The organism is Xenorhabdus sp. PR6a (assembly GCF_028599065.1).
In the GTDB taxonomy this organism is placed as follows: Bacteria; Pseudomonadota; Gammaproteobacteria; order Enterobacterales; family Enterobacteriaceae; genus Xenorhabdus; species Xenorhabdus doucetiae.
In genome coordinates this window covers 1-56,212 of sequence record NZ_JAQRFJ010000019.1, presented here as the reverse complement: position 1 = coordinate 56,212, position 56,212 = coordinate 1, and the positions used below count along the sequence as shown (strand labels likewise).

Below are 56,212 nucleotides of genomic sequence, written 5' to 3'. Positions count from 1 at the left end.
ATAAAAATTTAACAGCTTGTTCGGGATTGAAAACAGGATTTGTCTGGCGGCAATAGCGCGGTGGTCCCACCTGACCCCATGCCGAACTCAGCAGTGAAACACCGTTGCGCCGATGGTAGTGTGGGGCCTCCCCATGCGAGAGTAGGGCACTGCCAGACATTCAATTAAATGCTTGTTGCCGGCACAAAAGGCAGCAAGGATAAAGAAATTCGGTGGTGCGGTAGTTCAGTTGGTTAGAATACCGGCCTGTCACGCCGGGGGTCGCGGGTTCGAGTCCCGTCCGCACCGCCACCGTATTTAGGGGCGTAGTTCAATTGGTAGAGCACCGGTCTCCAAAACCGGGTGTTGGGAGTTCGAGTCTCTCCGCCCCTGCCAGTTAACAACTAAGTAATAATTGATATAGCTTTCAGATTAATAGCCCAGCTAATTTTAGCTGGGTTTTTTCTTGCTTGTTATTTTCTTATGTAATTCTAATTTCTTTGTAGGCGCGGCTCCTTTGCGCACTATACCGTATATCAATCCTTATTTTTTGCTATCAAAGTTGCTATTGGGTAGTGACAGGAGTAGCCACAGGCGCTTTTTCGACAGGAATTTTTAATAAGTGTTGGATAAGGGCTTGTTGGTCACTGTTTTGCAGCCATACCGCATATAATGGGCGTTTTATTGACTCATTATTAGGTGAGGCAACGAGTTTTGGATACTCTTCTTGCCAATGTATCGGAAGGAAAGTGGCAGCATTAACACTATCCAATAATTCTCTGGCAATATGTGCTGATGTGGTTGTCATGATAGGTGGAAGATCGCTCTTTAAGATTTTTTGTTCTTGCTGATGAAAATCCGCTCCCCACTCTAATTTAATATAATTTTCTACTCCTCTATCAAGATTATGTCGGGTTGTTAATAAAACAAGCTGGATATTACCTATTAACTGACTTTGAAACTCATCCATTTTAGGTGGCTCAGTGGTAATCAAGAGATCCAATTCGCGAGAATGCAATTGCTTGACGAGTGACTGGCGTGTCGAAACCAGAGACTCAATTCTTGTTTCCCGATGGTGTTGATAAAATGTATTTAGCCAAGATGTTAGATAACTTTCCCATAGGGATGCGGTAGCGCCGATAGAAAGTTTAGTGTGCTGGGCGACATAATTGATTTCTTTCTTCGCCAATTGCCAGGTACTCATTAGGGATTCTGCATAGGGTACCAGGCGTTCTCCGGCGGCTGTTAGGCGAATATTATTGCGATGTCGTGTGAATAAATTGGCACCCAACTGATTTTCTAGTTGGCGGATCCGAAAACTAACAGCGGATTGTGTTAAATAAAGCGATTCAGCTGCCCGACCAAAGTGACGAGTCTTACTGACTTCCAAAAAGGTTTTCAGTAATTCAGTGTCCACATGCATCTCCAATAGTTTTTGTCGTTAAGATTTAAATATTTTGTTTTACAGAATGTCAAGCCTCCCTAATACTCCGCGCCATAATTAGTATGACATTGGAGTTAGGAGTGTGTCAGATGGCTGAAAGCTTCATCACGACTAATCGTTTTTTTGATAATAAACATTATCCACGTGGATTTTCCCGTCATGGTGATTTCACCATCAAAGAGGCTCAATTGCTAGAACGTTATGGTCATGCGTTCAATGAATTGGACCTTGGTAAACGCGAACCTCAAACAGAAGAAGAAAAACTGTTTGTTGCAGTTTGCCGTGGTGAACGTGCCCCGGCAACAACAGAGGAAAAGGTATGGACTAAGTATTTGGCTAAAATTAGCCGTCCAAAACGTTTTCACACTCTTTCCGGCGGAAAACCACAGGTTGATTCTTCAGAGGACTATACCGATACTGATGATTAATACCATCATTGATATTAATGATCTACGCAAGAGGGGCAATTTGCCCCTTTTCTAATTGATAGCTTATCTAGCCTGTTTTTGTAGTTGAATCAGTAACCTATCTATACTTCGGTAGCTCAATGCTTCCATAATCTCCGGTTTTTCTATCGTTTTTTGTTCTTTTAGGTCTGCAATTGTGCGGGAAACCCTGAGTATTCGGTGCCAGGCACGTATAGACAGCCCTAATTTCAATAAAGTATTTTCCAGAAAAACGGCATCTTCCATGCTAATTTTGCAAATATCTTCGGTTTGTTTGCTACTGAGATGAGCATTGATATGGCCACATCGCTCTATTTGTATTTTTCTTGCTATTGCTACGCGTTTTTTGACTTCCTGACTATTTTCGCCATATTTTGTTGATGATTGGCTTAAAATTCCTGGCGGAAGTAGCGGAACTTCAATGGAAAGATCAAAACGATCTAAAAAAGGGCCTGAAAGTTTGGAAAGGTAGCGCAATACTTGGTGTGGACTACTTCGGTTATGCATTCCCTGATGATAGCCGGTCGGACTAGGGTTCATGGCTGCAATCAGTTGAACTTGAGCAGGAAAACGGACTTTTGCTCTGGCGCGGGATATTACTATTTCGCCAGATTCCAACGGCTCACGCAGGGCGTCAAGGACACTACGATTAAATTCGGGTAATTCGTCTAAAAATAACACGCCATGATGGGCAAGAGAAATTTCTCCCGGTTTAGGTATTGAACCTCCTCCAACAAGAGCCGCCATTGAAGCACTATGATGCGGTGCCCTAAATGGGCGTATATGCCATTTTTGAGGATTAATTGAATGTCCGGATAAGCTATTGATTGCCGCGACGTCCAGAGCTTCCTGCTGCGTTAATGGGGGGAGCAAACTACATAACCGACTGGCAAGCATGGTTTTACCGGTGCCTGGGGGGCCGAGTAACAGGAGATTATGTCCACCAGCGGCGGTAATTTCCAGTGCTCGTTTGGCTTGCTCCTGACCAATAATATCTTGTATATCCAAAGCAAAGGATTCTGTTTGTAGTTCAACAGGAGGAGGGGAGGATAGAGTGACTTTTTCTCCTCGTTCTTCCTGTTCTCCCTGTAAAAAATGGCAAACTTGGAGCAAATGGTTTGCCATTAGTGTTTCGTTCTGAGACAAAATTGCCAGTTCAGCTTGATTTTCTGAGGAAAGGATAAGTTGCCTTTCTGCTCTTTTTGCGCTCAATGCCGCGGGAATTGCTCCCGTGACTCGCCGTATTTCGCCTGAGAGCGCTAATTCACCCAAAAACTCATAATTATGTAGCTTATCTGCTGAGATCTGCTCCGATGCGGCCAAAATTGCGATAGCGATGGGTAAATCATATCTTCCCCCTTCTTTGGGCAGATCCGCAGGCGCTAAATTAACGGTAATCCTTTTAGGAGGATAAGTAAAACCACTATTGATCAAAGCACTTCTGACCCGATCTCTGGCTTCCTTTACGGTAGTTTCAGGTAAACCGACAAGGGTAAGACCGGGTAAGCCATTACTGATATGTGCTTCTATCGTGACGATAGGGGAATCAATACCAATCGTTGCCCGTGTATGGATGACGGCAAGTGTCATGATGCTCTCCTTAGCAAGAAAGCTGTTATCATGAATCGATAAAAAATAATGAAAAGTCGCCTGTCGTTATTTTGTGAAAAGGTTCGTAAATATATTTGGGTTTGGATCGTCTTTTTGCCATGTTATAGATATTTAGAAGATTAACTTGTTTTTTATTACTTTATTTATCAATTATGTTATTAAACAAACAGTTGGTGATTTTTTCTGGGAGAAAAGTGAGTAAGTTCCAGTGAATTTATCTGCTTGTTTGTTTATCTAAATGAAAAATATAAATAAAATAATTTTGTTATGAAATTTGTTATGAAAAAATAAAAATAATTGTTGTCAATAATCATAGAAAGTGTTAACTCTTAAATATACGTCAAGCATATGAGTCAAAAACGAATAAAATGATGAACGCATTTGTCCTAGTGATTAGCCTAATTATTGTGAGCGTGGTGGTGATTATTCCACCGTGCGGGGCTGCACTTGGACGAAGAATGGTTTAGATAGCAAAATAACCAGATTCCGAAAAACCCCCGCACCGAAAGGCGCGGGGGTTTTTTTTAGGCTTAACACAGCACATAGCAACGAATAGAACAAAACATCACAACAGCCAACGACAAGGTAAACATAACAGCGGAGACAGCAATGAACGGGGCAAAATGGGTTGTAGAGGCATTACGAACGCGGGGAATTGAAAAAGTTTTTGGTTATCCAGGTGGTGCCATCATGCCAGTTTATGATGCGTTGTATGACGGGGGTGTTGAACACATCTTATGTCGTCATGAACAAGGCGCGGCGATGGCGGCAATTGGCTATGCGAGAGCCAGTGGTAAACCGGGCGTTTGCATCGCGACATCAGGGCCAGGCGCGACAAACTTAATCACGGGGTTGGCTGACGCATTAATGGATTCTGTTCCTGTTATCGCCATTACCGCCCAAGTGAGTTCTGCATTTATCGGGACGGATGCCTTTCAGGAAATCGATATACTGGGAATGTCTCTTTCTTGTACAAAACACAGCTTTCTTGTTGATTCACTGGAAAAATTACCTCAAGTCATGGCCGATGCCTTTACCATCGCTATGAGTGGTCGTCCCGGCCCTGTTCTGATTGATTTACCCAAGGATATTCAGTTGGCTCAAGGGGATTTTACTCCCTATTTGCTACCGACTCCCCCTCAATTTTCCTTCCCAAAACAAGAGATGGAGCTGGCCCGTCAATTGTTGGCTTCATCCCAGAAACCGATTTTGTACGTAGGAGGAGGGGTTGGCATGTCTGGCGCTGTTCCTGAATTGCGCCATTTTGTCGCTGAAACGGGCATTCCCGTTGTTTCTACATTGAAAGGTTTGGGCGCGGCAGATTTTGAACATGAATGCTATTTGGGAATGTTAGGAATGCATGGCACTAAAGCCGCTAATCTTGCCGTTCAGTCCTGTGATTTGTTAATTGCGGCGGGAGCGCGTTTTGATGACCGTGTTACCGGGAAGCTGAATACGTTTGCACCTCACGCCAACGTTATTCATTTGGATATTGATCCCGCTGAATTTAACAAATTACGTCAAGCTCATGTTTCATTATTAGGGGATGTAAAAGATCTGCTGCCTCATTTACAACAGCCTTTATCAATCCAAGACTGGCAGCAAGAAATCAAACAATTAAAAAACGAACATGCATGGCGTTATGACTATCAAGGCGAAAGTATTTATGCTCCTTTGTTGTTGAAGCAAGTTTCTGAACGAGCATCGCCCAGTACCGTTATTACCACTGATGTTGGGCAGCACCAGATGTGGGCTGCCCAACATATGACTTTCAGTCAACCAGAAAATTTCATCACATCAAGTGGATTAGGCACGATGGGATTTGGCATCCCGGCAGCGATTGGTGCTCAGATAGCGCGTCCGCAAGATAGGGTTATCTGCATATCGGGTGACGGCTCTTTCATGATGAACGTTCAGGAATTGGGCACCATTAAACGCAAGCAATTGCCGGTCAAACTGATCTTATTGGATAACCAAAGATTGGGCATGGTTCGTCAGTGGCAAGAGTTGTTTTTTGACAAACGTTATAGCGAAACAACCTTAACGGATAATCCTGATTTTCTTATGTTGGCGCAGGCCTTTGATATTCCAGGACAGCGAGTGACTGACAAAGCACAAGTGGATGAAGCATTAGATGTGTTGTTCAACAGTGAGGGCCCGTATCTATTACACGTGTCTATTGAGGAATTAGAGAATGTCTGGCCGTTGGTTCCACCAGGCGCAAGCAACGAAACCATGTTGGAGAAATCATTATGATACAGCATCAACTTGCTATTGAGGCGCGGTCTTGTCCTGAGATTTTGGAACGTATTCTGCGGGTGACCCGCCATCGCGGATTTCAGGTCTGTGCATTGAATATGGATCAGGCAACAGATAGTGATAATGTAAGTATTGAACTCACCGTCACTAGCCAGCGTCCTGTTAATTTACTTTTTTCTCAACTGATGAAATTGGTGGATGTTGCTGGTGTTGAGATCAAACATAAAGAATCACGATTAATAAGCGCATGATGCGCCATTGAAGGAAAACTGAGAATGACAAAGCAAGCTGATTATATTTGGTTCAATGGGGAAATGGTGCCTTGGGCAGATGCTAAAATTCACGTTATGTCCCATGCTTTACATTATGGGACCTCGGTATTTGAAGGGATTCGTTGTTATGACTCCCACAAAGGATCCGTTGTTTTTCGTCATCGTGAACATATGCAGCGCTTGCATGACTCAGCCAAGATTTACCGCTTTCCAGTAAGCCAACGTGTTGATGAATTGATGGCGGCTTGCCGTGAAACGCTCCGTAAAAATAAATTGGTCAGTGCTTACATTCGCCCATTGGTCTTTGTGGGTGATGTTGGAATGGGGGTAAACCCACCTGCTGGTTATAAAACAGACGTCATTATCGCTGCTTTTCCGTGGGGAGCTTATCTCGGTGAAGAAGCCTTGGATCAAGGCATTGATGCGATGGTTTCTTCATGGAATCGCGTGGCAGCAAATACTATCCCGACAGGCGCAAAAGCGGGAGGCAATTATCTCTCCTCTTTGCTGGTGGGAAGTGAAGCGCGACGTCATGGTTATCAGGAAGGTATTGCTCTGGATGTTCATGGTTATATTTCAGAAGGCGCGGGCGAAAACCTGTTTGAAGTGAAGGACGGTATTTTATTCACGCCTCCATTTACGTCATCTGCCCTGCCGGGGATCACCCGTGATGCCATCATCAAGTTGGCACAAGATCTTGGTCTGGACGTTCGTGAACAGGCACTTTCTCGTGAATCGCTTTATTTAGCGGATGAAGTGTTTATGACCGGAACGGCAGCGGAAATCACCCCCGTTCGTAGCGTAGATGGTATCCAGGTTGGTATTGGCAAATGTGGCCCAGTCACGAAAAAAATCCAAAGCGCGTTCTTTGGCTTATTTGATGGTACGACAGAAGATAAATGGGGCTGGTTGGATCCGGTTAACCCTTAATAAAAAAATAAAACCCAACAGGCGGTCGTTCCTCGCCTGTTTTGATTACTGAAATTAGAAGTTAATTGATAAAACTGACATGGGAGTGAAGACAATGCCTAAATACCGTTCTGCCACAACGACTCATGGCCGTAATATGGCAGGAGCCCGTGCCTTATGGCGCGCTACGGGGATGACTGATGCAGATTTTGGTAAGCCTATCATTGCGGTGGTTAACTCATTCACGCAGTTCGTGCCGGGGCATGTACATCTGCGTGATCTCGGCAAACTGGTGGCAGAGCAGATTGAGGCATCAGGCGGTGTGGCGAAAGAGTTTAATACCATCGCGGTTGATGACGGTATCGCGATGGGGCATGGTGGAATGCTCTATTCATTACCTTCGCGTGAGTTGATTGCTGACTCGGTGGAATACATGGTCAATGCCCACTGTGCCGATGCGATGGTGTGCATTTCCAACTGTGACAAAATCACCCCCGGTATGTTAATGGCTTCTCTGCGCTTAAATATTCCGGTTATTTTTGTTTCCGGCGGCCCAATGGAAGCAGGTAAGACGCGATTATCCGAACAACTGATCAAGCTGGATTTGGTTGATGCCATGATTCAGGGTGCCAACCCAAATGTCAGTGATGAACAAAGCGATCAAATCGAACGTTCGGCGTGCCCGACGTGTGGTTCTTGCTCTGGTATGTTTACAGCGAATTCGATGAATTGCCTGACCGAAGCGCTTGGGCTTTCACAACCGGGTAATGGTTCACTGCTTGCGACACACGCAGATCGTAAGGCTTTGTTTATCAATGCGGGTAAACGGATTGTCGCATTAACTAAACGCTATTATGAGCAAAATGACGACAGTGTTCTCCCGCGCAATATTGCGACCAAAGCGGCGTTTGAAAATGCCATGACATTGGATATTGCGATGGGCGGTTCGACTAATACCGTTCTACATTTGTTGGCCGCCGCGCAGGAAGCGGAAGTTGACTTCACGATGACGGATATTGACCGTCTGTCCCGTCAGGTGCCTCATTTATGTAAAGTTGCCCCAAGCACGCAGAAATACCATATGGAAGACGTACATCGTGCCGGCGGTGTGATGGGGATCTTGGGGGAGCTTGATCGCGCAGGGCTTTTGCATCGCGAAGTGAAAAATATTTTGGGCTTGGATTTGCCACAAACATTGGCTCAGTACGACATCATGCTGACAGAAGAGGAAAGCATCAAGAGCATGTATTCAGCGGGGCCGGCAGGCATTCGTACCACGCGCGCCTTCTCACAAGATTGTCGTTGGCCGTCGCTGGATACGGATCGTGAAGCCGGGTGTATCCGTGAACGCGCCCATGCTTACAGTCAGGATGGGGGGCTGGCTGTTTTATTTGGCAATATTGCTACTGATGGTTGCATTGTGAAAACAGCTGGCGTTGATGAAGAAATCCTGTCTTTCCGTGGCCCAGCTAAAGTTTACGAAAGTCAGGAAGATGCAGTAGACGCTATTCTCGGTGGAAAAGTGGTGGCTGGTGACGTGGTTGTTATTCGCTATGAGGGGCCGAAAGGTGGCCCAGGCATGCAAGAAATGCTTTATCCCACGACTTATTTAAAATCCATGGGGCTGGGAAAAAGTTGTGCGTTGATTACGGACGGGCGTTTTTCAGGAGGAACATCAGGATTATCTATCGGTCACGTCTCTCCGGAAGCGGCAAATGGGGGCGTGATTGGTCTGATTTATGACGGCGATATCATCAATATTGATATTCCAAACCGCAAAATTCAGTTGGATGTGCCGAAAACAGAACTTGCAGAACGTACACAAGCTGAATTATCACGTGGAGATAAAGCGTGGACACCTCAGTCCCGTGAGCGTCAGGTGTCCTTGGCATTACGTGCCTATGCATCATTGGCAACGAGCGCAGACAAAGGTGCTGTGCGTGATAAAACCAAACTGGGGAGCTGATTGTGGCGGTTTATCCTCTTAATAATACTGAACCCAAGGGCGCAGAATACCTTAAGGCGGCATTGAGCGCACCCGTTTATGATGTTGCGCAAATCACGCCCTTGCAGGAAATGAAAAAAATCTCTGCGCGTTTAGGCAATACGATTTTGGTGAAACGAGAAGATCGCCAGTTGGTGCATAGTTTCAAATTGCGCGGTGCGTACGCGATGATCGCGGGTTTGACGGAAGAGCAAAAAAACAAAGGGGTGATCACCGCTTCTGCGGGCAACCATGCGCAAGGTGTTGCCTTATCGGCCAGTAAGGTTGGCGTAAAAGCTACCATTGTCATGCCGATAGCGACAGCGGATATTAAAGTCGATGCCGTTCGCAGTTTTGGCGGAGAGGTTCTGTTGCATGGGGCGAATTTTGATGAAGCGAAAGAAAAAGCCATTGAGATAGCAAAAGAGTACGGTTACACCTTCGTCCCACCTTTTGACCATCCTGTCGTGATTGCCGGTCAGGCCACACTGGCGATGGAGTTGCTACAGCAGGATGCTCATCTTGATCGCATCTTCGTTCCGGTGGGCGGTGGCGGATTGATTGCCGGCGTGGCGGTTCTCATCAAACAGCTTGTACCTGAAATGAAAGTGATTGGTGTGGAAGCTGAAGATTCTGCCTGTTTGAAAGCGGCGCTGGAAGCGGGGCATCCGGTGGATTTGCCACGTGTTGGATTATTTGCGGAAGGCGTAGCCGTTAAACGCATTGGCAATGAAACATTTCGTTTATGCCAGCAATATGTCGATGATGTCATTACCGTAGACAGTGATGCTATCTGTGCTGCCATGAAAGATATCTTTGAAGATGTCAGGGCAGTTGCAGAACCTTCCGGTGCGCTGGCACTGGCAGGCTTGAAGAAATATGTCCAGCAACATCAGATTCAGGGAGAACGATTGGCGCATATTCTCTCTGGTGCCAATATGAATTTTCATGGGTTGCGTTACGTTTCAGAACGCTGTGAGCTTGGGGAACAACGCGAAGCCTTGCTGGCGGTGACTATTCCTGAACAAAAGGGCAGTTTCTTGCAGTTTTGCCAGAGACTGGGCACGCGTGTTGTGACGGAATTCAGCTATCGTTATTCGGATGCAACGGATTCAAACCAAGCCTGTCTTTTTGTCGGCATCAGATTGAGTCGGGGGAATGCCGAACGTCATGAAATCATTGAAGAGTTAAAAGCATCGGGATATCAAGTCACCGATTTTACCGATGATGAAATGGCAAAACTGCATGTTCGTTACATGATCGGTGGCAGGCCATCCAAGCCATTGCAGGAACGGTTGTTTAGCTTTGCCTTTCCTGAATCTCCGGGGGCTTTGCTGAAATTTTTGCAGACTCTGGGGACGCATTGGAATATCACGCTGTTTCATTACCGTAGCCACGGCACCGATTATGGGCGGGTATTAGCCGCGTTTGAGCTTTCAGGGCCAGAAATGCGTGTTGATCGCTATTTGGATGAACTGGGCTATGAATATCATGATGAAACTGATAACCCCTCATTTAAACTATTTTTGACTTAAGTAATAAGGCCATAAAATAAAGAGCAAAACAGCCTCCTTTTGGGAGGTATTTTGCGTCGCATATAAAACAACCTATATTCAGATTATAACGATTTTCAGATTACAACAGCGCCCAAAATGCCTTAATCAACGGTTCATTCAGGCGCTTACTCAACGCACAAACCCCCAATTCAAACGGTTCGACCAGCGAGATATTGTCCCGCAATGAGATACGGTTGCGTACCGGTTCGGGGCTGTTTTCGACCACAACCGCAGGGATTAGCGCAATGCCACAGCCTAATGCCACCATGGACACAATCGCTTCATGACCTGAAACCGTCGCGTAAATGACGGGATGCAGGATTTTATGCCGCCGGAACCAAAGCTCAATGCGCTTACGGGAAGGGCCGTGTTCGGGCAGGATAAAAGGGATGCGACTCCAATCAGGCTGCGCCTGTGTGGCGAGATTTCTCACGGTGCAAGGCAGGGAAGGGGCAATCAGCACCAGCGGTATTTCCCCTATTTGGGTGAAGCTGACATTCTCCGGCAGTTTCTCCGGCTTGCCTGCAATCCCCAAATCCGCAGCATCGGATTGAACCCGGTCAACCGCATCAGCCGCATCGCCTGTGGTCAGCTTGATTTCCACCAAGGGATGTTCTGCCCGAAATTTATCCAATACTTGGGGCAGATGGCTATATGCTGCCGTGACGGAACAAAATAGACGCAATTCTCCCGTCAGTGATGGACTTTGATGGTTTAATGAATGCTGTAGTTGTTTATATTGCAGAAGAGTTTGTTGAGCAAATTGTTTGAGTTGTTCACCGGCTGGGGTCAATTTTACCGTTCGGTTATCCCGCAGAAAAAGCGGATGCCCCAATAATTCCTCAAGGCGCTGGATCTGGCGTGACAGTGTGGATGGACTGACGTACATGGCCTTGGCTGAACGCCCAAAGTGACAACTTTCCGCAAGGTGTAGAAACAGTTTTAAATCACGTAGATCCATGGTCTTGGAGTCCTTTATCCAGAGGATTTTTGCCGTAAGAAAGCATGTTGCATAAACTGCAATGCAGTCTTGTTAATATATCAATTTCAGCAATGGCTTTCATGTCATATATTGTCTTCATATCTCTATGCAAACGACCTCATATCTCTAATTATATCGGAGTCACCATGGCTAATTATTTTGATACGTTGAACCTGCGCCAACAATTGGCGCAGTTAGGCAAATGTCGGTTTATGGCGCGGGAAGAATTTGCTGACGAAGCCGGGTACTTAAAAGGCAAGAAAGTGGTGATCATCGGTTGTGGTGCTCAAGGACTAAATCAAGGTCTCAATATGCGTGATTCTGGTTTAGATATTGCCTATGCGCTGCGTCAAGAAGCTATTGCTGAAAAACGACCATCATGGCGTAAGGCAACCGAAAATGGTTTCAAGGTTGGCACTTATGAAGCGTTAATCCCACAGGCCGATTTGGTTATCAACCTGACACCAGACAAACAGCATTCAGCCGTGGTTCAGGCGGTTCAACCTTTAATGAAAGAAGGCGCAGCGTTAGGTTATTCCCATGGATTCAATATCGTCGAAGTGGGTGAGCAGATACGCAAAGATATCACCGTTGTGATGGTTGCGCCTAAATGCCCGGGTACGGAAGTGCGTGAAGAGTATAAGCGTGGATTTGGTGTGCCTACCCTGATTGCTGTACATCCGGAAAATGATGCAAAAGGTGAAGGAACCGCGATCGCAAAAGCATGGGCCGCCGCGACAGGGGGACACCGGGCAGGGGTACTGGAATCGTCTTTTGTCGCAGAAGTGAAATCTGACCTGATGGGAGAGCAGACCATTTTGTGTGGCATGTTACAGGCGGGTTCTCTGTTGTGCTATGACCAACTGGTTGCCGAGGGTATCGACCCTGGTTATGCCGGAAAATTAATCCAATTTGGCTGGGAGACGATCACTGAAGCGCTGAAACAGGGCGGTATTACACTGATGATGGATCGTCTTTCCAATCCGGCGAAATTGCGGGCTTATGCCCTGTCTGAACAACTGAAAACCATTTTGTCCCCGTTGTTCCAGAAACATATGGATGACATCATTTCAGGTGAATTTTCTGCCACAATGATGGCAGATTGGGCGAATGATGATAAGAACTTGCTGGCCTGGCGGGAAGAAACCGGTAAAACCTCCTTCGAGAATTACCCAGACTATACAGGGCATATCGGTGAGCAAGAATATTTTGACCATGGCGTTCTGATGATTGCCATGGTCAAAGCTGGGGTAGAACTGGCATTTGAAACGATGGTAGATACTGGCATTATCGAAGAGTCTGCTTATTATGAATCGTTGCATGAACTGCCGTTAATTGCGAATACCATTGCCCGCAAGCGCCTGTATGAGATGAACGTGGTAATTTCTGATACCGCGGAATATGGTAACTACCTATTCTCATACGTTGCGGTTCCGTTGTTGAAAGAGAAATTCATGGCAACCCTGCAAGCTGGGGATTTAGGTAAAGCCGTTGACGATCGTAGCTTCGATAATGCGCAGTTGCGTGATGTGAATGAAGCAATCCGTAACCATCCCATTGAAGTTATCGGCCGTACCTTGCGTGGTTATATGACAGACATGAAACGCATTGCCGTCGGGGGTTAACATCATATTTAACCTGCCCGACGTTATTTTATCGGGCAGGGATATTTTGCATCTTTAAAGATTGAATTTCCGTTTCAGTTCATCAATGGCTTGTCGCTGAAATGCGTCAAATCGTTCCTTCGGTTGCTGCGATTGGAGCATGTTCAGCGCAGGATCGTTGACCTTAGTACGTACGCCACTTAATTCCTCCATGACCGCCAAGCCGCAGAAAGGCACATAGGCTTCGGAATAGCCTCCTTCGTGAACGATGACTAATTTGCCATGACATAGCTCATCGGCTGCTTGCTGTACCTTGCGGGTCATTTCACGAAAGCTGTCACTATGCAACTGCATCCGTGCCAGAGGATCAAACGCATTGGCATCATAGCCGCAAGCAACGATGATCAGCTCAGGTTGGTAACGTTGCAATGCAGGGATCACAATGCCATCCATCGCATAAAGATAGCTATTGTGTCCGGCGCCTGCCATTAACGGGATATTGATATTGAAACCTTCTCCTTTGCCAGCGCCGATATCTTCCTCGCCACTGTAACTTTCGGGATAACAACCATCCTGATGCAGTGAAATAGTCAGAACATCGTCACGCTCCCAGAAGATATGTTGTGTCCCATTACCGTGGTGAACATCCCAGTCAATGACAGCGATTCGACCAACCCCAAGCTGCTCTTTGGCGTGTTCAATCGCAAGGGCAATATTGGCAAGGAAGCAAAAGCCCATCGCTTGATCTGGCAGGCAGTGATGTCCGGGCGGACGGGAAAGGCTATAGGCGTTATCCAATTCGCCTTGTAACACAGCTTTCACCGCAGCATAGGCCAGTCCGGCGGACAGTCTGGCGATGTCATAGCTGCCTTGTCCTATTGGTGCTTCAGCTCCCAGCATTCCCCCGCCATGATCACTTAGGGATTTAAAACGCTGTAAATAATCTTCGGTGTGAACCAGTTTCAGCGTGGTGTCATCGAGCGGATTAGCACCACGCAGTTGCAATGAATGGCTTAATCCTGAAACATCGATTAAGTTTTTCATTCTGCGTTTGGTTTCTGGTGACTCGGCATGTCCTGCACTTGTGGGAGGTTGTACCCATCCCCCAACCGGAAATGTCAAAACATGTTGTAATCCAGAATGGTGCCAGAAGCAGAGTTCATCAAAGAAAAAGCCTGTCTTACGTAGCATGTTACATCCTCTTGATCCCGTTTATCTTTCAGGATTGTTATAGCATTGATGCGACTAAAGAGGTGTTATGTATTTTGTTCACGGTAGAATCAATATTGATGTATTTGGCTAAAATCCTTTTAATGCTTACAATTCCGCTCCCCCGACTTTTCATCCTGATAGAGTTTTTGAAACAGTATGCGATTAAATCCAAGCCAACAACACGCGGTTGAATTTGTCACAGGGCCTTGCCTGGTTTTGGCAGGTGCCGGTTCCGGTAAAACCCGAGTGATCACCAATAAAATTGCCCACCTGATCCGTACCTGTGGTTATCAGGCTCGCCATATTGCGGCGGTCACTTTTACCAATAAGGCGGCACGTGAGATGAAAGAACGTGTTGCCCAAACTTTGGGTCGCAAGGAAACTCGAGGGTTGATGATCTCGACTTTCCATACTTTGGGGTTGGAGATCATTAAACGTGAATACAAAGCGCTGGGAATGAAAAGCAACTTCTCATTGTTTGACGATCACGATCAGATGGCGTTGTTGAAAGATCTCACCACAGATTTGTTACAAGAAGATAAGGATCTACTACAAAAACTGATTGCGAGCATTTCTAACTGGAAGAATGACTTAATGTCACCTGAGCAGGTGATGAAGATGGCGGGTTCAGCACAGGAACACCAATTTGCCGAGTGTTACCGTCGTTATGACCTGCAACTGAACAGTTGTCATGTGCTCGATTTCGATGATTTGATCACCAAACCAACATTGCTGTTAATGCGTGATGAAGAAGTCAGGGAACGTTGGCAGAATAAAATTCGCTATTTGCTGGTGGATGAATATCAGGATACCAATACCAGTCAATATCAACTGGTGAAATTACTGGTGGGGAATCGAGCCCGTTTTACAGTGGTGGGAGATGATGATCAATCTATTTATTCATGGCGCGGCGCTCGTCCACAGAACCTGAATTTATTGAAAGAAGATTTTCCGTCGCTAAATGTGATTAAGCTGGAACAAAATTACCGTTCATCAGGACGGATCTTGAAAGCGGCGAATATTCTGATCGCCAATAATCCCCATGTTTTTGAGAAAAAACTCTTTTCAGAATTGGGGTATGGTGAGCCGCTCAGGGTGATCGAAGCGAGTAATGAAGAGCATGAAGCTGAACGTGTGGCGGGAGAATTGATCGCCCATCACTTTATTAATAAAACGGAATATAAAGATTACGCTATCTTATATCGTGGTAATCACCAATCTCGTATCTTCGAAAAGATGCTGATGCAAAACCGTATTCCTTACCGAATTTCGGGAGGAACCTCGTTCTTTTCCCGGCCTGAAATCAAAGATTTGCTCTCCTACTTGCGTGTTCTGACTAACCCTGAGGATGACAGTGCGTTTTTACGTATTGTAAATACACCACGGCGAGAAATCGGTGCCGTGACGATCCAAAAGTTGGGTGAATGGGCGAATCAGCGCAATAAGAGTTTATATCAAGCCAGCTTCGATCTTGGGTTGGAACAGTATTTAACCGGGCGAGGTTTGGCTGCATTGCAGCGCTTTACCCACTGGATGGATGAAATATCCCGTCAGGCGGAGCGGGAGCCATTACTGGCGGTGAGAGATTTACTGCGTGGCATGGATTACGAAAGCTGGTTATATGAAACTTCCCCTAGTCCGAAAGCGGCTGAAATGAGAATGAAAAACGTCAATCAACTTTTCACTTGGATGAGTGAAATGCTTGAGGGAGATGATTTGAATGAACCCATGACCCTTTCCCAAGTCGTGGCGCGTTTTACCTTGCGGGATATGCTGGAGAGAGGCGAGGAAGATGAAGCGTTGGATCAGGTTCAGTTAATGACGTTACATGCGTCCAAGGGGTTGGAATTTCCCTATGTCTTTTTGGTGGGTATGGAAGAAGGTTTGTTGCCACACCAGAGCAGCATTGATGAAGACAACATTGAGGAAGAGCGCCGTTTGGCCTATGTGGGCATTACACGCGCGCAGAGAGAACTTTTTTTCACACTCAGTAAAGAGCGTCGCCAGTTTGGTGAACTTATCCGTCCGGAACCGAGCCGATTTTTGCTTGAATTGCCACAGGATGATTTGAATTGGCCGCAGGGTAAGCGAGTGATTAGTGCGGAAGAAAGGATGAAACAGGGGCAATCGCGGCTTGCCGACATTAAATCCCGTTTAGGGTTCGGGCAGAAAAACGGGAATAATCAATAGGCAACTAATAGCATGATGAAAACCCTGCATTTATCCACAAATGCAGGGGACAAAGTAAAAGTTTCAGCCTAAACGAGCGTTATTTTGTTCCTCAAGGAACAACCACCACTGGACATAACTTTGCCACTTCATTTCTTGCTGTAATGCTTCAGTTCTGAGTGGATGCTTTACCTGCCATTGATGGGGCAGGATGACAGTGAGGGCTTCATTTTCCGCCTGTAACCGTAAAGCGGGTAACGTGTCATCCCGCCGGCGACTGGCAAAAATAATGGCCAGTCGCAATAAGCGACATAACCGTTGTGCCTGTCGCGGTGGCACGGCATTTTGTTGACTGAGCGAGGCCAAATCCACTGGACCGCTTTGATTTTTCAATAGCGTAGCCAAAAGCCGTTTTTGGGCAGGGGTATAACCAGGCAGATCCAAGTGGTTGATCAGATAAGCAGAATGGGCAGGCCCCTGGCGAAAATCAACAAACAGACCGATTTCATGGAGCAAACAGGCACTGCCCAATAACTCACGACAACGTTCACCCAATTTCCATGACTGGGCAACTTGTTGGCAAAAATTTTCAGCCAACTGTTTGACACGTTGTGCCTGCTCGATATCCAGTTGGAAACGATGCTGGACATTGCGCAGGGTTCTTGCCCGAATGTCCTGTTCAATTGGCAAATCCAACATGCCGTAAACCAGACCTTCGCGCAGTGCGCCGCCTGCCAGTATCATACTTTCGATATGCAGTGCTTGAAAAATAGCGATTAAGATGGCTAATCCACTGGGAAAAACCAGTGCTCGTTCCAGCGTTAACCCATCAATTTCCAACTCTTCCAGTTTGTCGCATTCAATCGCCTGATGTTTGAGTTGCTGGAGTTTGGGCAGGGTGATCAGTTCATCCATACCTTGAGCAATCATGATTTCCTGCAAGGCTTGTACCGTACCGGAAGCGCCCACACAAATTTCCCAGCCTTGCTCAAGCAGCCCAGTGGCGACAGCGTTGAGAATATCATGGGCAGCCGTTTCTGCGTTGGCAAAGTTTTCTGCTGTCAGGCTGCGATCATTGAAATAACGTTCCAGCCAGGTAACACAGCCCATTTCAAGGCTGAAAAGCTGACTGGCCTTGGCGCCGATACCTGTGACTAATTCAGTACTGGCACCACCAATATCGACGACAAGCCGCTTTTCAGATCCGCCAGTCGTATGAGCAACACCTTGATAAATTAACTGAGCTTCTTCTTCACCACTGATCACGTTAACCGGGGTGCTCAATATTTCTGAGGCTTTCCTGACAAATTCATCCGAATTCTCAGCAAGCCTCAAGGTTGCAGTGGCAACAACGCGGATCTGTGAGGCTGGAATATCCTGCAAATATTCGGAAAAGAGGCGCAAGCACTGCCATCCCCGTTCCATTGCCTGTTGTGATAAATAATTATTTTTATCCAATCCGGCAGCCAGCCTGACTTTGCGCTTGACGCGAGTGACGACCTGAATGTTACCGGATACTTCACGGACAACCAGCATATGAAAACTGTTTGAACCTAAATCGATAGCGGCATAAAGCGAAGAAGCCCTCAGCATAGTATTTATTCCAGCCTGTGTTGTTTCAGTATCGCATTATTTCAATGTCGTATTATTTCAGCATTGTGCCATTTTAGCTTGGACGCTTACGGTTGCGTGTGGTATTGCCACGGCGCGCCATGTTGGTACGTCGAGGGTGTCCCCCTGAGCGGGTACGGTTACGGCGCTTAGGGACTGGCAGATCTTGTAGCAACGCATCACTGTTATATTTGCTGACAGGTATCTGGTGCTGGATATATTCTTCAATGGCTGGTAAGTTCAGCGCATATTCTTCACATGCCAGGCTGATGGAGTGGCCGCTTTCTCCAGCACGACCTGTCCGGCCAATCCGGTGAACATAATCTTCACAGTCATCCGGTAGATCATAGTTAAATACATGGGTTACAGATGGGATATGCAGCCCACGGGCGGCAACATCGGTGGCAACCAGAATGTCCAGATTGCCCAGGCTGAATTCTTCAAGAATATGCAGACGTTTTTTCTGTGCAACATCACCGGTCAGTAAACCAACCCGATGACCATCAGCAGCCAGATGGGCCCAGATGTCTTCACAGCGATGCTTGGTATTGGCAAAAATGATGCAGCGATCAGGCCACTCTTCTTCCAGCAGCGTCTGTAGCAGGCGCATTTTTTCTTCATTGGAAGGATAAAATAGCTCTTCCTTGATGCGATGCCCGGTTTTTTGCAGGGGTTCGACTTCCACATACTCAGGATTATTCATCTGCTCAAAAGCGAGCTCACGTACCCGATAAGAGAGCGTTGCGGAAAACAGCAAATTCATTCTTTCTGTCGCCGCAGGCAGCCGGCGGAACAACCAGCGAATGTCTTTGATAAAGCCCAGATCATACATGCGATCAGCTTCATCAAGCACAACAACTTGAATGGCACCAAGATGGATATGACCCTGTTTAGTGTAATCGATCAAACGCCCTGTGGTACCAATGACGATATCGACGCCAGCTTCCAGCACCTTAAGCTGTTTATCATAGCCATCGCCGCCGTAGGCAAGACCCATTTTCAACCCAGTGACTTCCGCCAATTCTTCTGCGTCAGAGTATATCTGAACTGCCAATTCACGAGTCGGCGCCATGATCAGCGCTCTTGGCTGATTCGTTTTACGCTCTCTGGCCGCAGGATGGGTCAATAAGTAATTAAAAGTAGACGCCAAAAATGCCAGCGTCTTGCCCGTTCCGGTTTGTGCTTGCCCCGTAACATCTCGGCCTTCGACAGTTAAAGGCAATGTTAGCGCCTGTATCGGCGTGCAGTTGTAAAACCCCTTTTTATCAAGGGCTTCTAAGACTTTGGGGTGCAATGAGAAGTCGGAAAACTTCTTTTCTGTCAAATGTGTTTTGCTCATAGTATGGTAGAATATCAGTTAACTATTGCTTTAAGAAAGTGTATCCGCTGAAATAAAGACACCCTAATGTTGGTTAATGTACACTGACACTGTAAAAGATTTTACTTTTGGAGCAACAAAATGAATGAAAAGATTGTGAACGATGAGGCTGTGCATGCAGGCATCATTCATCTGACTGACGGTGATTTCAACGAAGATAAGCTGAATGTAAGTGGTGCCGCCCTTGTCGAATTCTGGGCTGAATGGTGCGGTCCTTGCAAAATGATTGCTCCTATTTTGGATGAAATTTCTTCAGAGTATGCAGGGAAACTGACAGTTGCCAAGCTGAATGTTGACGATCACACTGAAACCGCACCAAAATTCGGTATTCGTGGTATTCCAACCCTGATTTTGTTTAAAGATGGCGAGAAGGTTGCAGTAAAAGTGGGCGCCTTGTCAAAAACTCAACTGAAAGAGTTTTTGGAACCACACCTCTAATTTAGAGTCAGGTCACAGTAATGACGGGCGTTTGGCGGATAAGGTGATTTATCCTATTGACCGCTAGACGTCCGCTACGAAGCATGGTAAGTTAGCGGGCATGTGCTAATGTGAAGCCTCGCTTGAGCGGATTCTTTATTCGATATAAAGGCTTATTGACATATCTTGATTGATATAAAGAGTTGACATTAAGCATGTTGCATACTAAACAGTTTGTAGTGTCTGATAAATCTGTTATCTCTGGGTCACCTGAAGTATCTGATGGCATATCGCATTTGGTAGAATTTCTGAGTCTATATACGAACAATCCAGTATATAGCTTGGTACACCCATAGCGTTCTAATGCTGAATATCTTTAAGCAGGGTGTTTTTATCCTAAGCATTTTTATGTTGTACCTTCTTACGTTAGGTTCCGAATCCGCTAACAGTGCTTATGTCAAAAAACAGTTACGTTAAAAAACGTTTATGCTGAAAGATGTATATGCTGAAATAGTGCCCACTATTAAACCTTATAATAGTATTTGCATCATAGAATTGTACTTACATTATAGATAGTTATAACATATGGCATCTATTTTGAAATCAATCTGAGTACTTCAAACTATTGCCTTGTAATATCATTTAATATGTTAGAAGGTCTTATTTGTTTCTGGTACAAATAAACAGGCATCGATAATGCTGCCATACCATTCACGTTCATAGTTCGAGATATACCCCGAGTTAAAGAACCCACCATTATGAATCTTACCGAATTAAAGAATACGCCGGTATCTGAGTTGATTACTCTCGGCGAAAATATGGGGCTGGAAAACCTGGCTCGTATGCGTAAGCAGGACATCATTTTCTCTATTCTCAAACAGCATGCGAAAAGCGGAGAGGATATTTTTGGAGATGGTGTGCTGGAGATATTGCAGGATGGATTTGGTTTCCTCCGCTCCGCAGACAGTTCTTACCTTGCAGGTCCCGATGATATCTACGTTTCTCCTAGCCAAATCCGCCGCTTTAACCTCCGTACCGGTGACACCATTTCAGGGAAAATCCGCCCACCCAAAGAAGGTGAACGTTATTTTGCCCTGTTGAAAGTTAATGAAGTTAACTTTGACAAACCTGAAAACGCCCGCAGTAAAATCCTGTTTGAAAACTTGACTCCACTTCATGCCAATAACCGCTTGCGTATGGAACGTGGTAACGGATCGACTGAAGATTTGACTGCCCGTGTTCTGGATCTGGCAGCGCCGATTGGTCGTGGTCAGCGTGGTCTGATTGTGGCGCCACCAAAAGCCGGTAAAACCATGCTGCTGCAAAATATCGCAGCTAACATTGCCCACAACTATCCCGATTGCGTTCTGATGGTTTTGCTGATTGATGAGCGTCCAGAAGAAGTCACCGAGATGCAGCGTCTGGTAAAAGGCGAAGTCATTGCTTCAACCTTTGATGAACCGGCTTCCCGTCATGTTCAAGTGGCTGAGATGGTTATCGAAAAAGCGAAACGTCTGGTTGAACACAAAAAAGACGTTATCATCCTGCTGGACTCCATTACCCGTCTGGCTCGTGCCTATAACACCGTGGTTCCGGCTTCCGGTAAGGTTCTGACGGGGGGGGTGGATGCGAACGCCCTGCATCGTCCGAAACGTTTCTTTGGTGCGGCACGTAACGTTGAAGAAGGCGGCAGCCTGACCATCATTGCGACTGCGCTGGTTGATACCGGTTCCAAGATGGATGAGGTTATTTACGAAGAGTTTAAAGGTACAGGTAACATGGAATTGCACCTGTCCCGTAAGATTGCTGAAAAACGTGTCTTCCCAGCCATTGATTACAACCGCTCTGGAACCCGTAAAGAAGAACTGCTCACTACACAGGATGAGCTACAGAAGATGTGGATCTTACGTAAGATCATTCACCCGATGGGTGAAACCGATGCGATGGAATTCCTTATCAACAAACTGGCTATGACAAAAACAAACGAAGAATTCTTCGACTTTATGAAACGCTCATAGTTGTTGTGAAATATAGTTTTTGTGAAATATAGTTTTTGTGAAATTGGATAGTTCCGTAATCATCCATATTAAGTAATAAATAATATTTATTCACTTCTCTAAAGCGCCACGTTTTTGTGGCGCTTTTTTTATCAGTCACTGACTCTATTTGACTGAAATGGTACATTTTTTGCATGTTTTTCGAGTGATTAGATGCGTTTTTCCTGACCAAACGTTTTATAATGATGAATCATGCTTTACAGGTTGCATGGTCCAATTGATTAATTTTATGAGTCAGGATGCCCTGTTTTGTTAACAGGGAACTTATGGATTCGGTGTCAAGTGGGACATCCATAAGTCAATGAATAAAATAATAGATGCCCCATCATTATCTTATAGAGAGTTGTTATTGTGAATATTCCCAGTATGAGTGTCGAAATTTTTTGCGTATTTATATTCTCATTGGTGTTTTTGTTTGTGGCTCGTAAGGCAGCAAAAAAAATCGGCCTGGTTGATAAACCTAATTACCGTAAACGTCATCAGGGCTTAGTGCCTTTAGTGGGAGGCATATCTGTTTTTTTTAGCGTGTGTTTCGCATTTGTGATTACAAAAGAGTTTATACCTCATAAGTGGCTGTATTTGGTTTGTGCCGGAATATTGGTTCTTATCGGTGCCTTGGATGACCGTTTTGATATCAGTGTGAAGATTCGGGCTACCATTCAGGCTCTGGTTGGTATCAGCATGATGTATTTTGCTGGCCTGAAACTTGATAGCTTGGGACACGCATTCGGGGCATGGGAAATGTCACTTGGGCCATTCAGCTATGTTGTGACCCTGTTCGCTGTTTGGGCCGCGATTAACGCGTTCAATATGATGGATGGTATTGATGGGCTACTGGGGGGGCTATCTTGCGTCTCTTTCGGTGCCTTGGGTATTTTGCTGTACACAAGTGGTAATACGGCACTGGCGTTTTGGTGTTTTGCATTTATTGCAGGGATCTTGCCTTACATCTTCCTTAACCTTGGAATATTAGGAAAACGTTTCAAAGTCTTTATGGGAGATGCGGGAAGTACGTTAATCGGCTTTACCATTATTTGGTTACTGACTGAAGCAACTCAAGGGAAACACAATTCAATTCATCCTGTGACCGCATTATGGGTCATTGCCATCCCACTGATGGATATGGTCGCTATTATGTACCGTCGATTGCGTAAGGGGATGAGTCCGTTTTCTCCGGATCGCCAGCATATTCATCATTTGATTATGCGTGCGGGTTTTACCTCTCGTCAGGCATTTATTTTGATCTCGTTGGCGGCGGCTTTATTGGCATCGATAGGAATAATTGCTGAGCGGTTGATTTTTGTTCCTGAGTGGGTGATGTTGGCATTATTTTTGCTTGCATTTATGTTGTATGGCTATTGCATCAAACGTGCGTGGAAAGTCGCCCGTTTTATCAAACGGTGTAAGCGGCGTATGCGTCGGGCAGCAAGCCATCATTAAAAACATCGACTATCAAAGGGGTTTTGTGCAGTGATAAACTCAGAAACGAAATCTATACAGGATCAGCCTGCTATAGAGCATGAACTGGATATTCGGGCACTGTGTTATGCTTTGTGGCGTGGAAAGATATGGATTATCGCACTGGCAATGATTTTCGCTGCCGTCGCTCTGGGTGCATCTTATCTGATGCAGCCAAAATGGAGCGCAACCGCTATTGTGGATTTACCGACAACCAATAATTTGGGTAGCTACTATTCGCAACAACAATTTTTGCGTAATTTGGATACCCATATCAATGCCTCACCAGAGGCACAATTACCGACCATCCCAGATGGTGCATACAAAGAATTCATGACACAGATTTCGGCATATGACACCCGTCGTGAATTCTGGCTTCATTCTGAATATTATAAACAACGCAGGGAAGGGCAGGCCAAAGCGGATGCGGTATTGTTGGATGAATTGATTAACGATATTAAAATCACGCGCAGTGATGATAAAACGTCGTCAAATGACAGTATTAAACTGACGGCAGAAACCGCCGTTGATGCTAACCAACTTCTGCGCCAGTATATTGCGTTTGCCAACCAACGGGCGAATTCTCACCTGAACAACGAAATTAAGGGTGCGTGGGCGACGCGTACTCAGTCCATGAAAGCGTTGGTGAAACGTCAGGAAATAGTGGCAAAGGCGATCTATAGTCGTGAATTGAATGTGTTGCAGCAATCGCTGAAAGTGGCTGAGAAGCAAGGTATTCACCGTAATCAGACCAATATCCCCCTCGAAGAACTCCCTGAATCCAAAATGTTTATGCTGGGCACATCATTGTTGCAAGCCCAAATGGAAACCTTGGAAGCTACAGGCCCTGATTACAGCCTCGATTATGATCAAAATATTGCGATGCTGACGACATTGAATGTTGGCCCGACTTTGCAAAATTCTTTCCTGACTTACCGTTATCTCAGAACACCGGAGGAACCCGTCAGCCGGGACAGCCCTCGCCGTGTTTTTATGATGATTCTGTGGGGAGCTGTTGGCATGTTGGTGGGTGCAGGGGTCGCTTTGGTCAGGCGCTCACGCTCTGCCTGTTCGTATCAGTAACAATATAAATAAGCGACAGGTTTTTAATCCCCCTTTCTTGGAAGTATCTGCAATGATTGACAATATAAGAGAGTCACTGTGAAAGTGTTGACTGTGTTTGGTACCCGGCCGGAAGCCATTAAAATGGCCCCGTTGGTCCATGCGTTGGCGATGGATACGGCCTTTGAAGCAAAAGTCTGTGTCACAGCCCAGCATAGAGAAATGCTGGATCAGGTATTGCACCTGTTTGGGATAACGCCGGATTTTGATCTGAATATCATGCAAAAAGGGCAGGATCTGACAGATATTACCTGCCGTATCCTGCAAGGGATGAAGCCGGTGTTGGAAGAATTTAAACCCGATGTGGTGTTGGTGCATGGTGATACCACTACAACCATGGCAACCAGTCTGGCTGCTTTCTATCAGCATATTCCGGTCGGCCATGTTGAAGCGGGGCTGAGGACGGGAGATCTCTATTCTCCGTGGCCAGAAGAAGGCAATCGTAAGATTGCTGGGCATTTGGCCATGTACCATTTTGCACCGACGGCAAATTCCCGCAATAACCTCTTAAAAGAATCCATTGCAGATCACCGTATTTTCGTTACAGGCAATACGGTTATTGATGCGCTGCTATCAGTACGTGATCGCATCATGAATGATGAAACCCTGTCTGGGCAGCTTGCTGAACTTTATCCTTTCCTTAACTCAAATAAAAAAATGATCTTGGTGACGGGTCACCGCCGTGAAAGTTTTGGTAAAGGGTTTGAGCGCATTTGTGAAGCATTGGCACAGATTGCCAGAGCACATCCTGATGTTCAGGTGGTTTATCCGGTTCATTTGAACCCGAATGTCAGTGAACCCGTGAAGCGTATTTTGCATGACATTGATAACGTGATCCTTATCCAACCACAGGATTACCTGCCTTTCGTCTATTTGATGAATCATGCCTATTTGATCTTGACCGATTCAGGGGGGATTCAGGAAGAAGCGCCTTCTTTGGGCAAACCTGTTTTGGTGATGCGCGATACTACTGAACGACCTGAAGCGGTTGATGCGGGAACCGTGCGATTGGTGGGAACAGAAACCCAAACTATCGTTGCAGAAGTGACGCGTCTATTGACAGATGTTAACGCTTACCAACAAATGAGCCATGCCCATAACCCCTATGGTAACGGCCGGGCTTGCCAGCGAATTCTCGAAGCATTAAAAAAAAATCAGGTGACATTATGAGTTTTGAAACAATTTCTGTGATCGGCCTGGGTTATATTGGTTTACCCACCGCAGCGGCATTCGCCTCCCGTCAAAAAACGGTGATTGGCGTCGATGTTAATCAACATGCGGTAGAGACGATTAACCGTGGCTCGATTCATATCGTTGAACCTGATTTAGATGAAGTGGTGAGAGTGGCGGTAGAAGGCGGTTTTCTGAAAGCCGTCACGGTGCCACAAACGGCGGATGCCTTTTTGATTGCGGTTCCGACACCCTTTAAAGGGGAGCATGAACCGGACATGGCTTATGTGCGTTCTGCGGCGGAATCTATCGCCCCTGTCTTGAAAAAAGGCGATTTGATTATTTTGGAATCCACTTCTCCCGTGGGTGCCACAGAACAGATGGCAGAATGGTTAGCTGTGGCACGTCCTGACCTTTCATTCCCGCAACAAGCGGGTGACCACTCGGATATTGATATCGCCTATTGCCCTGAGCGTGTCTTGCCGGGGCAAGTGATGGTGGAATTGATCAAAAATGACCGCGTCGTGGGCGGGATGACCGCCAAATCCTCCCGCCGGGCAAGTGAGTTGTACAAGATTTTCCTTGAAGGTGAGTGTGTGATCACCAACGCCAGAACCGCGGAAATGTGCAAGCTGACAGAAAACAGTTTCCGTGATGTGAATATCGCGTTTGCCAACGAATTGTCCCTGATCTGTGCCGAACAGGGGATCAACGTGTGGGAGCTGATTAGTCTGGCAAACCGCCATCCACGGGTCAATATCCTGCAACCCGGTCCGGGTGTTGGCGGGCACTGCATTGCCGTCGATCCGTGGTTTATCGTCTCCCAGAACCCGGAACAGTCTCGTTTAATTCATACCGCGCGTTTGGTGAATGACAGCAAGCCATTGTGGGTGGTGGATCAAGTGAAAGCCGCTGTCGCTGACTGTTTGGCTGAGAGTGGCAAACGGGCGAATGAGATTAAGATTGCCTGTTTTGGCTTGGCCTTTAAGCCGAACATCGATGATTTGCGGGAAAGCCCTGCCGTTCATATTACAAAAAGGGTTGCACAGTGGCATGCAGGGCGAACCCTCGCGATTGAACCCAATGTCCATGAACTGCCTGCTTCATTGAAAGATGGGGTAGAACTGGTGGATATCCCTCAGGCATTAGCAGAGGCTGACGTGGTATTGATGTTGGTGGATCATAGCCAGTTTAAAGCCATTAATGGTTCGGCCATAAAGCAAAAATGGGTTGTTGATACAAAAGGAGTTTGGCGTTGAAACGTATTCTTATTACAGGCGGCGCCGGTTTTATTGGCTCTGCGGTGGTGCGCTACATTATCGAGCAGACTCAAGACTGCGTCGTGGTGGTTGATAGCCTGACCTATGCCGGTAATCTTGAATCACTGGCCTCGGTTGCGAACCATCCCCGTTATGCCTTTGAGCGGGTTGATATTCGTCAGCGTGATGCCTTAGATCGTGTGTTCCAGCAATATCAGCCGGATGCGGTTATGCATCTGGCCGCAGAAAGCCATGTTGATCGTTCCATTGACGGGCCGGCGGCGTTTATCGAAACCAATATCATCGGCACTTATGCCTTGCTGGAAGCGGCACGTGCATTTTGGCACCTGTTGGATCAGGAAAAACAGGCCAAATTCCGCTTCCATCATATTTCAACCGACGAAGTGTATGGTGATTTACACGGTACAGGTAGCTTTTTTACTGAAACCACGCCTTACGCGCCGAGCAGCCCCTATTCCGCATCAAAAGCGTCCAGTGATCATCTGGTCAGGGCATGGCAGCGCACCTATGGTTTACCGACCGTGATCACCAATTGTTCGAATAACTATGGCCCTTATCATTTCCCTGAGAAATTGATCCCATTAATGATCCTGAATGCACTGGCAGGTAAGTCTCTGCCGGTCTATGGCAAGGGGGAACAAATCCGTGACTGGCTCTATGTGGAAGATCATGCACGGGCGTTGTATTTGGTTGTCACCCAAGCAGAAGCCGGTAAAACCTATAATATCGGCGGACATAATGAGCGCCGAAATATTGAGGTTGTGGAAACGATTTGTACACTGCTGGAAGAGCTGTGCCCTGAAAAACCTGCGGGGGTGGCGTATTATCGCGATCTGATTACCCAGGTGACCGATCGTCCGGGGCATGATAGGCGTTATGCCATTGATGCGGCAAAAATTGAACGCGAACTGGGTTGGGTGCCAGAAGAAACATTCGAGTCTGGCATTCGTAAGACCGTACAATGGTATCTGGATAATGAGAATTGGTGGCGCAGAGTCCAGGATGGCTCTTATGCTGGAGAGCGACTTGGGCTTGGCAATCAATAATCTTGTCAGGGGGAGTAGATGAAAGGAATTATACTGGCCGGTGGCTCCGGTACCCGTTTGTATCCAATAACGCGTGGCGTATCAAAGCAGTTATTGCCGATTTATGACAAACCGATGATTTACTATCCACTGTCAGTGTTAATGCTGTCGGGAATACGCGATATTCTGATTATCTCGACACCGGAAGATTTACCGGCTTTTAAACGATTACTCGGCAGTGGCGAACAATTGGGTATCCACCTTAGTTATGCTGAACAGCCTTCACCTGATGGTCTGGCACAGGCATTTCTGATTGGCGAGGCGTTTATCGGCAATGAGACTTGTTGTCTGGTGCTAGGGGATAATATCTTTTTTGGTCAAGCATTTAGTCCGAAACTGCAACATGTGGCAGCCAGAGAAACCGGTGCAACCGTATTCGGTTACCAAGTGATGGATCCTGAACGATTTGGCGTTGTGGAATTTGATGAGCAATATCGGGTACTGTCCATCGAAGAAAAACCGTTACTGCCTAAATCCAATTGGGCGGTAACGGGGCTTTATTTTTACGACAACAAAGTCGTGGATTTTGCCAGACAGGTAAAACCTTCGGCTCGCGGGGAGCTGGAAATCACCAGCATTAACCAGATGTATCTGGAATGCGGTGAATTGAATGCTGAATTATTGGGGCGTGGTTTTGCCTGGTTAGACACGGGAACGCATGACAGCCTGATTGAAGCCAGTACCTTTGTTCAGACCGTCGAAAAACGCCAAGGCTTCAAAATTGCCTGTCTGGAAGAGATAGCATGGCGTCAGGGTTGGCTCAGTGATGAGCAATTAAAAACCGCGGCGGCAGACCTGGCGAAAACCGGTTATGGCAACTATCTGATGGATTTGCTCAATGTCTATTCACACCAACCTTAAACCTCTGGCTTGGGACAGCCAATTTTTTGGCCTGTCTACTGCCCGCCTGGATTTTTCGTCAGCCGCGCCCGTGGTGACGGCTGTCGATTTGGACCAATATGCTTTGGTGCAAGCCAAGGTGGCCGCCCAACAAACCGCCACGCTTGATGAACTTTCTGCCTTGGGGTTTTCTCTGGTCGAAGGTGAAGTTGATTTACAACTGGCGATTGAGGCGGGAAAAATACGCATTTCTGCAACATCGTTAATGACAGCAAAACAACAAGATATCCCCGTTTTGCAGGGCGTAGCGGCGCGTGTATTTACGGCCAGTCGCTTCCGTGCTCCTTGGTATCAAGCAGATGACAGCGGGCGATTCTATGCCGCCTGGGTTGAAAAAGCCGTTTTGGGTACGTTTGATCACGAATGCTTACTTATCAATAATGAACACGATCAAATTGCAGGCTTTGTCACTTTAAGGGACATGGGTTGCAGCGAAGCACGTATCGGCTTACTGGCCGCAGTCCCTGGCCATCATCATCAAGGGATTGGCGATAAATTAATGTCGGCGGCGCAGCAGTGGTGTCAGAACCATCAGATACAACGACTGAGAGTGGCGACACAAATCAGTAATACCACCGCCTTGCGTCTTTATACACGTCGTGGTGCCATGATTGAGAGCACCGCCTATTGGTTATACAGAGGACGAAATGATTCCATTTAACAAACCACCCGTAGTCGGCACAGAACTTGAATACATGCAACAAGCGATGGCGAGCGGTAAATTGTGTGGTGATGGTGAATTTACCCAACGTTGTGAGGCCTGGATGGAACAGCGTTTCCATTGCCCGAAGGTATTACTGACTCCCTCTTGTACAGCATCACTGGAAATGGCGGCCATGCTGTTGGATATCCAGCCGGGTGATGAAGTCATCATGCCGAGCTATACCTTTGTTTCGACCTCCAATGCGTTTGTTTTGCGTGGCGCAACTATTGTGTTCGTGGATATTCGTCCTGATACAATGAATATTGATGAAAACAAAATTGAAGCCGCCATTACAGAGAAAACTCGTGCTATCGTGCCAGTGCATTATGCGGGCGTGGCCTGTGAAATGGATACCATCATGGCACTGGCGAAAAAATATCACTTATCTGTGGTGGAAGATGCCGCCCAAGGGGTCATGTCCACCTATAAAGGTCGGGCATTGGGTACGATTGGGCACATCGGTTGTTTCAGCTTTCATGAAACCAAAAATTACTCCGCCGGTGGTGAAGGTGGGGCGACATTAATCAATGATAAGTCCATGATTGCCCGTGCTGAAATCATCCGTGAAAAAGGCACTAACCGCAGTCAATTCTTCCGCGGGCAAGTCGATAAATACACATGGCGTGATATCGGCTCCAGCTATCTGTTGTCTGATCTGCAAGCGGCTTACCTGTGGGGACAGCTGGAACTAGCTGAAAAAATCAACCAACGTCGCCTGACCTTGTGGAATAACTACTATCAGGCTCTGAAACCGTTGGCAGATGCGGGACACTTAGCTTTGCCAATTGTCCCAGAAGGTCTGGAACACAACGCCCACATGTTCTATATCAAGCTCAAAGATGTGGAAGAGCGCAGCAGATTCAATCGCTACATGAAAGAGAACGGTATCCTCAGTGTGTTCCATTACGTGGCACTGCATACCAGTCCTGCGGGTGAGAAATGTGGTCGTTTCCACGGTGAAGATTGCTTTACTACCCGCGAAAGTGACCGCTTAGTTCGCTTACCGATGTTCTACAACATCACCGATGCAGAACAGCAAGTTGTTCTCGATCGTATCAAGGAATTTTTTGTCTGATATGTCACTTGCCAAAACTTCTGTTTGGACAGCAGGCTCCACGCTGATCAAAATCGGTGTGGGGTTGCTGGTCATTAAGCTGCTGGCGGTGTCTTTTGGCCCAACGGGTATTGGGCAAGCCGGCAATTTCCGCCAACTCATTACCGTACTGGGGGTGCTCTCTGGTGCGGGGATTTTTAATGGTGTCACCAAATACGTAGCGGAACATCATCAGCAACCGGAAAGACTCAGGGCGCTATTAGGCACATCGTCTTTAATGATTTTGGCTTTTTCAACCTTACTGGCGGTGATCTTCCTTTTGTTCAGTGAAGATATCAGTATTGGCTTATTTGGTCACACCCATTACAAAACGGTTGTGCAGACGCTCGCATTTATTCAAATGGGTATCGCTTATGCCAACTATTTTCTGGCTATCTTGAAAGGGTTCAAGGATGCTAAGGGAAATGCGTTGGCAATTATTTTAGGCAGCCTGACAGGCGTGCTTGCCTATGGCTTCTGCTATTGGTTGGGCGGTTATGAAGGCGCATTAGCCGGCTTGGCGTTAGTCCCTGCATTGGTGGTTTTACCCGCTGGTTTGATGATACTGCATCATAAGGTGATTACCTTTTCTGCCTTAAAGCCGATGTGGGATCGCGCGATTGCCGGCAGTCTGGGCAAATTTACCCTGATGGCGCTGCTGACCGCCATTACCTTACCTGTGGCTTATGTCATGATGCGAAATTTGCTGGCAGCGCGTTATAGCTGGGAGGAGGTCGGGATTTGGCAGGGAGTCAGCAGTATTTCGGATGCTTATTTACAATTTATCACGGCCTCCTTCACGGTCTATCTCTTGCCGACGCTTTCTCGTTTGCAGAGTAAACAAGACATTGCCCGCGAAATTGTGAAGGCACTGAAATTTGTTTTGCCTGCTGTGGCGGCTGCCAGCGTTTCTGTCTGGTTGTTGCGTGATGTCGTTATTTGGCTGCTGTTTTCCGATAAATTCATTGCCATGCGGGATCTGTTTGCGTGGCAGTTAGTGGGTGACGTGTTGAAAGTGGGTGCTTATGTTTTTGGTTATTTAGTGATAGCAAAAGCGGCACTGCGTTTTTATATCTTGACTGAAGTGAGCCAGCTCCTTTTACTAACGGGTTTTTCTCATTGGCTGATACCCGCAAATGGGGCATTGGGGGCAGCCCAGTCATATATGGCAACTTACCTTGTTTATTTCATTCTTTGTTGTAGCGTATTTATTATTTACCGCAGGCGAGCATGACAACCCTAATTCACGTTCTGGGATCGGATATCCCACATCACAATCAAACGTTACTGCGTTTCTTTAATGACGTCTTGGCTCAGGAAATCCCTTTTTCTGCCAAACCGTGTTTTATGATGGTGTCTAAAGACCAGACAGGGTTAGCGAATTACCCTCATTTAACGATTTCTCTTTATAACAACAAATCGGCCTTGTCACGGGCAGTGACAGAGAAAGCGAAGGCAAACAGAACCGTTCGTTTCTTTTTCCACGGGCAGTTTAATGCGGCTTTGTGGCTGGCTTTATTAACGGGCAAAATCAAGCGGCATCAATTTTTGTGGCATGTTTGGGGGGCTGATTTATATGAAGAATCCCGTCAACTGAAATTTCGTTTATTCTATCTGATCAGGCGCCTGGCACAGAAGCGGGTAGGGCATATTTTTGCCACGCGCGGCGATCTCCAGTATTTTTTTCGGCATTTAACCCAAGCCAAATCCGTACCATCATCATTGCTCTATTTCCCGACCCGTATGGAGCCTACGCTGATGGAGAAAACTTTTTCGCCGCATTCACAAAAAGAAATTACCATCTTATTGGGAAACTCAGGGGACCAATCCAACCGCCATATTGAAGCTTTGCAGAAAATCCACCGTCAATTTGGCGATGAGGCAAAGGTGATTATGCCAATGGGGTATCCCGACAACAATCAAGCCTATATTCAGCGTGTGGAACAAACGGCATTGTCGTTGTTTCCAGCGCAAAATATCCGCATTTTGACAGAACAACTCGTGTTTAATGAATACCTGGCATTGTTGCGTCAATGCGATTTGGGTTATTTCATTTTCAATCGCCAGCAGGGGATTGGAACACTCTGCTTGTTGATTCAATGGGGTATTCCTTTTGTGTTGAGCCGTCAAAATCCATTCTGGCACGATTTAACCGAGCAGCAGATACCTGTTCTGTTTGAGGGTGATGAACTGAATAAACACTGGGTGCAGGAAGCACAGCGCCAGATGCTGTCCCTCGATAAAAAGGCGATTGCTTTTTTTGATCCCAATTTCATTGAGGGGTGGAAAACCGCCCTGTCGGATGCATCTGGAGAGTATCAATGACCTTGACACAATTTGGTGGGCTTTTGGTTGTTTATGTGATCTCAGTGGCCTTTATCCTGACCTTGACCTATCAAGAGTTTCGGCGTATCCGCTTTAACTTTAATGTCTTTTTCTCATTGCTGTACTTGCTGACATTCTATTTTGGTTTTCCACTCACCAGCCTGTTGGTATTTCAGTTTGATGTGCAGGTAGTGCCTGTCGATGCATTGCTGCATGCGATGTTGGCATCGGGCTGTTTTTATGCCATTTACTATGTGGCTTATAAAACCCGTCTGGCTTATAAAACACGGATAAGTGATGTGGCCAAATCTGGCACTTCAGAGGTCATTTCACCGCGCAAGCCGCTGTTTACCATGAACAGGGTGGAGACTAATCTGACATGGTTGTTGCTTGCCGGAATTGCTGTCTTTACGGTCGGTTCGTTCTTTATGCAGAACGGTTTTTTGCTGTTTAAGCTCCAATCCTATAGCCAGATATTCTCCAGCCAAGTTTCCGGCGTGGCGCTCAAACGATTCTTCTATTTCTTTATTCCCGCCATGCTGGTGGTCTTTTTTCTGAAACCGACCAAAGCACGCTGGTTGTGTTTTTTAGTGGGAACGGTAGGGTTTGGCATCCTGACGTATGTCGTCGTGGGGGGAACGCGGGCGAACATCATTATCGCGTTTGCCTTGTTCCTGTTTATCGGGATTGTCCGTGGCTGGATCACACTATGGATGCTGTTTGTTGCGGGTATGATGGGCATTATCGGCATGTTCTGGCTGGCGTTGAAGCGCTACAGTCTGGATGTGAGCGGAGCAGAAGCTTTTTATACCTTCCTGTATCTCACGCGAGATACTTTCTCGCCGTGGGAAAATCTGGCTCTGTTGCTGGATAATTACAGTAAAATAGATTTTCAGGGGCTGGCGCCGATTGTCCGTGATTTTTATGTCTTTATCCCCAGTTGGGTATGGCCGGACAGACCGAATCTGGTCTGGAATACCGCTAACTATTTCACGTGGGATGTATTGAATAATCACTCTGGCCTTGCGATTTCACCCACACTGATTGGTTCTTTGGTGGTGATGGGAGGCGTATTCTTTATTCCTCTGGGGGCGATAGCCGTCGGTTTTATTATCAAGTGGTTTGATTGGATTTATGAAGCCGGAAAACAAGAGCGCAATCGTTATAAGGCAGCAATTTTGCAGGCTTTTTGTTTTGGTGCCATCTTTAACATGATTGTGCTGGCCCGTGAAGGTGTCGATTCTTTTGTTTCCCGGGTCGTGTTCTTTTGTATTGTCTTTGGCTTGTGTCTGGTCGTGGCGAAATTGCTGTATTGGCTGTTTGAAAGTGCCGGATTGATCCGAACGTTTATGGTCAATACCTTGGCAACTTCGCGAAAAACATCTGTACTTTTGGATGTAAGGAAAAAAAATGGCATTGAATAACATACCCAAATACCGCATTCGTGGCCTCAATATTTGGGGATTCCGCGGTATGTCGCATTTCCTCGACCACCTTTTTCTGGATGGGCAGGTAAAAACGGGGACATTGGTTGCGATTAACGCAGAAAAAGTGCTCACCGCAGAGAAAGACAATGCCCTGAATATGTTGCTGGATGAGGCTGAATATTTATACGCAGATGGCATTAGTATCGTACGTGCTATCCGCCGTAAATACGCTGATGCGGATGTGTCGCGTATTGCGGGTGCTGATTTGTGGGAAGCCCTTATGGAACGAGCTGGGCGTGAAGGCACGCCGGTCTTTTTGGTCGGCGGAAAACCAGATGTTTTGGCACAGACTGAGGAAAAATTGCGTCGCCAGTGGAACGTTAATATCGTGGGCAGTCAGGATGGCTATTTTACCCCAGAAACGCGCGATAAGGTGTTTGAGCGGATCTATACCAGTGGTGCTGCGATTATTACGGTAGCGATGGGATCACCCAAACAGGAAATCTTTATGCGCGATTGCCGCAAGGTACATCCGGATGCCCTGTATATGGGGATTGGGGGCACTTATGATGTTTTTACCGGACAAGTGAAACGAGCACCGAAAATCTGGCAAAATTTGGGCTTGGAGTGGTTGTATCGCTTGCTTTCTCAACCTGGTCGCATCCGAAGACAGATAAAGTTGTTGAGATTCCTTGGCTATTATTACGGTGGCAAACTCTGATCCTGATCTGATAATCTCTTTTTTTTCTACCTGCTGCATCGATCATGTGCTATTGGTGTGCAGCAGGTTGCTGCTTCATTTCTGATCGCTGTCCTTATCGTTTCTCTGCCTGTTCTCAAATCTTATGTGGCAAAAACGTGGAATAACCGCCAATTTATCATTTTTTTATTTCACTGATTGGCAAAACGTGTTTTGATCCCAGCCTTTTTACAACGATTGATTATCAATTCCTGTATTTTTCTGTTTGCAAATATAAACATCATAAAAGTGGATTAGGGAGTTTTATGAGTGATTCAAAACAGAGCCTGCAAAGGGGACTTGAGGCACGTCATATTGAGCTGATTGCGCTGGGTGGTACCATCGGTGTCGGGTTATTTATGGGGTCAGCCAGTACCTTGAAATGGGCCGGTCCTTCTGTTTTGCTGGCTTACATTATTGCTGGGCTTTTTGTTTTTTTCATCATGCGTTCCATGGGAGAAATGTTGTTCCTTGAACCTGTAACAGGTTCATTTGCGGCTTTTGGGCATAAGTATCTGAGTCCTTACTGGGGATGCTTAACCGCATGGGGTTACTGGTTCATGTGGGTTTCTGTCGGGATCTCAGAGATCACGGCCGTGGGCGTCTATGCTGAATTCTGGTTTCCAGAATTACCCCAATGGGTTTCAGCATTGATGGCGGTTGGATTGGTTGCCTTGGCAAACCTGGCAGCAGTCAGGCTGTATGGGGAGTTGGAGTTTTGGTTTGCCATGATCAAAGTCACAACAATTATTGTGATGGTCCTGGTTGGCATCGGCTTGATTTTCTTTGGGCTGGGCAATGACTGGCAACCGATTGGTTTGGGTAACCTGACCTCGCATGGTGGTTTCTTCTCCGGTGGATGGCAAGGCTTTTTATTTGCGCTCTGTATTGTGGTTGCTTCTTATCAAGGGGTAGAGCTGGTTGGCATCACTGCTGGTGAAGCGAAAAACCCACAAGTGACCCTTAAAAAAGCGATCAACAATATCTTGTGGCGTATCCTGATTTTTTATGTCGGGGCGATTTTTATTGTTGTGACATTGTTTCCGTGGACAGAAGTTGGCGCACATGGCAGCCCATTTGTGATGACTTTTGCTAAAGTGGGTATTGTTTCTGCGGCCGCGGTGATTAACTTTGTTGTGCTGACTGCTGCGCTGTCAGGCTGCAACAGCGGAATGTACAGTGGTGGTCGAATGCTGTATGCCTTGGCGCAGAACCGCCAATTACCGGCTTCATTGCTGAAGTTGTCGAAAAATGGCGTGCCGGTAAGGTGTATTGCCATTACCATTATTTGCCTGATTGCGGGTTCCAGCCTGAATTACCTAATACCCAATCCGCAGTCAGTCTTTGTTTACGTTTATAGTGCCAGCGTATTGCCCGGCATGGTGCCGTGGTTTGTGATCCTGGTCAGCCAATTGCGTTTTCGTAAACATCATGAGGAAGCCATGAAACAGCATCGGTTTAAATCGATTCTGTTCCCTTATGTCAACTACCTGACATTGCTTTTCCTGTGTTGTGTCTTGGTCGGCATGGCGATTAACCCGGATACACGTTTCTCGCTGATGGTCGGGGGCGTATTTTTGTTGCTCGTGTCATCAATTTATTGGTTGATGAAGTTGTATTTGCCAAAAAGATCAAGATAGTTTTCTTGCTGGTTCTTTAATCAAGGAAACTATCGGTAGCACTGTTTGTTACACGGCCGCGGTGGAAATATGCTGTCTTTATCAGCTAAATGAGCAAAGCATAATCAAACGCATCATTTCTTTTAAAAAAGCACTGGACAGTACGATATTAAATCCGTACTATCCTCCACCGCAACGGCGTTAAGCGCCCGTAGCTCAGCTGGATAGAGCGCTGCCCTCCGGAGGCAGAGGTCTCAGGTTCGAATCCTGTCGGGCGCGCCATTTAAAGCGTGCAAGAGCAGTGATAGTGGGTTATTTTGGTAGGCAACGTTGTTGTAAAAATATTGCTATGGAAATAGCAATAGGTAAAAAAAGATAGTTGTTATGGTGGCTATAGCTCAGTTGGTAGAGCCCTGGATTGTGATTCCAGTTGTCGCGAGTTCGAGTCTCGTTAGCCACCCCATCTTTTTTATGAAACGCGAGGGTGGCGGAATTGGTAGACGCGCTAGCTTCAGGTGTTAGTGTCCTTACGGACGTGGGGGTTCAAGTCCCCCCCTTCGCACCATAAAAGAGATAAAAAATATTTCGGCGAGTAGCGCAGCTTGGTAGCGCAACTGGTTTGGGACCAGTGGGTCGGAGGTTCGAATCCTCTCTCGCCGACCAGATTCTGAGAAAACCCCGCTTGTCGGGGTTTTTTCTTTTTATTTCTTTCTGCTTTTCCCGCTGATAAAAAGTTTTTTCCTTCCTGTTTCCTGTTAATTTCTGTTTGATTTTTTAGCGTAAAATTAAATGCGATTGTTTTTATTCATGAATTAACATTCTGTTTTAAAAGCTATTTTTGTATTGGTGTTGTATTTCAACGACAAGCAGTACCATCGAATGTCTCAAATAGGAGACATTTAACACCATGATTTATATTGCCTATATGTAAACGACTCAAAAGACGTCTCAAATGAGAGACGGTCTTTTTAACGAGACTTGGTGAAAAATACGCTATCTATTCTGGAAAGCCTGGCAAATCTTGGGTAAGGAAGGTTTATCCAGACTGAGAAAATTGGCACGTAAAATGCATTAATTAAAACCGTAGATACTCATCCTACTCCTTATGACAGCCTGTGGCTTCATAAACCTCAGGATGATGTAGAGCTGATTGTCAGTGCCTATGGTCCACGTTATAGATGAATGAGCTTTCTGTCTTTTCATCGCAAACCGGACACAACGTTGAGTGAGGCACTATCCGTCTGTAGACCTGATTATATTTATACACCTGTCTTCTTTGATAGGTGTTTTTTTTTGCCTGTGATGCACCTCGGTTAACGACTCAACTGCATCCATGCACCGATCATCGTTAACTGAGGCAGAAGTTATGCCTTATGCTTCGACGTCACTGTCACGCTTTAAAGTCAGCATAAAGCCTTTGTTGCGGATTTGGGTGGCTTCTTCACGCTTTTGCAATCTGTCCAGTGCATCGGCAAGCCATGCGTAATCGTGGGCATCCGGTCGCTGTGCTAACGCCGCCTTAAACGCTGATTCCGCATTCGCCCATTCACCCTGGCGCAAAGCAACCTGTCCCAACGTACTGTTGAGCAATGGGGTGGCACCGTGTTGTTTTAATAAGTGAGAAAGCGTTTTTTGTATGGTTGTCGCATCCGTTGCCTTAAGGTGTGGAATTAATAGCAGGAGACGTTCGTCATACTGCTGTTTTAGCCCATCCAAAATGAGTTGCTGGGCTGTCTCGTGATCATTGCATTCAATCAAATGCTCTGCCATCGCAACTTGCAGCACAATATCATGGCGAATTTTGCGGCTTTGATCTTTCCACCATACTTTCAGGCCAGCACTGCCTTTCCCTGCCATAACCTGATTCATCAATCCGATATAGGCTTGCTGACGCAATTTAACAATTTCTTCTTCACTGTGCAGATTCACTTTCAGCATCGAAGGCAAAAGATCAATCAGGGATTGATACGCACCGGAAAGCGAGTAAGCTTGTTCAGCCAATCGCAATATTTCAGGGTGACGAGGGGTATGTTCCAGCAGTTTCTCCACCCCCTTGCGGGCGGCATGAACATCACCTTGCGCCAGTTGGACACGCACACGGCTAATATCGACGGGAAGCTGGTCTTTATCCGCAACTTCTGCCGCTTGTGCAATATAGTGGTGGGTCTGGAAATAATCACCACGCCGTTGGGCGGCTTCGGCGGCCAGCAAATAGTTCACAACAGGCAGTTCTGCATGGTCAGCGTTGCGCGCCATCAGGCGTTCAACCTGTTTGAAGTCCCCTTCGGCGAATTTCAGCAGCGCCTGTTTGGTCTGTGAACGGGCACGGTGACGTTTATACCCGCCAAAGATCCAGCTACGGGTGGAGGTGCCGGTGCGTTTCAAGCGACGATAGCCCCAACCGAGAAAAATCAGCAGGAATTGCAGCAGAAGGAAGATGATCACCAGCCCGGTGATACTGGTGGTGATATTGTGCTCGTCCGTCTGGATCAAAACATACCCTTGATGACCAGACATCAAGGGGCCGAGCACGATCCCTGCAATCAGGATAACGAACAGCAATAAGACTTTTAGCATGTTCAGATCTCCCCGGCAGATGTTTGTTCTTGATCATCTGCCGTTTCTGTTGTGGTCGGCAGTGATTGCGCATCAGGCTGGGTGTCTGACTGGGAACCCGTTTGAGGTGGCTTGGAATGAGGCAATGGCTTTGCAGGCGGTAACGGCTTTGAAGAGGGTAAATTGTAGATACGTTTACGTACCAGCTCTGTCAATATTGACTGGCTGCTCAGGTGTTCAGGGATATCGATAGACAACGGTCTTTTTTGCAGTGAATCCACACTTTTTAAAAAGTGTTCTGCATCTGGGTAAGCCGTATCAAAATAGGTCTTCACCCAAGTTTGCACATCCTCCAACGCCCCCTGATAAATTTTAACCTGATGGCGGGGAACGGCCTGCGCAGCAATGAGCAGCTTGGAACGAATGTTCTCGCGCAGGTAAACCCCCTGATTAGGTGCCAGCAGCGGTGCCTTGCTGTTATCACGCGGGGTAATGGTAATGAAATTATCCATAAAACTGTGCCAGCTATTGCTGAGGTTCTGGCGCCAGTCAGAGAGTGAAGCGGTGATTTCGTGATGATTTGCTTGCTCTGATGTGGCTTGCTCTACTTTATCGGCAAGGCGTAAATGATCGACCTGATTGGAGAGCTGATTCAGTGTCAGGATAATGCCATCCAAATCAACCTGTTTGATTTTGGTCAGAGAATCGATATCGGCCATGATAGCTTCACGGGCATGGAGCAGGCTGGGATCATCCATTTCAGCCAGATTCTGGTCAGCATCTTTCAGCAAGGCGATGGCGGTGGTGATATCTTGCTCGCTCCAGACTTTTCGGCCAGCCATCTTAACGAGGGAGCTTGCCTGCGCCAGCCGCCAGTTTTCGATATCCGTATTTGACAAGGCCGAAACACGGTTGCGTAGCTCTGCAATGCGATCATCTGACTGCTGGTTTTGTGAATTGGCTCGTTGTAAGGAAGTCTCCAGCGCTTGGAGTTTGGCATCAAAATTTTGTTTATCGGCAGACTGCTGCTGTGTCAGAGCCGCCATCTCTTGTTGAAGAGCAAGATTTTTGTCGCTTAATGCTGCATTCTGCTGTTGACCATGATAATAAATATAAAGGCCACCCACCCCTATCGCCAGAGAAATGGCAATTGAGAGCGTATTGCCCACCCATCCATAACTCTTGGATTTATGGGGAGCCGTTGCAGGTTGCTGAGGGCGTTTTGTCTCAACCGCATCGGTAGTTTGCTTTTGTTCCGTCATCATTGGACATCCCATATTAATTTATTCCAGCGCCTGGATTAAGGCGTCATTATCTGCACTCTTGGCGACTTTTATTGTTTGCCAGCCCAGGGTGTGGGCGATATCAGCAAGGCGTTCACTGACCACAATCAGCTTACAATTCAGTAACCACGCTTTCCCATCGCTATCAGTGACTAAGTTATATAACAGTTGCAGCATTTCGCCACTGGTCACAACGAGGGTTTTTATATCACATTGCCGCCAGTGACGACTGAAATTGGCGGCATCATAGTTGACCGGCTGACGTGCATAACATTCACAATAATCGACTTCACCTCCCCGAAACCTTAATGTTAAGGCGATCACTTCGCGGCCACCATTGCCTCGGAGCAATAAAATCTTTTTATTGTCCATTTTCTGTAAAGCGGGAAGTTGCAGTAGATCTTCACTGGTTTCACCTTGCCCGGAGCAGAAGATGTTTAACCCAGTGAGCTGATGAAACATCAGGGAAGTGGATTTGCCGATACCATAATAAGAGAGTTGATTAGGCCAGGACTGGCCTTCTTGCATCAGTTGCTTATGGGCATAATGGACGGCATTTTTTGATAATAGGAAAACCAGATCGCCCGCAGACAGCCATTGCAGTTTTTGTGACAGTAAGAGTAAATCAGCCCCAGGGCGAATATCGATTAGGGGCGCGCTGAAAGCGGATTTTCCCATAGATCGCAGTCGCTTGGCTAACTCCTCTCCGGCAGGGAGAGGGCGGGTGATCAAAATACTCATTCCGGTGGATTCCTCTGGTATACGGCAGCCAAAATCTGGCGGGCGCCTTTCTCCAATAACTCTTCCGCTAAGGCGATACCCGCTTGACGGGCCTCGTTGGGTGATACCACTCTTTCACCGCGCACGATCACTGAACCATCCGGCGCGCCGACGAGTGCGCGTAGCCAAATACGGTCTTCCTGCCAGATAGCATAACTGCCAATCGGGACTTGGCAGCCGCCTTCAAGGCGGGTGTTCATGGCTCTTTCAGCGAGAACGCAGGCTTCTGTTCTGGCGTGGTTCAAGGGGGACAGCAGTTCACGGGTTTGATGATCATCAAGCCGGCACTCAATCCCTACCGCCCCTTGACCGACGGCGGGCAGCAATAACTCAGGCGCTAATGGCATCCGAATACGCTCTTCCAGCCCCAACCGTTTCAGCCCTGCGGTTGCAAGAATAATGGCATCATAATCGCCGTTATCGAGCTTGCTCAAACGCGTACCGACATTACCGCGCAAATCACGGATCACCAGATCAGGACGTTGCTGGCGAATCTGGCACTGGCGACGCAGGCTGGATGTTCCCACCACACTGCCGACGGGCAGGTCATCAAGCGAGGCGTAGTTTACTGAAACGAAAGCATCCCGTGGATCATCCCGTTCGCAGATTGTGACCAACCCCAAACCCTCAGGAAATGCGACAGGGACATCTTTCATGGAGTGGACGGCAATATCAGCCCGCTTTTCAAGCAGAGCCAGTTCCAACTCCTTTACAAACAGCCCCTTGCCGCCGACCTTCGCCAATGGCGTATCGAGGATAATATCGCCGCGTGTCACCATCGGCACCAGCTCGACTTTCAGTTCTGGATGAAAGTGTTTCAGTTGTTTTTGCACATATTGCGCTTGCCACATGGCTAATGGGCTTTGGCGGGTAGCGATGCGAATGGTTTTCATTGTCATGGATAGTATATTGGGTAAATGTATTGGGTCAGTGTATTAATTGATTGGGATAATGGTTTTTAGCCACCAGTTAGTCACCAATTAGTCAGAAAATAGTGCCAGTTTTAACATTTCAATGATTTTTTTTCCAGTGACGAAAAAGCCAGAAAAAAATCAAAATAGTTTATGGATATACCGATTATAAGATAAAAATAATTTTAATTATTAAAATAATATTTTATTTGAAAGGAGAAAATAAACAAAAAGATTGACTTAAAAGCAAATTGACATTTTTGTTTAGCGTGATGATAAAAAGCGGTGCAAATATTTAACAATAGAAAAATAGGCTTAGATTAAATATTTACGGAAGAGTGATGTACTTACAATGCTTTACATCCACGATATGAAAAATAATCAACTATAATAGTTATGCTAAAAAAGCATATTATTGTGTCTATTTCGTGATTAACTTAATATTTTACAAAGGGTTAATTATGTTTTGGCTATTGCAGGTGAAGAGAAAAGATGGTATTGCGTACTTTACGCTTTGACTGCAAGGTGTTAAATTGATCACGTTTCCGACAATAAGTTTGTAAAAATAATTTTAAATAATCTTGCAATACCACGCGTTATCGGAAACAGGGGACTACTTTGGGCACTGGAACTGATATCAGGCAAAACTCTTGTATCTCTATATTGAAACGCTGAAGCAGCGACTGGATGCAATTAACCAACTTAGATTAGAACGCGCCACGAGTTTAATGGGTGACGCTTTCAAGCAAGTTTATAGTTTAATTCCAGTATTATTACATTATCATCATCCAATGATGCCGGGCTATATCAAAAGCGACGTCCCTCACGGTGTTTGCTTTTTTATGCCTGATGAAGCACAGCAGTTTTGGATTAATGATCTGGACAGCCAGTTGACTGGTGCCTTGCCAGATGTATTGTCGCATACGTCCAATGGTGAATTGCCGATTACCGGGATTTACTCGATGGGCAGTACCTCTTCTATCGGGCAAAGCTGCTCTTCTGATGTGGATGTTTGGGTCTGCCATCAATCTTGGTTGGATAGTGATGAAAAAGCCTTACTGGAACAAAAATGTACCTTGATAGAACAGTGGGCAGCGTCACTGGGCATTGAGGTGACTTTTTTTCTGATTGATGAAAACCGTTTTCGGCATAACGCCTGTGGTAGTTTGAACGGTGAAGACTGCGGTTCTACCCAACATATCCTGCTGCTTGATGAATTTTATCGCACAGCGGTCTGTATGGCTGGCAAACGCTTGTTGTGGGCAATGGTGCCGGTGGAAGAAGAAGCGCATTATGATGAGTATGTCCTTTCTCTTTATGCCCAGGGTGTATTGACGCCAAATGAATGGTTGGATCTGGGCGGCTTGGGTGAATTGTCCGCAGAAGAATATTTTGGGGCAAGTCTTTGGCAGCTTTATAAAAGTGTGGACTCGCCTTATAAGGCCGTATTAAAGAGTCTGTTGTTGGAGGCTTATTCATGGGAATATCCCAATGGAAAACTTCTGGCGATGGAGATGAAGCAATATTTTCATGATGGCGCGATTGTTTCCTTTGGCCTCGATGCTTATAGCATGATGCTGGAACGCGTAACCCGCTACCTGGCTGCTACGAACGATCTTACGCGCCTCGATTTGGCGCGTCGTTGTTTTTATCTCAAGGTCTGTGAGAAATTACCGGAAATTCAGCGTGACAAAGGCTGTACAGGATGGCGTCGTCAGGTTATCTCCCAGTTGGTACGAGAATGGGATTGGGACGACAATAAACTGGTCACGCTGGATAACCGCAATGCATGGAAAATTGAGCAGGTGCGTGCTGCCCATAATGAATTGCTTGACACCATGATGCAGAGTTACCGCAACCTGATCCGTTTTGCCCGCCGCAATAATTTAAGCGTGAGTGCCAGCCCGCAAGATATTGGCGTATTGACCCGTAAATTGTATGCGGCTTTTGAGGCATTACCCGGTAAAGTGACGTTGGTCAATCCTCAGATATCACCGGATCTGTCAGAAAAGCATCTGACCTTCATTTATGTGCCTCCCGGACGAGTCAACCGAAGTGGCTGGTATCTTTACAACCATGCCCCAACCATTGAATCGATCATTGGTCACCAACCGCTGGAATTCAATCGTTATCTCAATAAATTAGTTTCCTGGACCTATTTCAATGGCCTGTTGACCAAAGAAACCCAGCTCTATATTCGTCATGGGAAGTCCCAGTGTGACAGGCAAAAATTAGGTGACCTGGTGGATGATATTGCCTCTCATTTCCCGATCCGCTTACCGGCACCGACACCCAAAGCATTATACAGTCCTTGTGAAATTCGTCATTTAGCGATCATTGTCAATTTAGAGCAAGATCCAACCGCGGCCTTTTCCGAACAAATTGTTCGTTTTGATTTAAGGAACCTGAATGTTTTCAGTTTTGGGGAATTGCAGCAATGTCTGGTCGGCAGCATTGATTTACTTTATCGCAATTCATGGAATGAAGTGAGAACCCTGCATTTCAGTGGTGAACAATCGGTACTGGAAGCATTGAAGACGATATTGGGCAAAATGCATCAAGATGCAGCGCCACCAGCTGATGTTGACGTCTTCTGTTATAGCAAACACTTACGTGGATTGATCCGCACCCGTATCCAGCAATTAGTGTCGGAGTGTATCGAGTTACGTCTGTCCAGCAATCGGCAAGATCCAAATCGCTTTAAGGCATTACGGATTTCAGGGCAAACATGGGGATTATTCTTCGAACGATTAAATGTTTCGGTGCAAAAACTGGAAAATGCGGTGGAGTTCTATGGGGCGATTTCCAATACCAAATTACATGGCCTGCCAGTTAAAATTGATACCAAAGAAAAACACTTACCACCGGTCATAGACGGTTTTGCCTGCGAGGGAATTATCCAGTTTTTTTTCGAAGATATCGAAAATAATCAGGGATTCAATATTTATATTCTTGATGAATCAAATCGGGTGGAAATTTATTCTCATTGTGAAGGAAGCAAAGAAGAATTAGTACGGGATATCAGTCGATTTTATTCATCATCGCATGATCGTTTCACTTATGGCTCCAGTTTTATCAATTTCAATTTGCCGCAGTTCTATCAAATCGTTAAGAAAGGTGAGCGCACCCATGTCACTCCGTTTATAGAAGGCGTGTATCCGGTGGATGATATAGAAGCGAATGAGGCAAGGTTGCATGTTGAGGTACGCCTTGATAAAACATGTCAGGCACATGATCCTTATCGTTCGTTGTATCACTATTGATATTTTTCTCTATTAATGGCATTAAGCGCCTGTTTTATCAGGCGCTTTTGGCTAATAGAATGATGCTTACTGGATTGCCGTGAAAAATATTCACGCAAATTGAAATGGCTCACCACTTTGGTCAGTGATTGCTTGTGCCAGCATGGAGATCAAATCGCGACCACTGCGGTCACAAATCCACTGACTATCCTGATAATCAAAATGGTAACCGCCATTTTTGGTTGCCAGCCATATCTGATGGAAAGGCTCCTGGCGGTTGATAATGATTTTGCTGCCGTTTTCAAAACTCAGTGTCATCACACCGCCGTTTGTTTCATAGTCAATATCCGAATCTCCATCATAATTATCCAGTTGCTCTTCAAGATGAAGCATCAATTGATCTGCCAATTGATGAAATTCGCTATCGTTCATATTTATTTCCTATTTGCTTTTCAGGGCCTAGCTGCGATTATAGAGAGTATTGGCGCATGAATCACAGGCATTAATATAATGAAAAAACAACTCTGTTGGTCACTGACTATCATAACATTACTTTCTCTGACTGGTTGTGGCTTGAAAGGTCCCCTTTATTTTCCTCCGGCGGAAACCTCAGCAACACAAGCATCTGTGTACAAAGCGGATAAGGTGCAGCCAGAAAAATTGTCAGAAAACAGCTTATTAAAAGACAATAGCTCAATGGATGCTTAATGATAGCAATCCGGTAATGTGATTTCTCTTGGGGCCGTATATGCAGTTCTCCAAAATGCACGGTCTTGGCAATGACTTTATGGTCGTTGATGCCGTGACCCAAAATGTTTATTTTTCTCCAGAGTTAATTTGCCGTCTGGCTAACCGGCATACTGGGGTGGGTTTTGATCAGCTTTTGGTTGTTGAAGCCCCCTATGATCCTGACTTAGACTTTCACTACCGCATTTTTAATGCGGATGGCAGTGAAGTTTCCCAGTGTGGCAATGGGGCGCGCTGCTTTGCCCGTTTTGTTCGCCTCAAGGGGCTGACCAATAAACGCGATATCAAGGTCAGCACGCAAGCAGGCTACATGACATTGAGCATCACCCATGATGACCAAGTTTGTGTCAACATGGGAGAGCCGGATTTTGAACCGCAGCGGGTTCCTTTTCGCGCCAATAAGGCGGAGAAAACCTATATTATCCGAGCCATCGAACGCACGGTGCTTTGTGGCGTTGTGTCGATGGGAAACCCTCACTGTGTCATACAGGTTGAGGATGTGAACACCGCTGAAGTGGCAATATTGGGGCCGGTGTTAGAAAGCCATGAACGTTTTCCGCAGCGGGCCAATATTGGTTTTATGCAGGTGATCAATCGGGGCCATATTCGGTTGCGTGTTTTTGAGCGTGGTGCGGGTGAGACACAGGCATGTGGCAGTGGCGCATGTGCCGCGGTCGCCGTCGGTATCCAGCAAAATCTGCTGGATAATCAAGTTCGGGTTGATCTTCCGGGAGGAACCCTGCAAATTCGCTGGGATGGGCCAGGCAAGCCACTCTTTATGACCGGGCCTGCAACCCACGTCTATGATGGCACGATTCATTTGTGATTGAGTCACTCTGAAATATGGGGCATTGGAAAATGGCTAAAAAAGACGATCCATTGCATAGCGACAACAGGCTGGATGATCAATCGGTCATGGATTATTTGTTGAATAATCCCGATTTTTTTATCCGTAATGCCAATAGGGTTGATAAGATAAGAGTTCCCCATCCGGTGCGGGAGAGTATCTCTTTGATGGAATGGCATATGAGTCGCCAGAGGAAACGCATCGGCTATCTGGAAGATGATCTCAACCATTTGATAGAGCAGGCGAAGCAGAATGAAGTGCTGTTTAGCAATCTGTTGCAATTGCTGTCAACTCTTTCTGGTGCCAAGAGTTTGCAGGACTTTCTTTCCTGCTTGAGTTCATGGTCAAAAACGCTGGGATTGAGTAACAGCTATATTCGGTTGTTCAGTGATAAATGGCATCTTGGCGCACCACTGAATTCGCCGGAGCTGGCGATTTCCCGTCATGCCTTTGAGACCGTCCGCATTAAGCGCTTTGGTGAAAAAAATCATTATCTCGGCCAGTTGCATGGCCCGGAGATTTTATTGTTGATGCCACAGGCACGCCATGTTGGTTCAGTGGCCATCTCCCTTCTGGGCGCACAAGGGGATTTGGGTCTGGTGATTTTCAACAGCCATGATAAACAGCACTACCACGAAGGCATGGGCACGGACATTCTCGACCATTTGGCGAAGCTGCTGCCGGGCTTGCTGTCCCGCTGGATTGAACGCGCATGACCCAGCCAATTGATTTACTGCTAGCGCCCGTGGAAGACTTTTTGCACTATTTGCGGGTTGAGCGCCGCTTAAGCCCTGCCACTATCACCAATTATCGGCGCCATTTGGCGGTTTTGGCGGCAATGGCACTGGAAATGGGAATACGTGAGTGGCAGGCGCTGGAGCCTGCCCAAGTCAGAATGTTTGCCTCCCGCAGTCGTCGGGCAGGTTTGCAGTCCGCCAGCCTTGCCCTGCGCCTTTCTTCCTTGCGTAGCTTTCTTGACTGGATGGTGATGCAAAATAAACTGGCGGCCAATCCTGCGAAAACCGTCAGTGCTCCCCGTAAAAAACGCCACTTGCCGAAAAACATGGACGTGGATGAAGTTAACCAACTCCTCAATATTAATCTGGACGATCCGCTGTCAGTGCGTGACAGAACGATGCTGGAAGTCATGTACGGAGCCGGTTTACGTTTGTCTGAGCTGGTGGGGCTTGATTGTCGCCATTTGGATTTGGAAAGTGGGGAAGTTTGGGTTCATGGCAAGGGCAGCAAAGAGCGTAAGGTGCCGTTCGGTCGTATGGCTCAGGAATGGCTCCGGCGCTGGCTGGAAATGCGCGAACTGTTTGAACCGGAAAGTGATGCGCTTTTTATTTCTAGTCAGAGTGGAAAACGTATTTCTGCCCGTAACGTACAGAAACGATTTGAACAATGGGGGGTTCGACAAGGCGTCAGCAGCCATATCAACCCTCATAAATTGCGTCACTCTTTTGCCACACATATTCTGGAATCCAGCGGTGATCTTCGAGCCGTGCAGGAATTATTAGGTCATGCGAATTTATCGACGACCCAGATCTATACTCACTTGGATTTCCAGCATCTGACCAAAGTCTATGACGTGGCTCACCCCAGAGCCAAACGAGGAAAATCATAATGCGTTTTTATCGGCCTCTCGCGCCGTTTGCGGCGATGACATTCGATCTGGATGATACGCTTTACGATAACCATCCTGTGATCGATAAAACCGAAAAAGAAGTGTTGTGTTTTGTCAGGCAGTACGATGCCAAATTCGGCCACTTTGGGCATGAAGAGCTGCGTTTATACCGTCAGGCTGTGCTTGAACAGGAACCGGATATTTATCACGATGTGACCTCATGGCGCCGCCAATCCGCAGAACTGATGTTTACTCATCATGGCTTCAATCATGAAGAGACAATGCGTGGCACGGATGAAATTATGTCTTGCTTTATGTACTGGCGTAACCAAATCACCGTGCCTGAATCGACTCATCACACTTTGTCTGTCTTGGCGGAAAAAATGCCGCTGGTGGCAATCACCAATGGGAATGCTGAACCGGCCGCCTGCGGTCTTGCCCCTTACTTTGCTTTTGTATTGAAAGCGGGCGTGGATGGGCGTGCCAAACCTTACCCGGATATGTACCGTCTGGCGGCGCAACGGCTCCACCTCCCCATCCATCAGATCCTGCATGTGGGGGATAACCTGAATACCGATGTAGAAGGGGCGCTTTGCAGCGGCATGCAGGCTTGTTGGATCAACATCGAAAATAAAAATTTGATGCAGGAACCGGAAGGACGACGGGTTCCACATGTTGAGATTTCTGATTTGGCTTCTTTGATAGCACTGATATAATTTCAAATTGAAATCGATACCCTATACACTTCAAATTGCCGCTCGCAAGACGAAAGCTGCTTATTATTTGAAGTACGACGAATATATGTAAAAAAACAGCTTGGCTTGTTAATCCTACCGAACCTTGCAAACAACTGATGGTAATTATGGACGTTTCATATCTGCTCGAAGGCCTCAATGATAAACAACGCGAAGCGGTCGCAGCGCCCCGTAATAATATGCTGGTGCTGGCGGGTGCCGGCAGTGGTAAAACGCGCGTGCTGGTACACCGGATCGCCTGGTTACTGTCAGTTGAAAATGCCTCGCCATTTTCCATCATGGCGGTCACATTCACCAATAAAGCGGCGGCTGAGATGCGCCACCGCATTGAAAACCTGATTGGCACCAGTCAAGGCGGAATGTGGGTCGGGACATTCCATAGCCTTGCCCATCGCTTGCTGCGTGCCCATCACCTTGATGCCAATCTGCCGCAAGATTTTCAGATCTTGGATAGCGAAGATCAGCACCGTCTCATCAAACGCATCATCAAGGCGATGAATCTGGATGATAAAAAGTGGCCAGCCCGTCAGGGAATGTGGTACATCAATGGCAAAAAAGATGAAGGCTTGCGTCCACAACACATTGAAAGTTATGGCAATCCGGTAGAAGCAACTTGGCTGAAAATCTATCAGGCCTATCAGGAAGCGTGTGACCGTGCCGGGCTGGTGGATTTTGCCGAATTATTACTACGCGCCCATGAACTCTGGCTGAACAAACCGCAGATCCTGCAACATTATCGTGAACGTTTCACCAATATTCTGGTGGATGAGTTTCAGGATACCAACAGCATTCAATACGCTTGGGTTCGCCTTCTGGCGGGCGAAAGCGGCAAAGTCATGATTGTCGGTGACGATGACCAGTCCATTTATGGCTGGCGTGGCGCGCAGGTAGAAAACATCCAGCGTTTCCTTAAGGACTTTCCGGGCGCGGGGATGCTCCGTCTGGAACAGAATTACCGTTCGACCAGCAATATCCTGAAAGCGGCCAATGCCCTGATTGCCCATAATAGCGATCGCTTGGGCAAGAACCTGTGGACAGAAGGGAGCGAGGGCGAGCCGATTTCACTGTATTGCGCCTTCAATGAACTGGATGAATCCCGTTATGTTGTCGGCCGTATCAAGCATTGGTTAGATAATGGTGGGGCACTGAAAGAATGTGCAATTCTTTATCGAAGCAATGCCCAATCCCGTGTCTTGGAAGAAGCTTTATTGCAGGTTTCCCTGCCTTACCGCATCTATGGTGGCCAGCGTTTCTTCGAACGTCAGGAAATCAAAGATGCCTTATCCTACTTGCGCTTGGTGGCAAACCGCCACGATGACACGGCGTTTGAGCGCGTGGTGAATACACCGACGCGCGGTATTGGTGACCGAACGCTGGATGTGGTGCGCCAAGTGGCGCGTGATCAGCAAAAAACCCTGTGGGAAAGTAGCTTGCTATTGATACAGGAAAAAGTGCTGGCTGGCCGTGCGGCATCCGCGTTGCAGCGCTTTATTGAACTCATTGAAGCACTGGAAACCGAAACGCAGGAAATGTCTCTGCATGTGCAGACCGATCGCATTATTCGTGATTCCGGCCTGTGGGCGATGTATCAACAAGAAAAAGGCGAAAAGGCGCAGGCGCGCATCGAAAACCTTGAAGAATTGGTGACTGCAACCCGCCAGTTCAGCTATCAGGATGAAGATGAAAACCTGCTGCCATTGCCCGCCTTCCTTTCCCATGCCGCGCTTGAATCGGGGGAAGGTCAGGCGGATATCTATCAGGATGCGGTGCAATTGATGACCCTGCATTCCGCGAAGGGGCTGGAATTTCCGCAAGTCTTTATTGTCGGCGTGGAAGAGGGCATGTTTCCGAGCCAGATGTCCATTGACGAAGGGGATCGGCTGGAGGAAGAGCGTCGCTTGGCCTATGTCGGGGTGACCCGGGCGATGGAAAAACTGACGCTGACGTATGCGGAAAGCCGTCGTTTATATGGCAAAGAAGTGTATCACCGCCCATCCCGTTTTATCGGCGAATTGCCGACGGAATGCGTGGCAGAAGTTCGCCTGCGGGCAACCGTATCCCGTCCGGTCAGCCACAAACGGCTGGGCACGCCCATCAGCGCCAACGACAGTGGTTATGCACTTGGGCAGCGTGTACGCCATCCCAAATTTGGTGAAGGGACGATTGTCAATATCGAAGGCAGTGGTGAACATTGCCGCTTGCAAATCGCGTTTCAGGGTGAAGGCATTAAATGGCTGGTGGCCGCTTATGCCAGACTCGAAACGGGGCAATAATCCGGTCGAATGTTGACAGGTTTTTTCTTCTCAGCGTAACATTCGCGCCTTACGATAAACGTAGGGAGTAAAGGAGACTTATGGTACATGCTGAACGCATTTAAATTAGAGAATAATCGCCTGCTCCGTCTTGAACTTGAAGAAGGTGATAAGTTATCTGACTCTATGTGGGTAGATTTGGTGGGGCTGGGGGATAATGATCGTCTCCGCGTCCAGAATGAGCTGGGACAAGTCTTGGCAACCCGCACTGAATTGGATGACATCGAGGCATCGGCCCGTTTTTTTGAAGATGAAGATGGTATGCACGTCCACTCATTCTTCTATTTTGAAGATGCCGAAGACCATGCCGGCAACTCGACGGTCGCATTTACCATCCGTGACGGTCGTCTCTACACATTGCGAGAGCGTGAACTCCCTGCCTTTCGATTATACCGAATGCGTGCCCGCAACCAGACGATGGTTGACGGGAATGCCTATGAACTGTTGATGGATTTGTTCGAAACTAAAATCGAGCAGTTGGCGGATGTGATTGAAAACATCTACAGCGTGCTGGAATCCCTGAGCCGGGTCATTATGAATGGCAAGCAGGGCGATGAATTTGATTCGGCTTTGTCTAACCTGGCTGAACAGGAAGACATCGGTTGGAAAGTCCGCCTGTGTTTGATGGATAGCCAGCGCGCCCTGAACTTCCTTGTGCGCCGTGCCCGCCTGCCGACCAATCAATTGGAACAGGCCCGTGAAATTCTGCGCGATATTGAATCCTTGCTGCCACACAATGAATCGTTGTTCCAGAAAGTGAACTTTCTGATGCAGGCAGCGATGGGCTTTATCAACATCGAACAGAGCCGCATTATCAAGATCTTCTCCGTGGTTTCCGTGGTATTCCTGCCACCGACGCTGGTCGCGTCCAGCTATGGCATGAACTTCGAATTTATGCCGGAGCTGCATTGGACCTTCGGCTACCCTGCGGCTATTGGATTGATGATAGCTGCGGGTTTGGCGCCTTATCTCTATTTCAAACGGAAAAATTGGCTGTAATAAAACCACCGATTGCATAGTTTTCAAAATGAAAATAGGGTAGTTGTGTTTATATATTGACCAGTGATATAGGTTTGCATATGCTTAGGGTATGTACTTTTAATACAGGAGATTTACCATGCGGACTGTAGCAATTTTTAAAAATGGTAATAACCGTGCTATCCGTTTACCTAAGGATCTGGATTTTGAGGGTATCAATGAACTGGAAATTACCCGAGAAGGAGAAACTATTATATTGCGTCCGGTAAGACCTAGCTGGGATTCATTTTTATATGAGGATAAAGCCGACGCGGATTTTCTATCTGAACGCCCTGATATCATTGAGGAAGGGCGTATGAATTTATGAAAAAAAGTTACATGCTGGATACCAATATTTGTTCATTTATTATGCGTGAACAACCTATTGCAGTGATTAGACAATTACAGCGATGCGTGATGAATAACTGTCCAATAGTTGTCTCTGCCATTACTTATGCAGAAATGCGTTTCGGGGCGGTTGGGAAAAAAGCTTCTCCAAAACATGTTGTGTTGGTTGACGAATTTTGTAAAAGATTGGATGGAATTCTGCCGTGGGATAAATCTGCGGTAGACGCAACGACGAAAATAAAAATTGCTCTGGCCGCTGCGGGTACACTAATCGGACATAATGATACCGCTATTGCGGGGCATGCTCTGTCTGTGGGAGCCACATTGGTAACAAACAATACCCGTGAATTTTCACGTGTAATAGGGTTGTCACTAGAGGATTGGACGGAAATTTATTAATAACGCCATGAATAAAGGAACCAAAAAAACTGACCCAAATGTCAGATAACATGTTGGGTCAGTTCAGAAAGATGATGGATATTGATGCTTGTTGCCAGAATTTGGCTACTTCCGTAAACGACGTTGCGTATAGAGCGCATCCAGAGTAAACAGAATCAGGGCAGCCCAGATAAAGCCAAACGTGATCAAACGATCCGGGCCAATTTGCTCACCATAAACCAGCGTTGCCAGTAAGAACATCAAGGTTGGGCCAAGATACTGGAAGAAGCCCAGCGTGGACAAACGCAAATGTGCAGCGGCGGCGGTGAAGAGCAGCAATGGCACCGTCGTAATAATACCGGCAGCAATCAACATCAGGTTCAAAGAGTAGGTATTATCCAACATATTACTGGTCGGGCTATGGGTGAAAAACAGCAGGTAAATCAGCGCGACAGGGAATACCCAGGTGGTTTCAATTAACATACCGGTCTGAGCATCAACTCCTAATTTTTTGCGAACCAACCCATAGACCGCAAATGTCGTCGCCAAATACAAACCAATCACCGGCACAGAACCAAACTGCCATAACTGGATCAGTACGCCGGTAAAGGCCAGACCCACGGCAAGCCACTGCATACGCCGGAAACGTTCACCAAGAAATATCATGCCAAACAAAACATTCACCAGTGGGTTAATAAAATACCCCAGACTCGCTTCCAGCAAATGCCCATTATTGACTGCCCAGATATAAGTCAGCCAGTTACTGGTAATGGTGAAGGCCGTAATGCCTAATAACAGCAATATCTTCGGTTGACGAACAACCCCCCAAACCTGACGCCAGTGACGAGTCAACGTGATCATCAATACCATAAAGAAAACTGACCAGATCACACGATGTGACACGATTTCATCGGGGGGGACATATTGTATGGACTTGAAGTAGATGGGTGCCAATCCCCAAATAAGATAAGCTCCCAAGGCATACAAGATACCTTTGGCCGTCTGTTGGTTACTCATAATATCCTTGAATGTTTAGAGAATGTTCAGAAAATCAGAAGAGCTTGTTAAGGTGATAGCTCGTAGACCCATACAATGTGTCATTGGGATGAATGATTTACAAGTAGTTAATGGCATGAGTAATAAATTAAATTTTTCTACTGAACCAAATAGCACTTTATGTTAAATTGAAAAAACAGACACTTTACCCACAGGCTTTTGGGATAGATAAATCTATTTTATTATCGCTATCTAAAGCCCATTAACGTTTTAAATGGTAAATCCAGTTTACTTGGACAATCCAACCCTTTTACTTTTACTGCTTTATCATTATTTCTTAACTCATTACACAATTGAGCGATATCTTTAGGTGTCCAATAGATATTTTTGCCATAACCCATTCGTTGAATGGTATTTAAGAGATTTTCTACGCCGCCTGCTTTTAATATGTTGGCAACCATTGTTGCACAATTTTTATTAATGGAATTATAACTGTGGCTTATCCTGAAATTGCCATATTTTTTGCCTTTATGGATTTCATCCGCGTGGTCTCGCATTTTTTCAACATCTAAACCAATCAGATAATATTCCACATGTGGGGGATCGACAAAATCAGCGTGAAGGCTGTTCAAGGCTCCCGCACAGGATAAAATGCCTCGCGATATATCGGGTTCGGCAAGGAAACTGACATAGTTATCATCGGGTGGATGCCGTGGATATAAATCCGTCCAAGGATATTTCGGTACGCCACCGATATAAATAGAAACATGTCCAACCGCGAAGCTCCGGCAGGGATACCAGATATAGACGACAGCATCAACAGCCCTGCCAGCGAGGATCTCCGATTCTGCTTTGGTTCTTGGGTTCATAGCCTATTCTCATGTTGATTTGTTTGTGATTAATTAATGTTAAAAACAAGGTATTGTGAGATTTTTCAGGTTATTGATGTTTGATAATGGTTAAGGTTGGTTCAGCGTAATGGCTGTAGGAAATCATATACCCAGAGTGACAGGCTGTTAATAGTTGTTGTGGTTGGTTTGGTGATTGGGTTAGTGGGCGTTATGAGTGGTTTATTTTTACCGATTTATATCAATAAGATAGATTGATGTATAAATCAGGTTGAGAAAACAAAGGTTATTACACCGTGGGATACGTCCCGCAAAATAATAAGGATAAAGCTCCGCCCGCGATCCATCTTAAAGGGCAGTGGCTTAAACAGGCAGGGTTTGAGATTGGCGGCTCTGTTACCGTAAAAATCATGAATGGCTGCTTGGTGCTGATCCCTGATAGCGACGAGACGAACAGCCTCAGGCAGCAATACCAGCGCCAGCGCGCGCAAATCAGTGAGATTAAGCTGCGGATGCGCGAGTTGATTGGGGATTACAAAAGCAACTAAGGGCAGGGAGTGAGCCGCTCTCAAAAAAACAAAGCCGGAAGATCACGGGGATCTTTCCGGCTTTATTGTATTCTATAGAAAAAGCGAAGTAATTTATTGGGAATGTATTTAATGTGGATATATTACTCGCGGTAGGACCCTGTTTACTATTTTGTGTAATCGCCATTTCATATTCATTATATGTGACCGTTTAAACGGTCACCGAA

Annotated in this window: 48 protein-coding genes, 6 tRNA genes and 1 rRNA gene; 42 read left to right on the top strand and 13 right to left on the bottom strand. The window is 46.5% G+C overall.

The window, feature by feature from the left end; all coding sequences use genetic code 11:
* Window positions 1-42: 42 nt before the first annotated feature.
* From rrf to PSI15_RS07590, 3 genes are all read left to right on the top strand, one after another.
* Window positions 43-158, top strand: a 5S ribosomal RNA gene (gene rrf / locus PSI15_RS07600).
* Between the two features lie 56 nt (window positions 159-214).
* Window positions 215-291 (top strand) — tRNA-Asp (locus PSI15_RS07595).
* Window positions 292-299: 8 nt separating this feature from the next.
* Window positions 300-375, top strand: a tRNA-Trp gene (locus PSI15_RS07590).
* Window positions 376-544: 169 nt separating this feature from the next.
* Here the strand turns inward: PSI15_RS07590 and hdfR are convergent.
* Entirely contained in the window at window positions 545-1,396 is an 852-nt protein-coding gene (gene hdfR / locus PSI15_RS07585) for an HTH-type transcriptional regulator HdfR (RefSeq protein WP_273582994.1), read from the bottom strand.
* A 116-nt stretch (window positions 1,397-1,512) separates the two neighbouring features.
* Here hdfR and PSI15_RS07580 point away from each other — a divergent pair, with 116 nt between their 5' ends.
* Complete coding sequence (locus PSI15_RS07580) at window positions 1,513-1,851, top strand: DUF413 domain-containing protein (RefSeq protein ID WP_273582993.1); 339 nt, start codon at window positions 1,513-1,515, stop codon at window positions 1,849-1,851.
* A 63-nt stretch (window positions 1,852-1,914) separates the two neighbouring features.
* On the opposite strand, the gene PSI15_RS07575 is transcribed toward PSI15_RS07580, so the two are convergent.
* Window positions 1,915-3,459 carry a YifB family Mg chelatase-like AAA ATPase gene (locus PSI15_RS07575; RefSeq protein ID WP_273582992.1) on the bottom strand — a complete coding sequence of 515 codons (1,545 nt, stop codon included), beginning with the start codon at window positions 3,457-3,459 and terminating at the stop codon, window positions 1,915-1,917.
* Window positions 3,460-3,851: 392 nt separating this feature from the next.
* Between PSI15_RS07575 and PSI15_RS07570 the strand changes: the two genes are divergently transcribed.
* From PSI15_RS07570 to ilvA, 6 genes are all read left to right on the top strand, one after another.
* On the top strand, window positions 3,852-3,947 hold the full coding sequence (locus PSI15_RS07570; protein WP_273551121.1) for an IlvGEDA operon leader peptide: 96 nt from the start codon (window positions 3,852-3,854) through the stop codon (window positions 3,945-3,947).
* Window positions 3,948-4,089: 142 nt separating this feature from the next.
* Complete coding sequence (ilvG, locus tag PSI15_RS07565) at window positions 4,090-5,736, top strand: acetolactate synthase 2 catalytic subunit (RefSeq protein ID WP_273582991.1); 1,647 nt, start codon at window positions 4,090-4,092, stop codon at window positions 5,734-5,736.
* Window positions 5,733-5,990, top strand: a complete 258-nt coding sequence (gene ilvM / locus PSI15_RS07560; protein ID WP_273582990.1) for an acetolactate synthase 2 small subunit — start codon at window positions 5,733-5,735, stop codon at window positions 5,988-5,990. Before ilvG ends, ilvM begins: the two co-directional genes overlap by 4 nt.
* A gap of 24 nt (window positions 5,991-6,014) precedes the next feature.
* On the top strand, window positions 6,015-6,941 hold the full coding sequence (locus tag PSI15_RS07555; RefSeq protein WP_273582989.1) for a branched-chain amino acid transaminase: 927 nt from the start codon (window positions 6,015-6,017) through the stop codon (window positions 6,939-6,941).
* A 94-nt stretch (window positions 6,942-7,035) separates the two neighbouring features.
* Window positions 7,036-8,886 (top strand): dihydroxy-acid dehydratase, encoded by a 1,851-nt coding sequence (gene ilvD / locus PSI15_RS07550; RefSeq protein WP_273582988.1) that lies wholly within the window; start codon window positions 7,036-7,038, stop codon window positions 8,884-8,886.
* Between the two features lie 2 nt (window positions 8,887-8,888).
* Window positions 8,889-10,439, top strand: a complete 1,551-nt coding sequence (gene ilvA, locus PSI15_RS07545; protein ID WP_273582987.1) for a threonine ammonia-lyase, biosynthetic — start codon at window positions 8,889-8,891, stop codon at window positions 10,437-10,439.
* Window positions 10,440-10,539: 100 nt separating this feature from the next.
* On the opposite strand, the gene ilvY is transcribed toward ilvA, so the two are convergent.
* The gene (gene ilvY / locus PSI15_RS07540; RefSeq protein WP_273582986.1) at window positions 10,540-11,421 is read right to left on the bottom strand and encodes an HTH-type transcriptional activator IlvY; all 882 of its coding nucleotides are present in this window, start codon (window positions 11,419-11,421) and stop codon (window positions 10,540-10,542) included.
* Between the two features lie 167 nt (window positions 11,422-11,588).
* Between ilvY and ilvC the strand changes: the two genes are divergently transcribed.
* Complete coding sequence (gene ilvC / locus PSI15_RS07535) at window positions 11,589-13,067, top strand: ketol-acid reductoisomerase (protein ID WP_273582985.1); 1,479 nt, start codon at window positions 11,589-11,591, stop codon at window positions 13,065-13,067.
* Window positions 13,068-13,121: 54 nt separating this feature from the next.
* On the opposite strand, the gene PSI15_RS07530 is transcribed toward ilvC, so the two are convergent.
* Window positions 13,122-14,237, bottom strand: coding sequence for a class II histone deacetylase (locus tag PSI15_RS07530; protein ID WP_273582984.1), 1,116 nt, complete (start codon window positions 14,235-14,237; stop codon window positions 13,122-13,124).
* A gap of 177 nt (window positions 14,238-14,414) precedes the next feature.
* Here PSI15_RS07530 and rep point away from each other — a divergent pair, with 177 nt between their 5' ends.
* Window positions 14,415-16,448, top strand: a complete 2,034-nt coding sequence (rep, locus tag PSI15_RS07525; protein ID WP_273582983.1) for a DNA helicase Rep — start codon at window positions 14,415-14,417, stop codon at window positions 16,446-16,448.
* Between the two features lie 63 nt (window positions 16,449-16,511).
* On the opposite strand, the gene gppA is transcribed toward rep, so the two are convergent.
* Window positions 16,512-18,020 (bottom strand): guanosine-5'-triphosphate,3'-diphosphate diphosphatase, encoded by a 1,509-nt coding sequence (gene gppA, locus PSI15_RS07520; protein ID WP_273582982.1) that lies wholly within the window; start codon window positions 18,018-18,020, stop codon window positions 16,512-16,514.
* Between the two features lie 73 nt (window positions 18,021-18,093).
* Window positions 18,094-19,377, bottom strand: a complete 1,284-nt coding sequence (gene rhlB / locus PSI15_RS07515; RefSeq protein WP_045968126.1) for an ATP-dependent RNA helicase RhlB — start codon at window positions 19,375-19,377, stop codon at window positions 18,094-18,096.
* Between the two features lie 120 nt (window positions 19,378-19,497).
* On the opposite strand from rhlB, the gene trxA reads away from it, so the two are divergent.
* The 19 genes from trxA (at window position 19,498) to PSI15_RS07420 (ending at window position 37,474) form a co-directional block, all read left to right on the top strand.
* Complete coding sequence (trxA, locus tag PSI15_RS07510) at window positions 19,498-19,854, top strand: thioredoxin TrxA (protein WP_045968128.1); 357 nt, start codon at window positions 19,498-19,500, stop codon at window positions 19,852-19,854.
* A gap of 737 nt (window positions 19,855-20,591) precedes the next feature.
* Window positions 20,592-21,851 carry a transcription termination factor Rho gene (gene rho, locus PSI15_RS07505; RefSeq protein ID WP_045968130.1) on the top strand — a complete coding sequence of 420 codons (1,260 nt, stop codon included), beginning with the start codon at window positions 20,592-20,594 and terminating at the stop codon, window positions 21,849-21,851.
* Between the two features lie 390 nt (window positions 21,852-22,241).
* The gene (wecA, locus tag PSI15_RS07500; RefSeq protein ID WP_273582981.1) at window positions 22,242-23,330 is read left to right on the top strand and encodes a UDP-N-acetylglucosamine--undecaprenyl-phosphate N-acetylglucosaminephosphotransferase; all 1,089 of its coding nucleotides are present in this window, start codon (window positions 22,242-22,244) and stop codon (window positions 23,328-23,330) included.
* 30 nt (window positions 23,331-23,360) lie between these two features.
* Entirely contained in the window at window positions 23,361-24,431 is a 1,071-nt protein-coding gene (gene wzzE / locus PSI15_RS07495; protein ID WP_273582980.1) for an ECA polysaccharide chain length modulation protein, read from the top strand.
* Window positions 24,432-24,509: 78 nt separating this feature from the next.
* A complete protein-coding gene (gene wecB / locus PSI15_RS07490; protein WP_273582979.1) occupies window positions 24,510-25,640 on the top strand; it encodes a non-hydrolyzing UDP-N-acetylglucosamine 2-epimerase in 1,131 nt (376 codons plus the stop codon).
* Window positions 25,637-26,899, top strand: a complete 1,263-nt coding sequence (wecC, locus tag PSI15_RS07485) for a UDP-N-acetyl-D-mannosamine dehydrogenase (RefSeq protein WP_273582978.1) — start codon at window positions 25,637-25,639, stop codon at window positions 26,897-26,899. Before wecB ends, wecC begins: the two co-directional genes overlap by 4 nt.
* On the top strand, window positions 26,896-27,966 hold the full coding sequence (rffG, locus tag PSI15_RS07480) for a dTDP-glucose 4,6-dehydratase (protein WP_273582977.1): 1,071 nt from the start codon (window positions 26,896-26,898) through the stop codon (window positions 27,964-27,966). The genes wecC and rffG overlap by 4 nt, the downstream gene beginning before the upstream one ends.
* An 18-nt stretch (window positions 27,967-27,984) precedes the next feature.
* Entirely contained in the window at window positions 27,985-28,866 is an 882-nt protein-coding gene (gene rfbA, locus PSI15_RS07475; protein ID WP_273582976.1) for a glucose-1-phosphate thymidylyltransferase RfbA, read from the top strand.
* Window positions 28,844-29,566, top strand: coding sequence for a dTDP-4-amino-4,6-dideoxy-D-galactose acyltransferase (gene rffC, locus PSI15_RS07470; RefSeq protein ID WP_273582975.1), 723 nt, complete (start codon window positions 28,844-28,846; stop codon window positions 29,564-29,566). The genes rfbA and rffC overlap by 23 nt, the downstream gene beginning before the upstream one ends.
* Window positions 29,553-30,683: a dTDP-4-amino-4,6-dideoxygalactose transaminase gene (gene rffA / locus PSI15_RS07465; RefSeq protein ID WP_273582974.1), complete on the top strand. Its 1,131-nt coding sequence runs from the start codon at window positions 29,553-29,555 to the stop codon at window positions 30,681-30,683. Before rffC ends, rffA begins: the two co-directional genes overlap by 14 nt.
* Before the next feature lies 1 nt (window position 30,684).
* Complete coding sequence (wzxE, locus tag PSI15_RS07460; protein ID WP_273582996.1) at window positions 30,685-31,935, top strand: lipid III flippase WzxE; 1,251 nt, start codon at window positions 30,685-30,687, stop codon at window positions 31,933-31,935.
* A complete protein-coding gene (locus tag PSI15_RS07455) occupies window positions 31,932-33,026 on the top strand; it encodes a TDP-N-acetylfucosamine:lipid II N-acetylfucosaminyltransferase (protein ID WP_273582973.1) in 1,095 nt (364 codons plus the stop codon). The genes wzxE and PSI15_RS07455 overlap by 4 nt, the downstream gene beginning before the upstream one ends.
* Window positions 33,023-34,450, top strand: a complete 1,428-nt coding sequence (gene wzyE, locus PSI15_RS07450; RefSeq protein ID WP_273582972.1) for an ECA oligosaccharide polymerase — start codon at window positions 33,023-33,025, stop codon at window positions 34,448-34,450. The genes PSI15_RS07455 and wzyE overlap by 4 nt, the downstream gene beginning before the upstream one ends.
* Window positions 34,437-35,174 (top strand): lipopolysaccharide N-acetylmannosaminouronosyltransferase, encoded by a 738-nt coding sequence (wecG, locus tag PSI15_RS07445; RefSeq protein WP_273582971.1) that lies wholly within the window; start codon window positions 34,437-34,439, stop codon window positions 35,172-35,174. The genes wzyE and wecG overlap by 14 nt, the downstream gene beginning before the upstream one ends.
* 284 nt (window positions 35,175-35,458) lie before the next feature.
* Window positions 35,459-36,832 (top strand): bifunctional threonine/serine APC transporter ThrP, encoded by a 1,374-nt coding sequence (gene thrP / locus PSI15_RS07440; RefSeq protein ID WP_273582970.1) that lies wholly within the window; start codon window positions 35,459-35,461, stop codon window positions 36,830-36,832.
* A 184-nt stretch (window positions 36,833-37,016) separates the two neighbouring features.
* A tRNA-Arg gene (locus PSI15_RS07435) sits at window positions 37,017-37,093 on the top strand.
* Window positions 37,094-37,198: 105 nt separating this feature from the next.
* Window positions 37,199-37,274, top strand: a tRNA-His gene (locus PSI15_RS07430).
* A gap of 15 nt (window positions 37,275-37,289) precedes the next feature.
* Window positions 37,290-37,376: transfer RNA gene (locus tag PSI15_RS07425), tRNA-Leu, on the top strand.
* Window positions 37,377-37,397: 21 nt separating this feature from the next.
* Window positions 37,398-37,474: transfer RNA gene (locus tag PSI15_RS07420), tRNA-Pro, on the top strand.
* Window positions 37,475-38,182: 708 nt separating this feature from the next.
* Here the strand turns inward: PSI15_RS07420 and hemY are convergent.
* From hemY to hemC, 4 genes are read right to left on the bottom strand one after another with little or no spacing between them, the layout of a single operon-like run.
* Window positions 38,183-39,388 (bottom strand): protoheme IX biogenesis protein HemY, encoded by a 1,206-nt coding sequence (gene hemY / locus PSI15_RS07415; RefSeq protein ID WP_273582969.1) that lies wholly within the window; start codon window positions 39,386-39,388, stop codon window positions 38,183-38,185.
* Between the two features lie 2 nt (window positions 39,389-39,390).
* Window positions 39,391-40,629, bottom strand: coding sequence for a uroporphyrinogen-III C-methyltransferase (gene hemX, locus PSI15_RS07410; protein WP_273582995.1), 1,239 nt, complete (start codon window positions 40,627-40,629; stop codon window positions 39,391-39,393).
* A 21-nt stretch (window positions 40,630-40,650) separates the two neighbouring features.
* Window positions 40,651-41,391, bottom strand: a complete 741-nt coding sequence (gene hemD / locus PSI15_RS07405; protein ID WP_273582968.1) for a uroporphyrinogen-III synthase — start codon at window positions 41,389-41,391, stop codon at window positions 40,651-40,653.
* A complete protein-coding gene (hemC, locus tag PSI15_RS07400) occupies window positions 41,388-42,329 on the bottom strand; it encodes a hydroxymethylbilane synthase (RefSeq protein ID WP_273582967.1) in 942 nt (313 codons plus the stop codon). The genes hemD and hemC overlap by 4 nt, the downstream gene beginning before the upstream one ends.
* Window positions 42,330-42,991: 662 nt before the next feature.
* On the opposite strand from hemC, the gene PSI15_RS07395 reads away from it, so the two are divergent.
* The gene (locus PSI15_RS07395) at window positions 42,992-45,604 is read left to right on the top strand and encodes a class I adenylate cyclase (protein WP_273582966.1); all 2,613 of its coding nucleotides are present in this window, start codon (window positions 42,992-42,994) and stop codon (window positions 45,602-45,604) included.
* 90 nt (window positions 45,605-45,694) lie between these two features.
* Here the strand turns inward: PSI15_RS07395 and cyaY are convergent, their stop codons facing one another.
* Complete coding sequence (gene cyaY / locus PSI15_RS07390; RefSeq protein ID WP_273582965.1) at window positions 45,695-46,015, bottom strand: iron donor protein CyaY; 321 nt, start codon at window positions 46,013-46,015, stop codon at window positions 45,695-45,697.
* A 78-nt stretch (window positions 46,016-46,093) separates the two neighbouring features.
* Here cyaY and lptM point away from each other — a divergent pair, with 78 nt between their 5' ends.
* The 9 genes from lptM (at window position 46,094) to PSI15_RS07345 (ending at window position 53,635) form a co-directional block, all read left to right on the top strand.
* Window positions 46,094-46,291 (top strand): LPS translocon maturation chaperone LptM, encoded by a 198-nt coding sequence (gene lptM / locus PSI15_RS07385; RefSeq protein WP_045968166.1) that lies wholly within the window; start codon window positions 46,094-46,096, stop codon window positions 46,289-46,291.
* Between the two features lie 40 nt (window positions 46,292-46,331).
* Window positions 46,332-47,156, top strand: coding sequence for a diaminopimelate epimerase (dapF, locus tag PSI15_RS07380; RefSeq protein ID WP_045968168.1), 825 nt, complete (start codon window positions 46,332-46,334; stop codon window positions 47,154-47,156).
* Between the two features lie 32 nt (window positions 47,157-47,188).
* Window positions 47,189-47,893 carry a DUF484 domain-containing protein gene (locus PSI15_RS07375; protein WP_045968170.1) on the top strand — a complete coding sequence of 235 codons (705 nt, stop codon included), beginning with the start codon at window positions 47,189-47,191 and terminating at the stop codon, window positions 47,891-47,893.
* Window positions 47,890-48,804 carry a tyrosine recombinase XerC gene (gene xerC, locus PSI15_RS07370; RefSeq protein WP_273582964.1) on the top strand — a complete coding sequence of 305 codons (915 nt, stop codon included), beginning with the start codon at window positions 47,890-47,892 and terminating at the stop codon, window positions 48,802-48,804. The genes PSI15_RS07375 and xerC overlap by 4 nt, the downstream gene beginning before the upstream one ends.
* Window positions 48,804-49,520 carry a 5-amino-6-(5-phospho-D-ribitylamino)uracil phosphatase YigB gene (gene yigB / locus PSI15_RS07365; protein WP_273582963.1) on the top strand — a complete coding sequence of 239 codons (717 nt, stop codon included), beginning with the start codon at window positions 48,804-48,806 and terminating at the stop codon, window positions 49,518-49,520. The genes xerC and yigB overlap by 1 nt, the downstream gene beginning before the upstream one ends.
* A gap of 137 nt (window positions 49,521-49,657) precedes the next feature.
* A complete protein-coding gene (uvrD, locus tag PSI15_RS07360) occupies window positions 49,658-51,832 on the top strand; it encodes a DNA helicase II (protein WP_273582962.1) in 2,175 nt (724 codons plus the stop codon).
* 87 nt (window positions 51,833-51,919) lie between these two features.
* On the top strand, window positions 51,920-52,870 hold the full coding sequence (gene corA, locus PSI15_RS07355) for a magnesium/cobalt transporter CorA (RefSeq protein WP_045968178.1): 951 nt from the start codon (window positions 51,920-51,922) through the stop codon (window positions 52,868-52,870).
* A gap of 118 nt (window positions 52,871-52,988) precedes the next feature.
* Window positions 52,989-53,216 carry a type II toxin-antitoxin system VapB family antitoxin gene (gene vapB / locus PSI15_RS07350; protein ID WP_273582961.1) on the top strand — a complete coding sequence of 76 codons (228 nt, stop codon included), beginning with the start codon at window positions 52,989-52,991 and terminating at the stop codon, window positions 53,214-53,216.
* Complete coding sequence (locus tag PSI15_RS07345) at window positions 53,213-53,635, top strand: type II toxin-antitoxin system VapC family toxin (RefSeq protein ID WP_273582960.1); 423 nt, start codon at window positions 53,213-53,215, stop codon at window positions 53,633-53,635. The genes vapB and PSI15_RS07345 overlap by 4 nt, the downstream gene beginning before the upstream one ends.
* A 105-nt stretch (window positions 53,636-53,740) precedes the next feature.
* Here the strand turns inward: PSI15_RS07345 and rarD are convergent, their stop codons facing one another.
* Window positions 53,741-54,631 (bottom strand): EamA family transporter RarD, encoded by an 891-nt coding sequence (rarD, locus tag PSI15_RS07340; protein ID WP_273582959.1) that lies wholly within the window; start codon window positions 54,629-54,631, stop codon window positions 53,741-53,743.
* Between the two features lie 227 nt (window positions 54,632-54,858).
* Window positions 54,859-55,479 (bottom strand): hypothetical protein, encoded by a 621-nt coding sequence (locus PSI15_RS07335; RefSeq protein ID WP_273582958.1) that lies wholly within the window; start codon window positions 55,477-55,479, stop codon window positions 54,859-54,861.
* 275 nt (window positions 55,480-55,754) lie between these two features.
* Between PSI15_RS07335 and PSI15_RS07330 the strand changes: the two genes are divergently transcribed.
* A complete protein-coding gene (locus PSI15_RS07330) occupies window positions 55,755-56,006 on the top strand; it encodes a SymE family type I addiction module toxin (protein WP_273582957.1) in 252 nt (83 codons plus the stop codon).
* Window positions 56,007-56,212 lie beyond the last annotated feature (206 nt).

What these genes read in the sequence shown, in the direction of transcription:
- PSI15_RS07455 (WP_273582973.1), top strand. Translation starts at nt 31,932, where the DNA reads ATGACAACCCTAATTCACGTTCTGGGATCGGATATCCCACATCACAAT.
- wecC (WP_273582978.1), top strand. Translation starts at nt 25,637, where the DNA reads ATGAGTTTTGAAACAATTTCTGTGATCGGCCTGGGTTATATTGGTTTA.
- uvrD (WP_273582962.1), top strand. Translation starts at nt 49,658, where the DNA reads ATGGTAATTATGGACGTTTCATATCTGCTCGAAGGCCTCAATGATAAA.
- PSI15_RS07575 (WP_273582992.1), bottom strand. Translation starts at nt 3,459, where the DNA reads ATGACACTTGCCGTCATCCATACACGGGCAACGATTGGTATTGATTCC.
- ilvC (WP_273582985.1), top strand. Translation starts at nt 11,589, where the DNA reads ATGGCTAATTATTTTGATACGTTGAACCTGCGCCAACAATTGGCGCAG.
- cyaY (WP_273582965.1), bottom strand. Translation starts at nt 46,015, where the DNA reads ATGAACGATAGCGAATTTCATCAATTGGCAGATCAATTGATGCTTCAT.
- PSI15_RS07555 (WP_273582989.1), top strand. Translation starts at nt 6,015, where the DNA reads ATGACAAAGCAAGCTGATTATATTTGGTTCAATGGGGAAATGGTGCCT.
- lptM (WP_045968166.1), top strand. Translation starts at nt 46,094, where the DNA reads ATGAAAAAACAACTCTGTTGGTCACTGACTATCATAACATTACTTTCT.
- corA (WP_045968178.1), top strand. Translation starts at nt 51,920, where the DNA reads ATGCTGAACGCATTTAAATTAGAGAATAATCGCCTGCTCCGTCTTGAA.
- ilvY (WP_273582986.1), bottom strand. Translation starts at nt 11,421, where the DNA reads ATGGATCTACGTGATTTAAAACTGTTTCTACACCTTGCGGAAAGTTGT.
- dapF (WP_045968168.1), top strand. Translation starts at nt 46,332, where the DNA reads ATGCAGTTCTCCAAAATGCACGGTCTTGGCAATGACTTTATGGTCGTT.
- wzyE (WP_273582972.1), top strand. Translation starts at nt 33,023, where the DNA reads ATGACCTTGACACAATTTGGTGGGCTTTTGGTTGTTTATGTGATCTCA.
- ilvG (WP_273582991.1), top strand. Translation starts at nt 4,090, where the DNA reads ATGAACGGGGCAAAATGGGTTGTAGAGGCATTACGAACGCGGGGAATT.
- rffC (WP_273582975.1), top strand. Translation starts at nt 28,844, where the DNA reads ATGTCTATTCACACCAACCTTAAACCTCTGGCTTGGGACAGCCAATTT.
- PSI15_RS07345 (WP_273582960.1), top strand. Translation starts at nt 53,213, where the DNA reads ATGAAAAAAAGTTACATGCTGGATACCAATATTTGTTCATTTATTATG.
- vapB (WP_273582961.1), top strand. Translation starts at nt 52,989, where the DNA reads ATGCGGACTGTAGCAATTTTTAAAAATGGTAATAACCGTGCTATCCGT.
- trxA (WP_045968128.1), top strand. Translation starts at nt 19,498, where the DNA reads ATGAATGAAAAGATTGTGAACGATGAGGCTGTGCATGCAGGCATCATT.
- rffA (WP_273582974.1), top strand. Translation starts at nt 29,553, where the DNA reads ATGATTCCATTTAACAAACCACCCGTAGTCGGCACAGAACTTGAATAC.
- hemX (WP_273582995.1), bottom strand. Translation starts at nt 40,629, where the DNA reads ATGACGGAACAAAAGCAAACTACCGATGCGGTTGAGACAAAACGCCCT.
- PSI15_RS07335 (WP_273582958.1), bottom strand. Translation starts at nt 55,479, where the DNA reads ATGAACCCAAGAACCAAAGCAGAATCGGAGATCCTCGCTGGCAGGGCT.
- yigB (WP_273582963.1), top strand. Translation starts at nt 48,804, where the DNA reads ATGCGTTTTTATCGGCCTCTCGCGCCGTTTGCGGCGATGACATTCGAT.
- rho (WP_045968130.1), top strand. Translation starts at nt 20,592, where the DNA reads ATGAATCTTACCGAATTAAAGAATACGCCGGTATCTGAGTTGATTACT.
- hemY (WP_273582969.1), bottom strand. Translation starts at nt 39,388, where the DNA reads ATGCTAAAAGTCTTATTGCTGTTCGTTATCCTGATTGCAGGGATCGTG.
- ilvD (WP_273582988.1), top strand. Translation starts at nt 7,036, where the DNA reads ATGCCTAAATACCGTTCTGCCACAACGACTCATGGCCGTAATATGGCA.
- rep (WP_273582983.1), top strand. Translation starts at nt 14,415, where the DNA reads ATGCGATTAAATCCAAGCCAACAACACGCGGTTGAATTTGTCACAGGG.
- hemC (WP_273582967.1), bottom strand. Translation starts at nt 42,329, where the DNA reads ATGACAATGAAAACCATTCGCATCGCTACCCGCCAAAGCCCATTAGCC.
- hemD (WP_273582968.1), bottom strand. Translation starts at nt 41,391, where the DNA reads ATGAGTATTTTGATCACCCGCCCTCTCCCTGCCGGAGAGGAGTTAGCC.
- rhlB (WP_045968126.1), bottom strand. Translation starts at nt 19,377, where the DNA reads ATGAGCAAAACACATTTGACAGAAAAGAAGTTTTCCGACTTCTCATTG.
- rarD (WP_273582959.1), bottom strand. Translation starts at nt 54,631, where the DNA reads ATGAGTAACCAACAGACGGCCAAAGGTATCTTGTATGCCTTGGGAGCT.
- gppA (WP_273582982.1), bottom strand. Translation starts at nt 18,020, where the DNA reads ATGCTGAGGGCTTCTTCGCTTTATGCCGCTATCGATTTAGGTTCAAAC.
- wecG (WP_273582971.1), top strand. Translation starts at nt 34,437, where the DNA reads ATGGCATTGAATAACATACCCAAATACCGCATTCGTGGCCTCAATATT.
- PSI15_RS07375 (WP_045968170.1), top strand. Translation starts at nt 47,189, where the DNA reads ATGGCTAAAAAAGACGATCCATTGCATAGCGACAACAGGCTGGATGAT.
- rfbA (WP_273582976.1), top strand. Translation starts at nt 27,985, where the DNA reads ATGAAAGGAATTATACTGGCCGGTGGCTCCGGTACCCGTTTGTATCCA.
- PSI15_RS07530 (WP_273582984.1), bottom strand. Translation starts at nt 14,237, where the DNA reads ATGCTACGTAAGACAGGCTTTTTCTTTGATGAACTCTGCTTCTGGCAC.
- ilvM (WP_273582990.1), top strand. Translation starts at nt 5,733, where the DNA reads ATGATACAGCATCAACTTGCTATTGAGGCGCGGTCTTGTCCTGAGATT.
- PSI15_RS07570 (WP_273551121.1), top strand. Translation starts at nt 3,852, where the DNA reads ATGAACGCATTTGTCCTAGTGATTAGCCTAATTATTGTGAGCGTGGTG.
- PSI15_RS07580 (WP_273582993.1), top strand. Translation starts at nt 1,513, where the DNA reads ATGGCTGAAAGCTTCATCACGACTAATCGTTTTTTTGATAATAAACAT.
- xerC (WP_273582964.1), top strand. Translation starts at nt 47,890, where the DNA reads ATGACCCAGCCAATTGATTTACTGCTAGCGCCCGTGGAAGACTTTTTG.
- wzxE (WP_273582996.1), top strand. Translation starts at nt 30,685, where the DNA reads ATGTCACTTGCCAAAACTTCTGTTTGGACAGCAGGCTCCACGCTGATC.
- thrP (WP_273582970.1), top strand. Translation starts at nt 35,459, where the DNA reads ATGAGTGATTCAAAACAGAGCCTGCAAAGGGGACTTGAGGCACGTCAT.